The 57,671-nt window shown below is 64.2% G+C and carries 52 protein-coding genes (1 of these 52 cut by a window edge); 31 read left to right on the top strand and 21 right to left on the bottom strand.

All coding sequences use genetic code 11. The annotated features are described in order from the left end of the window. A protein-coding gene (locus DXH78_RS18535) for an ABC transporter permease (protein ID WP_115518746.1) crosses the window boundary here: on the top strand, positions 1-541 show its end. Its footprint begins 581 nt before the window's first position; the window shows 541 of its 1,122 coding nt (coding positions 582-1,122); the start codon falls outside the window, past its left edge; its stop codon occupies positions 539-541. 75 nt (positions 542-616) lie between these two features. Here DXH78_RS18535 and gltA read toward each other — a convergent pair whose 3' ends face one another. Both gltA and gltX read right to left on the bottom strand, forming a co-directional pair. Beyond that, positions 617-1,927: a citrate synthase gene (gltA, locus tag DXH78_RS18530; RefSeq protein WP_115518745.1), complete on the bottom strand. Its 1,311-nt coding sequence runs from the start codon at positions 1,925-1,927 to the stop codon at positions 617-619. A gap of 207 nt (positions 1,928-2,134) precedes the next feature. Beyond that, a complete protein-coding gene (gltX, locus tag DXH78_RS18525) occupies positions 2,135-3,559 on the bottom strand; it encodes a glutamate--tRNA ligase (protein WP_115518744.1) in 1,425 nt (474 codons plus the stop codon). Positions 3,560-3,697: 138 nt separating this feature from the next. Between gltX and DXH78_RS18520 the strand changes: the two genes are divergently transcribed. Both DXH78_RS18520 and DXH78_RS18515 read left to right on the top strand, forming a co-directional pair. After that, a complete protein-coding gene (locus tag DXH78_RS18520; protein ID WP_115518743.1) occupies positions 3,698-5,398 on the top strand; it encodes a glutamine--tRNA ligase/YqeY domain fusion protein in 1,701 nt (566 codons plus the stop codon). Between the two features lie 111 nt (positions 5,399-5,509). Beyond that, the gene (locus DXH78_RS18515; protein WP_115518742.1) at positions 5,510-7,777 is read left to right on the top strand and encodes a ComEC/Rec2 family competence protein; all 2,268 of its coding nucleotides are present in this window, start codon (positions 5,510-5,512) and stop codon (positions 7,775-7,777) included. 12 nt (positions 7,778-7,789) lie between these two features. On the opposite strand, the gene lexA is transcribed toward DXH78_RS18515, so the two are convergent. The 10 genes from lexA to DXH78_RS18465 all read right to left on the bottom strand — a co-directional run bounded on the left by lexA (position 7,790) and on the right by DXH78_RS18465 (position 18,269). Next, entirely contained in the window at positions 7,790-8,503 is a 714-nt protein-coding gene (lexA, locus tag DXH78_RS18510; protein WP_115518741.1) for a transcriptional repressor LexA, read from the bottom strand. A gap of 137 nt (positions 8,504-8,640) precedes the next feature. Beyond that, complete coding sequence (locus DXH78_RS18505; protein WP_115518740.1) at positions 8,641-9,849, bottom strand: molybdopterin molybdotransferase MoeA; 1,209 nt, start codon at positions 9,847-9,849, stop codon at positions 8,641-8,643. A gap of 2 nt (positions 9,850-9,851) precedes the next feature. Further along, positions 9,852-10,388 carry a cyclic pyranopterin monophosphate synthase MoaC gene (gene moaC / locus DXH78_RS18500; RefSeq protein WP_115518739.1) on the bottom strand — a complete coding sequence of 179 codons (537 nt, stop codon included), beginning with the start codon at positions 10,386-10,388 and terminating at the stop codon, positions 9,852-9,854. Between the two features lie 5 nt (positions 10,389-10,393). Further along, positions 10,394-11,206: an indole-3-glycerol phosphate synthase TrpC gene (gene trpC / locus DXH78_RS18495; protein ID WP_115518738.1), complete on the bottom strand. Its 813-nt coding sequence runs from the start codon at positions 11,204-11,206 to the stop codon at positions 10,394-10,396. A 60-nt stretch (positions 11,207-11,266) separates the two neighbouring features. Then, the gene (trpD, locus tag DXH78_RS18490; protein WP_430727508.1) at positions 11,267-12,292 is read right to left on the bottom strand and encodes an anthranilate phosphoribosyltransferase; all 1,026 of its coding nucleotides are present in this window, start codon (positions 12,290-12,292) and stop codon (positions 11,267-11,269) included. Between the two features lie 10 nt (positions 12,293-12,302). Further along, positions 12,303-12,953 (bottom strand): anthranilate synthase component II, encoded by a 651-nt coding sequence (locus tag DXH78_RS18485; protein ID WP_115518736.1) that lies wholly within the window; start codon positions 12,951-12,953, stop codon positions 12,303-12,305. 111 nt (positions 12,954-13,064) lie between these two features. After that, positions 13,065-13,541, bottom strand: coding sequence for a cupin domain-containing protein (locus DXH78_RS18480; protein ID WP_115518735.1), 477 nt, complete (start codon positions 13,539-13,541; stop codon positions 13,065-13,067). 60 nt (positions 13,542-13,601) lie between these two features. After that, a complete protein-coding gene (trpS, locus tag DXH78_RS18475) occupies positions 13,602-14,603 on the bottom strand; it encodes a tryptophan--tRNA ligase (RefSeq protein ID WP_115518734.1) in 1,002 nt (333 codons plus the stop codon). Positions 14,604-14,825: 222 nt separating this feature from the next. Next, positions 14,826-16,343 carry an anthranilate synthase component I gene (trpE, locus tag DXH78_RS18470; RefSeq protein WP_115518733.1) on the bottom strand — a complete coding sequence of 506 codons (1,518 nt, stop codon included), beginning with the start codon at positions 16,341-16,343 and terminating at the stop codon, positions 14,826-14,828. Positions 16,344-16,358: 15 nt separating this feature from the next. Then, positions 16,359-18,269, bottom strand: coding sequence for a SurA N-terminal domain-containing protein (locus DXH78_RS18465; protein WP_115518732.1), 1,911 nt, complete (start codon positions 18,267-18,269; stop codon positions 16,359-16,361). A gap of 189 nt (positions 18,270-18,458) precedes the next feature. On the opposite strand from DXH78_RS18465, the gene tpiA reads away from it, so the two are divergent. The 7 genes from tpiA to DXH78_RS18430 all read left to right on the top strand — a co-directional run bounded on the left by tpiA (position 18,459) and on the right by DXH78_RS18430 (position 24,863). Beyond that, positions 18,459-19,217 carry a triose-phosphate isomerase gene (gene tpiA, locus DXH78_RS18460; protein ID WP_115518731.1) on the top strand — a complete coding sequence of 253 codons (759 nt, stop codon included), beginning with the start codon at positions 18,459-18,461 and terminating at the stop codon, positions 19,215-19,217. A gap of 154 nt (positions 19,218-19,371) precedes the next feature. Further along, complete coding sequence (gene secG, locus DXH78_RS18455; protein ID WP_115518730.1) at positions 19,372-19,755, top strand: preprotein translocase subunit SecG; 384 nt, start codon at positions 19,372-19,374, stop codon at positions 19,753-19,755. Positions 19,756-19,970: 215 nt separating this feature from the next. Beyond that, positions 19,971-21,599, top strand: coding sequence for a CTP synthase (gene pyrG / locus DXH78_RS18450; RefSeq protein ID WP_115518729.1), 1,629 nt, complete (start codon positions 19,971-19,973; stop codon positions 21,597-21,599). A gap of 46 nt (positions 21,600-21,645) precedes the next feature. Further along, the gene (locus DXH78_RS18445) at positions 21,646-21,972 is read left to right on the top strand and encodes an NIPSNAP family protein (RefSeq protein ID WP_115518728.1); all 327 of its coding nucleotides are present in this window, start codon (positions 21,646-21,648) and stop codon (positions 21,970-21,972) included. Positions 21,973-21,974: 2 nt separating this feature from the next. After that, positions 21,975-22,769, top strand: a complete 795-nt coding sequence (locus tag DXH78_RS18440; RefSeq protein WP_115518727.1) for a VOC family protein — start codon at positions 21,975-21,977, stop codon at positions 22,767-22,769. A 57-nt stretch (positions 22,770-22,826) separates the two neighbouring features. Continuing rightward, on the top strand, positions 22,827-23,678 hold the full coding sequence (gene kdsA, locus DXH78_RS18435) for a 3-deoxy-8-phosphooctulonate synthase (protein WP_245416943.1): 852 nt from the start codon (positions 22,827-22,829) through the stop codon (positions 23,676-23,678). A 24-nt stretch (positions 23,679-23,702) separates the two neighbouring features. Continuing rightward, positions 23,703-24,863: an MFS transporter gene (locus DXH78_RS18430; protein WP_115518725.1), complete on the top strand. Its 1,161-nt coding sequence runs from the start codon at positions 23,703-23,705 to the stop codon at positions 24,861-24,863. Positions 24,864-24,878: 15 nt separating this feature from the next. Here the strand turns inward: DXH78_RS18430 and queF are convergent, their stop codons facing one another. Beyond that, entirely contained in the window at positions 24,879-25,346 is a 468-nt protein-coding gene (gene queF / locus DXH78_RS18425; protein ID WP_115518724.1) for a preQ(1) synthase, read from the bottom strand. Positions 25,347-25,484: 138 nt separating this feature from the next. Between queF and eno the strand changes: the two genes are divergently transcribed. From eno to DXH78_RS18375, 10 genes are all read left to right on the top strand, one after another. Beyond that, on the top strand, positions 25,485-26,768 hold the full coding sequence (gene eno, locus DXH78_RS18420; RefSeq protein WP_115518723.1) for a phosphopyruvate hydratase: 1,284 nt from the start codon (positions 25,485-25,487) through the stop codon (positions 26,766-26,768). Between the two features lie 67 nt (positions 26,769-26,835). Next, positions 26,836-27,153: an FtsB family cell division protein gene (locus DXH78_RS18415; RefSeq protein WP_115518722.1), complete on the top strand. Its 318-nt coding sequence runs from the start codon at positions 26,836-26,838 to the stop codon at positions 27,151-27,153. A 263-nt stretch (positions 27,154-27,416) separates the two neighbouring features. Next, the gene (gene pdhA, locus DXH78_RS18410; RefSeq protein ID WP_115518721.1) at positions 27,417-28,475 is read left to right on the top strand and encodes a pyruvate dehydrogenase (acetyl-transferring) E1 component subunit alpha; all 1,059 of its coding nucleotides are present in this window, start codon (positions 27,417-27,419) and stop codon (positions 28,473-28,475) included. A 37-nt stretch (positions 28,476-28,512) separates the two neighbouring features. Then, positions 28,513-29,904, top strand: a complete 1,392-nt coding sequence (locus DXH78_RS18405) for a pyruvate dehydrogenase complex E1 component subunit beta (protein ID WP_115518720.1) — start codon at positions 28,513-28,515, stop codon at positions 29,902-29,904. Positions 29,905-29,922: 18 nt separating this feature from the next. After that, positions 29,923-31,284 (top strand): pyruvate dehydrogenase complex dihydrolipoamide acetyltransferase, encoded by a 1,362-nt coding sequence (locus DXH78_RS18400; protein ID WP_115518719.1) that lies wholly within the window; start codon positions 29,923-29,925, stop codon positions 31,282-31,284. Between the two features lie 121 nt (positions 31,285-31,405). Further along, positions 31,406-32,833: a dihydrolipoyl dehydrogenase gene (gene lpdA / locus DXH78_RS18395; protein ID WP_115518718.1), complete on the top strand. Its 1,428-nt coding sequence runs from the start codon at positions 31,406-31,408 to the stop codon at positions 32,831-32,833. A 34-nt stretch (positions 32,834-32,867) separates the two neighbouring features. Then, entirely contained in the window at positions 32,868-33,923 is a 1,056-nt protein-coding gene (gene cysK, locus DXH78_RS18390) for a cysteine synthase A (RefSeq protein ID WP_115518717.1), read from the top strand. 28 nt (positions 33,924-33,951) lie between these two features. Next, positions 33,952-34,194: a GlsB/YeaQ/YmgE family stress response membrane protein gene (locus tag DXH78_RS18385; protein ID WP_115518716.1), complete on the top strand. Its 243-nt coding sequence runs from the start codon at positions 33,952-33,954 to the stop codon at positions 34,192-34,194. Between the two features lie 59 nt (positions 34,195-34,253). Beyond that, positions 34,254-35,210: a lipoyl synthase gene (lipA, locus tag DXH78_RS18380; protein ID WP_115518715.1), complete on the top strand. Its 957-nt coding sequence runs from the start codon at positions 34,254-34,256 to the stop codon at positions 35,208-35,210. A gap of 3 nt (positions 35,211-35,213) precedes the next feature. Beyond that, positions 35,214-35,675 carry a type II toxin-antitoxin system RatA family toxin gene (locus DXH78_RS18375; protein ID WP_115518714.1) on the top strand — a complete coding sequence of 154 codons (462 nt, stop codon included), beginning with the start codon at positions 35,214-35,216 and terminating at the stop codon, positions 35,673-35,675. Here the strand turns inward: DXH78_RS18375 and DXH78_RS18370 are convergent. Genes DXH78_RS18370 through DXH78_RS18360 form a run of 3 tightly spaced genes read right to left on the bottom strand, consistent with a single transcriptional unit; the run spans position 35,672 to position 37,884 of the window. Beyond that, positions 35,672-36,169 (bottom strand): TspO/MBR family protein, encoded by a 498-nt coding sequence (locus tag DXH78_RS18370; RefSeq protein ID WP_115518713.1) that lies wholly within the window; start codon positions 36,167-36,169, stop codon positions 35,672-35,674. The genes DXH78_RS18375 and DXH78_RS18370 overlap by 4 nt on opposite strands. After that, a complete protein-coding gene (locus DXH78_RS18365) occupies positions 36,166-36,690 on the bottom strand; it encodes a CinA family protein (RefSeq protein WP_115518712.1) in 525 nt (174 codons plus the stop codon). The genes DXH78_RS18370 and DXH78_RS18365 overlap by 4 nt, the downstream gene beginning before the upstream one ends. Before the next feature lie 21 nt (positions 36,691-36,711). After that, entirely contained in the window at positions 36,712-37,884 is a 1,173-nt protein-coding gene (locus DXH78_RS18360; RefSeq protein WP_115518711.1) for a bifunctional 2-C-methyl-D-erythritol 4-phosphate cytidylyltransferase/2-C-methyl-D-erythritol 2,4-cyclodiphosphate synthase, read from the bottom strand. Positions 37,885-38,082: 198 nt separating this feature from the next. Between DXH78_RS18360 and dusB the strand changes: the two genes are divergently transcribed. The 10 genes from dusB to DXH78_RS18310 all read left to right on the top strand — a co-directional run bounded on the left by dusB (position 38,083) and on the right by DXH78_RS18310 (position 51,312). After that, the gene (gene dusB / locus DXH78_RS18355; protein WP_115518710.1) at positions 38,083-39,135 is read left to right on the top strand and encodes a tRNA dihydrouridine synthase DusB; all 1,053 of its coding nucleotides are present in this window, start codon (positions 38,083-38,085) and stop codon (positions 39,133-39,135) included. 65 nt (positions 39,136-39,200) lie between these two features. Next, positions 39,201-40,295 carry a two-component system sensor histidine kinase NtrB gene (locus tag DXH78_RS18350; protein WP_245416952.1) on the top strand — a complete coding sequence of 365 codons (1,095 nt, stop codon included), beginning with the start codon at positions 39,201-39,203 and terminating at the stop codon, positions 40,293-40,295. 9 nt (positions 40,296-40,304) lie between these two features. Continuing rightward, positions 40,305-41,747 (top strand): nitrogen regulation protein NR(I), encoded by a 1,443-nt coding sequence (gene ntrC / locus DXH78_RS18345; protein ID WP_115518708.1) that lies wholly within the window; start codon positions 40,305-40,307, stop codon positions 41,745-41,747. Between the two features lie 149 nt (positions 41,748-41,896). Further along, complete coding sequence (locus tag DXH78_RS18340; RefSeq protein ID WP_115518707.1) at positions 41,897-42,925, top strand: LLM class flavin-dependent oxidoreductase; 1,029 nt, start codon at positions 41,897-41,899, stop codon at positions 42,923-42,925. 186 nt (positions 42,926-43,111) lie between these two features. Beyond that, positions 43,112-45,391 (top strand): sensor histidine kinase NtrY-like, encoded by a 2,280-nt coding sequence (locus DXH78_RS18335; protein WP_115518706.1) that lies wholly within the window; start codon positions 43,112-43,114, stop codon positions 45,389-45,391. 6 nt (positions 45,392-45,397) lie between these two features. Next, positions 45,398-46,765: a nitrogen assimilation response regulator NtrX gene (ntrX, locus tag DXH78_RS18330; RefSeq protein ID WP_115518705.1), complete on the top strand. Its 1,368-nt coding sequence runs from the start codon at positions 45,398-45,400 to the stop codon at positions 46,763-46,765. A 97-nt stretch (positions 46,766-46,862) separates the two neighbouring features. Then, entirely contained in the window at positions 46,863-47,720 is an 858-nt protein-coding gene (locus DXH78_RS18325) for a D-amino-acid transaminase (protein WP_115518704.1), read from the top strand. A 225-nt stretch (positions 47,721-47,945) separates the two neighbouring features. Continuing rightward, positions 47,946-48,206: an RNA chaperone Hfq gene (hfq, locus tag DXH78_RS18320; RefSeq protein ID WP_115518703.1), complete on the top strand. Its 261-nt coding sequence runs from the start codon at positions 47,946-47,948 to the stop codon at positions 48,204-48,206. A gap of 7 nt (positions 48,207-48,213) precedes the next feature. After that, a complete protein-coding gene (gene hflX / locus DXH78_RS18315; protein WP_115518702.1) occupies positions 48,214-49,557 on the top strand; it encodes a GTPase HflX in 1,344 nt (447 codons plus the stop codon). Positions 49,558-49,689: 132 nt separating this feature from the next. Continuing rightward, a complete protein-coding gene (locus DXH78_RS18310) occupies positions 49,690-51,312 on the top strand; it encodes an ABC-F family ATP-binding cassette domain-containing protein (RefSeq protein WP_115518701.1) in 1,623 nt (540 codons plus the stop codon). Between the two features lies 1 nt (position 51,313). Here the strand turns inward: DXH78_RS18310 and mazG are convergent, their stop codons facing one another. From mazG to DXH78_RS18285, 5 genes are all read right to left on the bottom strand, one after another. Then, the gene (mazG, locus tag DXH78_RS18305; RefSeq protein WP_115518700.1) at positions 51,314-52,123 is read right to left on the bottom strand and encodes a nucleoside triphosphate pyrophosphohydrolase; all 810 of its coding nucleotides are present in this window, start codon (positions 52,121-52,123) and stop codon (positions 51,314-51,316) included. A gap of 243 nt (positions 52,124-52,366) precedes the next feature. After that, positions 52,367-53,176, bottom strand: coding sequence for an MBL fold metallo-hydrolase (locus DXH78_RS18300; RefSeq protein WP_210209611.1), 810 nt, complete (start codon positions 53,174-53,176; stop codon positions 52,367-52,369). After that, a complete protein-coding gene (locus DXH78_RS18295; RefSeq protein ID WP_115518699.1) occupies positions 53,173-53,979 on the bottom strand; it encodes a TatD family hydrolase in 807 nt (268 codons plus the stop codon). Before DXH78_RS18295 ends, DXH78_RS18300 begins: the two co-directional genes overlap by 4 nt. Further along, a complete protein-coding gene (metG, locus tag DXH78_RS18290) occupies positions 53,979-55,583 on the bottom strand; it encodes a methionine--tRNA ligase (RefSeq protein ID WP_115518698.1) in 1,605 nt (534 codons plus the stop codon). Before metG ends, DXH78_RS18295 begins: the two co-directional genes overlap by 1 nt. 151 nt (positions 55,584-55,734) lie before the next feature. Next, entirely contained in the window at positions 55,735-56,946 is a 1,212-nt protein-coding gene (locus DXH78_RS18285) for a DUF2778 domain-containing protein (protein WP_115518697.1), read from the bottom strand. A 199-nt stretch (positions 56,947-57,145) separates the two neighbouring features. Between DXH78_RS18285 and DXH78_RS18280 the strand changes: the two genes are divergently transcribed. Beyond that, positions 57,146-57,388: a hypothetical protein gene (locus DXH78_RS18280; protein ID WP_115518696.1), complete on the top strand. Its 243-nt coding sequence runs from the start codon at positions 57,146-57,148 to the stop codon at positions 57,386-57,388. Positions 57,389-57,671: the final 283 nt, after the last annotated feature.

The following is a 57,671-nucleotide window of genomic DNA, read 5'->3' as shown; positions in this document are numbered from 1 at the left end:
CGCGGCGCTGATCCGCGAGCGCGAGCATGGAACCATTGAGCACCTGCTGGTCATGCCGGTGACGCCATTCGAAATCATGGCCGGCAAAATATGGGCGATGGCGGGCGTCGTGATAGTCGCGTGGACGGCGGCACTGGTTTTGGTCGTGCAGGGCATGCTCGGCGTGCCTATCCATGGCTCGCTCGCACTGCTGCTGGCCGGCGTCGCCGTCAACCTGTTTGCCACCACCGCGCTCGGCATCGTGCTGGCCACTCTGGCGCGGTCGATGCCGCAGTTCGCCCTGCTGGTGATCCTGGTCATCGTGCCGCTGGAAATGCTGTCGGGCGGCATGACGCCGCGCGAGAGCATGCCGACTGTCGTTCAGACCATCATGCTGGCGGCGCCAACGACGCATTTCATCATGCTGTCGCAAGCGGTGTTGTTCCGCGGCGCCGGCCTCGCCGTGGTGTGGCCGCAGTTGCTGGCGCTGATCGTCATCGGCGGCGTGCTGTTCGGCGTGGCGCTCGCACGTTTCCGCAAGGCCATCGGTGAGATGGTCTGACGCCAGTAACGGCTGAGTATGAAAATGGCCGGGCAGCGAGGCCCGGCCATGATCTTGTGACAGACGTTGAAGCGGTTACTTGCGCCGCGAGGTCGGCACGTAATCGCGCGTGGCGGCGCCGGTGTAGAGCTGGCGCGGACGACCGATCTTCTGCTTCGGATCTTCGATCATTTCCTTCCACTGCGCGATCCAGCCGACGGTGCGGGCGACGGCGAACAGCACGGTGAACATCGTGGTCGGGAAGCCCATCGCCTTCAGCGTGATGCCCGAATAGAAGTCGATGTTCGGGTACAGCTTCTTCTCGATGAAGTAGTCGTCGTGCAGAGCGATGCGCTCGAGTTCCATGGCGACGTCGAGCAACGGATCGTCCTTGATGCCGAGCTCGGCGAGGACCTCGTGGCAGGTCTTCTGCATGATCTTGGCGCGCGGATCGTAGTTCTTGTAGACGCGGTGGCCGAAGCCCATCAGGCGGTAGCTGTCGTTCTTGTCCTTGGCGCGCCGCACGAATTCCGGAATGCGGTCGACCGAGCCGATTTCGGACAGCATGTTGAGCGCGGCTTCGTTGGCGCCGCCATGCGCCGGGCCCCACAGACAGGCGCAGCCGGCTGCGATGCAGGCGAATGGATTGGCACCCGAAGAACCCGCCAGACGCACCGTCGAGGTCGAGGCGTTCTGCTCGTGGTCGGCATGCAGGATGAAGATGCGGTCCATGGCGCGTGCCAGCACCGGGTTCGGTTTGAACTCTTCCGCCGGCACCGCAAAGCACATGCGCAGGAAGTTGGTCGAGTAGTCGAGCTCGTTCTTCGGATAAACGAAGGGCTGGCCGACCGAATATTTGTAGGCCATGGCCGCGAGCGTCGGCACCTTGGCGATCATGCGGATCGACGCGATCATGCGCTGCGTCGGGTCCGAGATGTCGGTCGAGTCGTGATAGAAGGCCGACAGCGCGCCGATCGAGCCGGTCATGATCGCCATCGGATGCGCGTCGCGACGGAAGCCCTGGAAGAAGCGGCTCATTTGCTCATGCACCATGGTGTGGCGCGTGACGCGGTAGTCGAAGTCCGCCTTCTGCGCGGCGGTCGGCAGTTCGCCGTACAGCAGCAGATAGCAGGTCTCGAGGAAGTCGCCGTGCTCGGCGAGCTGTTCGATCGGGTAGCCGCGGTACAACAAGACGCCTTCATCGCCGTCGATGTAGGTGATCTTGGACTCGCAGCTCGCGGTCGAGGTGAAGCCGGGGTCGTAGGTGAACATCCCGCTCTGGCCGTAGAGCTTGGAGATGTCGAGCACATCCGGACCGATGGTGCCCTTGTAGATCGGCAGATCGATATTCTTGTTACCGACGGTGATCGAGCCGGTTGCTTGGGTGGCGTCCGTTTTGGCGTCCATGGTCGAGCCCTCGGATTTTGACAGCGGCGAAGCGCTTTATTCTTAAGTCTAAAAGCCGGATGGAGCGGTGCCCGGGGAAGGACGCGTCCGGCTTCATTTCGGTAGCCCATCCGTGTGTGCGCTGCAAGATCGGGCATACGCGGGGGCTGCCCCGCATATGGGCATGAAATCCGTGATCAAAAGATTGACGCGGCGTAAAAAAGGCGGTCAGGCCGCCGCCTGCTCGCGCAGCCGCGCCAGGCTCTCGGTCCGGCCGAGTACGGCGAGCACGTCGAAAATCGGCGGCGATGTGGTCTTGCCAGTCAAGGCAGCGCGCAAGGGCTGCGCCACAGCGCCGAGCTTGACCGCAGCGGTTTCGGCAAAGCTGCGAACCACGGCCTCGATCGCCGGGCCGTTCCATTCGCCGACCGCCTCGAGCGCCGGTACCAGCCGCGCCAGCACGGCCCTGGCCTCCGGCGTGAGCAGCGCTTTGGCCTGCTCGCTGATCGCGAGCGGACGGTCGGCCCACAGGAAGCGCGAGGCCTCGAACAATTCGATCAGCGTCTTGGCGCGCTCTTTCAGACCCGGCATGGCGAGGAGGAGCTTTTCGCGCAGCTCACCGGTCAATTTGCCGGCCAGCGCATCGCCGCCGGCGATGTGAGGCAAAAGTTGTTCCAGCGCCTCGACCAGCTCGGCATCCGGCATCTGGCGGATGTAATGGCCGTTGAGATTGTCGAGCTTGACGAGATCGAGCCGCGCCGGCGCGCGGCCGATGGCCGGCAGGTCGAAGGCCGCGACCATTTCTTCAGTCGTGAAGATTTCCTGGTCGCCATGCGACCAGCCTAGCCGAACCAGATAATTGCGCAGCGCCGCCGGCAGGTAGCCCATCGCGCGGTACGCCTCGACGCCGAGCGCGCCGTGGCGCTTGGAGAGCTTGGCGCCGTCCGGTCCGTGGATCAGCGGGATGTGCGACATGACCGGCACCGACCAGCCGAGCGCCTCGTAAATCTGTTTCTGCCGGGCGGCGTTTGTCAGATGATCGTCGCCGCGGATGATATGAGTGACGCCCATGTCGTGGTCGTCGACCACGACGGCAAGCATGTAGGTCGGGTTGCCGTCCGAGCGCAGTAGCACCAGGTCGTCGAGATTCTCGTTGTCCCAGACGACGCGGCCCTGCACCTGATCCTCGATCACAGTCTCGCCGGTAAGCGGCGCCTTCAGGCGGATCGCGGGCCTGACGCCCGCCGGCGCCTCGGACGGGTCGCGGTCGCGCCACAGGCCGTTGTAGAGCTTGGACTTGCCCTCAGCGCGAGCCTTGTCGCGCATGGCCGTCAACTCTTCGGGCGTCGCATAGCAGCGATAGGCCGTGCCGGCGGCGAGCATCCCGTCAACCACCTCGCGGTGGCGGGCGGCGCGGGAGAACTGGAATACAGGCTCTTCGTCCCAGGTCAGGCCGAGCCAGGTCAGGCCGTCAATGATGGCGGCGATGGCCGCGTCGGTCGAGCGCTCGCGGTCGGTATCCTCGATTCGCAGCAGCATTTTCCCGCCGCAGTGCCGCGCGTAAAGCCAATTGAACAGAGCCGTGCGGGCGCCGCCAATATGGAGGAAGCCGGTCGGGGAGGGCGCGAAACGGGTGATAACGGGGTCGCTCATCGCGCGCCCTCTACCACAGGTATGGGGGCAGGTCTCAAGCCATTTGACATCGAGGTAAGCGCCACGTCATTGGAAGCTCTGGCTGCCGCCCGGTCGGGCGGTCGGCTCAGGTTCGATACGCAGGATTGAAAGACCAGCATGGCGAGCGACGACAAGGTGGCGGCAGGCGAAACCGAGGGCGCGGGACGCGACTTCATTCGCGACATCGTGGCGGGCGATCTTGGCGCCGGCAAGATCGCCGAGGTGGTCACCCGTTTCCCCCCCGAGCCGAACGGCTACCTGCACATCGGCCATGCCAAGTCGATTTGCCTGAATTTCGGCATCGCGCAGGAATTCGGCGGCCGCTGCCACCTGCGTTTCGACGACACCAACCCAGCCAAGGAAGAGCAGGAATATATCGATGCCATCGAGCGCGACGTGCGCTGGCTCGGCTTCGAGTGGGGCAAGCACCTCTATTTCGCCTCCGATTATTTCGACCGGCTCTATGGCTGGGCTGTCGACCTCATCAAGGCCGGCAAGGCCTATGTCGACGACCAGACCCAGGAGGAGATGCGGGCCAATCGCGGTACGCTGACCGAGCCGGGCCGGAACTCGCCGTTTCGCGACCGCCCCGTCGAGGAAAACCTCGACCTGTTCGCGCGCATGAAGGCCGGCGAGTTCCCGAACGGCGCCCGCGTACTGCGCGCCAAGATCGATATGGCCGCCGGCAACATCAACCTGCGAGACCCGGTGCTCTACCGCATCATCCATGCCCATCACCCGCGCACCGGCGATACCTGGAAGATCTATCCGTCTTACGATTTCGCCCACGGCCAGTCGGACGCCATCGAAGGCATCACGCATTCGGTCTGCACGCTGGAATTCGAGGATCACCGCCCGCTCTATGACTGGTTCATCCAGAACCTGTCGGTGCCTTCGACGCCGCATCAGTATGAATTCGCCCGCCTCAACATCACCTATACGCTGCTGTCGAAGCGCATCCTCAACGGTCTGGTGAAGGGCGGCCACGTTTCCGGCTGGGACGATCCGCGCATGCCGACCATCGCCGGCCTGCGCCGCCGCGGCGTGCCGCCGGAAGCGATCCGCGATTTCATCAAGCGCGTCGGCGTGGCGAAAGCCAACAGCACCGTCGATCTTGGCATGTTCGACTTCTCGATCCGCGAAGTGCTCAATCGCGCCGCGCCGCGCCGCATGGCGGTGCTGCGCCCCTTGAAGGTCGTGATCGAAAATTATCCGGAAGGCGAGGGCGAGGAGATCGAGGCCGTCAATCATCCCGACGATGAGACGCAGGGCTCACGCAAACTCAAGTTCACGCGCGAGCTGTACATCGAGCGCGACGATTTCATGGAAGTGCCGGAGAAGAAGTTCTTCCGCATGGCGCCCGGGCGCGAGGTGCGGCTGCGTTATGCCTACTTCGTCACCTGCAAGGAGGTGGTGAAAGACGCGGCCGGCAATGTCACCGAACTGCGCTGCACTTACGATCCGGCGTCCAAGGGCGGCAATTCGCCGGACGGCCGCAAGGTCAAGGCGACCATCCACTGGGTGTCGGCCGAGCATTCGGTGCCGGCAGAGCTTCGGCTCTACAACACGCTCTTCAGCGATCCGGACCCGAGCGCGGACCCCGAGAGCTTCGCCAAGGGGATCAATCCGCAATCGCTTGAGGTCCTGAGCGATGCGCGGGTCGAACCGGCGCTGGCCGGCGCCAAGGGCGGCGACGCCATCCAGTTCGAGCGCCAGGGCTACTTTGTCATCGACCGCGACAGCACGCCCGGCAAACTGGTGTTCAACCGCACCATCGGCCTGCGCGACACCTACGCCAAGGATGTGGCGAAGGGGTAGACGAGTTGCATTTGCCCCGGGGACTGGTCCGTTCACAACCGTTCCTCTAATCTGCAACCCAGAGCTGCGCTAGTCTGATCTCCGGTTGCGGGTAGCGTCGGGGGCGGCGTCGTGGCTCCATCGCCGGAAAATCGGGCGAAAGCGGTTGTGGCAGGCGTCGCCGCGGCGGGCCGTCGGGCAGGTGTCTGGCCCGCCGGACTCGATGCATTCAATGTCCAAGCGGGCAAGCACCTGGCGGCCTGGGTCACCGCCGAGGTGGCGCCGGGCCGCCTGCTGCCATGGCTGCCGGTGGCGTTCGGCTGCGGCATTGCCGTCTATTTCGCCGCCGATCGCGAGCCGATGTGGTGGGCCGCGACGGCGGCGGCCCTTGCCGCGCTGGCGATGACGTTTGCGGCGCGCAAGCATCCGGTTGGATTTCCGCTGGCGCTCGGCGTCGCCGCGCTGGCCGCGGGCTTTGCCATTGCTACGCTCCACAGTGCGCGCATCGCGCATCCCATTCTGCGCAGCGCGACATGGACCGCCGAAGTCTCCGGCTTTGTCGAAGTCCGCGAGGAGCGGGCGCGCAGCGACCGCATCGTCGTCCGCGTCCAGAAATTCGAGGCGCCGCGCATCACCGAAAAACCGGAGCGCGTGCGGGTGTCGGTGCGCAAGAGCACGGCGCCTGCCGTCGGCGCGTTCGTCGCGTTCAAGGCGTATCTGGCGCCGCCGCTCGAGCCGCTGCGGCCCGGCGGCTATGACTTCGCGCGCGATCTGTATTTCCAGCAGATCGGCGCCTCGGGCTATGTGCTCGGCCGCATCCGTAACGAAGCCGCGCCGGTCGCGCGCGGGCTGTGGCTGTCTTATGCAACGTTCTTCGATGCCCTGCGCGACAGCATGGATAATCGCATCCGCGCCATCCTGCCTGGCGATCGCGGCTCGATCGCCTCGGCGCTGATCACCGGCACACGCGACGCGATTTCACAGCCGGTCAACGACGCCATGTATGTCTCGAGCCTGGCGCATGTGCTGTCGATCTCCGGCTATCACATGGCGGTTGTTGCCGGCATGGTGTTCTTCACCATTCGCGCCGTGCTGGCGATCTTTCCAGCGCTGGCGCTGCGTCGTCCGATCAAGAAATGGGCAGCCTTGGGCGCGCTCGGCGCGGCGACGTTCTATCTGATGCTGTCCGGCGCCGAGGTAGCGACGCAGCGCTCCTACATCATGGTCGCCATCGTGCTCGTCGGCGTGATGGCCGATCGCCCGGCAATCACCTTCCGCACCCTGACCGTCGCCGCGCTGGTTGTCATGGCACTGACGCCGCAAGCGGTGGTGCATCCGAGCTTCCAGATGTCGTTCGCTGCGACCTTGGCGCTGGTCGCCGGCTATCAGATCTCGCTGCGCTGGCAGGCCGGCGCGGAGAGCCCGCTCGCCGCCCGCATCGCCCTGTGGGGTGGGCGCGAAATTGCCGCGCTGATCCTGGCCTCGCTGGTCGCGGGCCTCGCCACCACGCCGTTCGCCGCCTATCACTTTCATCGTATCGCGCCTTACGGCGTCATCGCCAATTTGCTGGCCATGCCGGTGGTCTCGGTGCTCGTCATGCCGATGGGCGTTGCCGGCGCGCTCACAATGCCTTTCGGCTTCGATGCCGTGTTCTGGAAGCTGATGGGGCTCGGGCTCGACTGGATGATCGCGGTGGCGCTGTGGGTGACGCAATTGCCCGGCGCAGTCGGCCCGATGCCGGCTTTCGGTATCGCGCCGCTGCTCTTGGTGACCCTGGGGCTGCTGCTGCTGTGCCTGCTGCGCTCGCCATTGCGCTGGAGCGGCGCTGCTTGCGTAGCGCTGTCAGCGATTTGGGCGCTGGCGACGCCGCAGCCCGATGTGTTGATGGCAAGCGACGGACAGACCGCGGCAGTCCGGGGCGCGGCCGGGCGATGGGTTATTCTGCAGCGGGGGCGCGACGGCTTCGCGATCAAGGAATGGCTGGCGGCCGATGGTGATATGCGCAGCGCCGACCATGCCAGCCTCAAAGACGGCGTCCGCTGCGATGCCATGGGCTGCACCGCGATACTGCGTGACGGCCGCGTGGTCGCGTTCGCCGCGTCGGTGGACGCCTTTGCCGAGGACTGCGCACGCGCCGCTGTCGTTCTGTCGTCGCGCACGGCGCCGGGCCAATGCGACGCGCGGCTCATCGATCGGGCGGCGTGGCGGCGCCACGGCGCAGCCGCGCTTTACCGCAACGGGGACGGCTTCGATATCGAGGTAGCGCGGCCGCCGACGCAAGACCGGCCCTGGGCGAGGGCGCGCACGGTGCTGGCGGCCGGCGAAGCCGGATCAACCGGTGCGCGCCGCCCGCAACGGGATGCGACGCCGCCGACGGAGGACCTGGAAGCGGGGGATTAGCGGGGCTGACGGTCAGTACCGCCGGAACATCGCCACCAGCTTGCCCTGGATGCGCACGCGGTTGGGCGGCAGGATACGCACCTCATAAGCGGCATTGGCCGGCTCGAGCGCGATGGAAGCGCCGCGGCGGCGGAAGCGCTTCAGCGTGGCCTCCTCGTCGTCAATCAGCGCCACCACGATATCGCCGGTGTCGGCACCCTCGGAGCGTCGGATGAGGGCGATGTCGCCGTCGAGAATGCCGGCGTCGATCATCGAGTCGCCGCGCACTTCCAGCGCGAAATGCTCGCCGTTCGAGAGCAGCTCGGGCGGCATGTTGATGACATGGCTGCGCTGCTGGATCGCCTCGATCGGCGTACCGGCGGCGATGCGGCCCATGACCGGCACCGAAATCGGCCGTGTCGCATCGTCTTCGGTGACGACAGGCCGGGCCTTGCCGAGATTGCCCTCAATGACACTGGGGTTGAAGCCACGGGCGCGGCCATTGCCGCCGCCGCCAAGGCCGTGCTGGACCGAATCCGGCAGCTTGATCACCTCGATGGCGCGGGCGCGGTTGGCGAGGCGGCGGATGAAGCCACGCTCTTCCAGAGCGGTGATCAGACGGTGAATGCCCGATTTCGAGCGCAGGTCCAGCGCATCCTTCATTTCATCGAAGGAGGGCGGTACGCCGGTTTCGGTCAACCGTTCGTGGATGAACCGCAGGAGTTCGAATTGTTTGCGCGTTAGCATCGCTTGTGGGCCTCCGGTCGCGGCGACTCCGCGGCCTGATTGGCGCGGAATCATCCGAAACAAAGCATGAACGGACACTATCTGTTCGATATGTGTTCCGCAACCACTTAATTTGACGTGAACAAGTCGAGAGGCCGCTAAAACCCGAACTTAAGGATGCGGCAGCGGCTGCCGGCCCCGGCCGCGGGGGCGTGCGGCTCACGAATCAACAGGCAGTCCGCCTGCGATAACGGGGCCATCAGGGAACTGTCCTGATTGGCGACCGGCGTGGCGATCAGTCCGTCCGGGCCCATCGCCAGCGTAGCGCGCAGGTAGTCGGCACGCTCGTCATTGGCAGGCAGATCGCGGCCGAGAAGGGCCGGTTCGGACTGGGGGACGACATCGGAGCGGCCCGACAGCGTGCGCAGCAGCGGCAGCAGAAACAGGAAAGCACAGACGTAAGACGATACCGGATTGCCCGGCACGCCGAGCACATGCATCGGACCGAGCCGCCCGTGCATCATCGGCCGGCCCGGTCGCAGGGCGACGCGCCAGAACGACAGATCGAGCCCTTCGGCGGCCAGCGCCTTCTGCACCAGATCGTGGTCGCCGACCGAGGCGCCGCCGCTGGTGAGCAGCACGTCGGCTTTGGCGTCGCGGGCGCGACGAATGCGGACACCGATATCGTCCAGCGTATCGCGGGCAACGCCGAGATCGATTACGTCGCCACCCGCCGAGCGGACCAGCGCCGACAAGGCAAAGCCGTTGGAATAGACGATCTGGCCGGGGCCGGGCTCGCCGCCAGGCAGGATCAGTTCGTCGCCGGTGCCGAGCACAGCGATTACGGGCCGGCGATGGACCCGCAGCCGCGGGTGGTTCATCGCGGCCGCCAGCATAACGTCACGGTCGGTCAGCAACCGCCCTTTGGCGAGCAGCACGGCGCCTTGTTTGAAATCGATGCCGGCGTAGCGGACGTTGCGGCCTTTGGAGGTGGCTTTCTCGACCGTGACCTTATCGCCGTCGCGGCGGGTGAGCTCCTGGATGACGACGGTGTCGGCGCCATCCGGCAGCACGCCGCCGGTGAAGATGCGCGCCGCTTCGCCTTGGCCGATGCGGCCAGAGAAGGGATGGCCGGCGGCGACCTCGCCAATCACCTTGAGCGGTGTCGGCGCGTTGGCGATGTCGTCGGCGCGCACGGCGTAACCATCCATGGCCGAAACATTGGCGGGCGGCTGTGTACGCAAGGCGGTCAGGTCTTCGGCGAGAACGCGGCCCGGCGCATCGCTCAACGGAACGTCTTCGGTGCCCAGTGCCGCGGTGTCGGCCAGCACCCGCGCCAACGCTTCGGCGACCGGCATCAGGGCCATTGTTACGCTTCCGCCTTGTACGGTCCCGACTTGCCGCCGGTCTTTTCGAGCAGGCGGATGCCCTCAATGCGCATCGACTTCTCGATGGCTTTGGCCATGTCGTAGATGGTGAGGCAGGCGATCGAGACCGCGGTCAGCGCCTCCATCTCGACGCCGGTCTTGCCGGTGACCTTGACGGTCGCCTGTACCAGGAAGCCCGGAAAGCTGTGCTCCGGAAAGATATCGACCGCCACCTTGGTAATCGGCAGCGGATGACACAGCGGGATCAGGCCGTGCGTGTGTTTGGCTGCCATGATGCCAGCGAGCCTTGCCGCGCCGAGTACATCGCCCTTCATGGCGTTGCCGGCGATGACAGCGTCCAGCGTTTCCTTGCGCATGATGACGCGGCCCTCGGCGCGCGCGACGCGCTCGGTCGGCGCCTTGGCCGAAACGTCGACCATGTTGGCCTTGCCGGTCTGGTCGATGTGGCTGAGCTTCGCGCCCGATATCGGCTTCGTCTTTGGCTTCACGGCCTTCGCCTTCGGTTTGGCTTTGGCCATTGTCGTTACTCCGCGGCCGCGTGGCTGGGTCTGGCGAGCAAAGTGCGAGTCGCGGCAGCGACGTCGGCCTGCCGCATCAGGCTCTCGCCAATGAGGAAGGTCGAAATGCCGACCGCCTCCAACCGGGCGAGGTCGGCCGGCGTGAAAATCCCGCTTTCGCCGACGATGAGGCGATCCTTGGGCACGAGCGGCGCAAGGCGCTCGCTGACCGTGAGCGAGGTCTCGAAGGTGCGGAGGTCCCGGTTGTTGATACCGATCATCCGGGATTTCAGCTTCAGGGCGCGGTCAAGTTCATCTTCTGCGTGAACTTCAATCAAGACGTCCATGCCATATGAAAATGCTGTACTTTCCAGTTCGGCGGCGGCGCTGTCATCGACCGACGCCATGATGATCAGGATGCAGTCAGCACCCCAGGCGCGGGCCTCCGCGCACTGGTACGGCTCGAACATGAAGTCCTTGCGCAAGGCCGGCAGCTTGGTCGCCTCGCGGGCGGCGGTGAGGAACTCCGGCTTGCCCCGGAAGCTGGGCGCGTCGGTCAGCACCGACAAGCAGGCGGCACCGCCGGCCTCATAGGCTCTGGCGAGCGCCGGCGGGTCGAAATCGGCGCGGATCAACCCTTTGGACGGACTGGCCTTCTTGATCTCCGCGATCAGCGCGTAATCGCCGGCGGCAATGCGGCTCTCAATGGCGCGCAGGAACCCGCGCGCCGGCGGCAGGGCCTTGGCCTGCGCCTCGAGGTCGGCGAGCGAACGGACGCGCTTGGCCGCCGCGATTTCCTCGCGCTTGTAGGCTTCGATTTTCTTGAGGATATCGGCCACGATTTTTTCTACCGCGTGATCTTGTCCAAAAACCGGTGTCCACTTTTGGGGATCACGCGGCTACTCCTCGGTGGCGCAGGATACTGCAATCAGGCGGTCAAGCCGACCCTCGGCTTCGCCGGAATCGATCGACTGGGCGGCGAGCGCGGCGCCTTCCTTAAGGTCCTTGGCCTTGCCGGCGACGATCAGCGCCGCCGCCGCATTGAGAATGGTGACGTCCCGGAACGGCCCCGGCTTGCCCTTGAGCACGTCGAGCAGGGCCTTGGCGTTGGTCTCGGCATCGCCGCCTTTCAGCGCTTCCGGCTTGGCCCGGGACAGGCCGGCATCTTCCGGAGTGATCTCAAAGGTGCGGATCTTGCCGCCCTTGAGTTCGGCAACAGTGGTCGAACCCGAGGTGGTGATCTCATCGAGACCGTCGGAGCCGTGCACGACCCAGATGCTCTCGGAGCCGAGATTATTGAGCACCTGCGCCATCGGCTCGACCCAGTGCTTGGAGAAAGTGCCGATCATCTGCCGTTTGACCGAGGCCGGGTTCGACAGCGGCCCGAGCAGATTGAAGATGGTGCGGGTGCCCAGTTCGACCCGCGTCGGGCCAACGTTCTTCATCGCCGGATGATGCGCCGGCGCGAACATGAAACCGATGCCGGCCTTGGCGATGCATCGGCCGACCTGGTCGGAGGTGAGGTCGATCTTGACGCCAAGCGCGCCCAGCACGTCGGCGGAGCCCGATTTCGACGACAGCGCACGGTTGCCATGCTTGGCGACCGGCACGCCGGCGCCGGCCAGCACGAAGGCCGCGCAGGTCGAGATGTTATAGGAGCCCGAGGCATCGCCGCCGGTGCCGACAATATCGACAGCATCGGCGGGCGCTTTCACGCCCAGCATCTTGGCGCGCATGGTCGTGACCGCACCCGTAATTTCGTCGACGGTTTCGCCGCGCACGCGCAGCGCCATCAGGAGCCCGCCCATCTGCGACGGCGTGGCTTCGCCGGACATCATGCGGTCGAAGGCGTTGGCAGCTTCGTCGCGGGAAAGACTCGCGCCGGTTGCGACCTTGGCAATCAGCGATTTGAATTCGTCGGCCACGGTCGTCTCCTCAACCCGCCAGATGCGCCGGCGCACGCGCACCGGCATTCGGCGATGCCGCGATCGAAACGCGGCCCTGTTTCTTGTTCCACGCGGCCGCCAACTCCAGAAAGTTCTGGAGCATCAGGTGGCCGTGTTCGGATGCGATGCTTTCCGGATGAAACTGCACGCCATGCAGCGGCAGCGTCTTGTGCGCCATGCCCATGACAAGGCCGTCGGCGGTCTGCGCGTTGACGCGCAGCTCGGCGGGCAGCGAGCCACGCTCGACGATGAGCGAGTGATAGCGCGTCGCCTTGAACGGCCCATTGATGCCTCGGAAAACGCCGGTGGCGTCGTGGCTGATCTCGGAGACCTTGCCGTGAACCATCTGCGGCGCGCGGATGACCTTGCCGCGGAACACCTGGCCCATGGCCTGGTGGCCGAGGCAGACGCCGAACATCGGAATGGTCGGCGAAGCCTTCTTGATGAGGTCGAGACAGATGCCGGCTTCGTTTGGCGTGCAGGGGCCGGGCGACAGCACGATGCCGTCCGGCGCCATCGCCATCACGTCATCGACGGCAATCTTGTCGTTGCGGTGAACGACGACGTCCGCCCCCAGCCCGCCCAGGTAATGGACGAGGTTGAAGGTGAAACTGTCGTAATTGTCGATCAGGACGATCATGTTTTCCAAGCCCGGCCAAGGTCTTAAAGGCTTGGGGAGGGAGGGGTCAAGGCGGGTGTCCGCACCGTCCGGGTTCGCGGCCTGACCGCCGCGCCCCGGAATGACGGACAGTTAGGCCTTATGGATCGGATCGATCCAAGCCACGTTTTCCGGCTTTTCGACCGGTTCGATGTCGAGATTGACCACCACCGCCTCGTTGTCGGAGCGGACCAGAACGCATTCCAGCACCTCGTCCGGGCTGGCGTTGATTTCCTGATGCGGCACGAAAGGCGGCACGTAGATGAAATCGCCCGGACCGGCCTCGGCGGTGAATTCGAGGTTCTCGCCCCACCGCATGCGCGCCTTGCCGCGAATGACGTAGATCACGCTTTCGAGCTCGCCGTGATGATGCGCGCCGGTCTTGGCATTCGGGTGGATATGGACCGTGCCGGCCCAAAGCTTCTGCGCGCCGACGCGCGCCGCGTTGATGGCGGCCTTGCGGTCCATGCCGGGCGTCGACGCGGTGTTCGGATCGAGCGAATTGCCCGGGACGACGCGAACGCCATCGTGCTTCCACTTCGGCTCATGGGAATGATCGTGATCTGTCATGGTCGTCTCTCCCGGCCGCTGGCCGCCTGTCGGAAAATGATGGCCTGGTTCTATACCGGATTACAATACGAACAGGCCGAGGCCTTCGACAACGTCGCGCTTGGTAGCTTCGGTCCGGCTGCGCGCCTTTGCCGTGCCGTTGCGGATCACGTCGAGAACATAGGCCGGCTCTTTCGCGAGTTGCGCCCGTCGCTCCCGGATCGGCGCGATCAGCGCCTGCAGGATGTCTTCGAGGCGGCGCTTGATCTTGCTGTCGCCTAATCCGCCTCGCCGATACTGCGCTTTCAAGTGTTCCAGCGTGGCGCGATCCTCGTCGAAAGCATCCAGATAGGTGAAGACGACATTGCCTTCCACCTGTCCGGGGTCTTCGACCCGAAGATGTTGAGGGTCGGTGAACATTGCCTTCACCGCTGCCGCGATCTCATCCGGCGAGGCCGAAAGTGCGATGGCGTTGCCGGTCGATTTCGACATTTTCGCTTTTCCGTCCACGCCTGGCAGCCGGCCTACTGGCGGAATGACGGCTTGCGCTTCCGGCAGGAGGGTCCGTCCGGCGGTCGCGTTGATGCGGCGCACGATTTCGTTGGTCTGTTCGATCAGCGGCGCCTGATCCTCGCCGACGGGCACGACAGTCGCCTTGAACGCGGTAATGTCCGCCGCCTGCGCCGCCGGATAGCACAGGAAGCCCGCGGGGATATCGCGGCCGAAGCCGCGGCTGCGGATCTCATCCTTGATCGTGGGGTTCCGCTCCAGCCGGGCAACGGTGACGAAGTTCAGGTAGAGCATCGACAGCTCGGCTAGCGCCGGCAGATGGGATTGCAGGCAGATCGTGGTCTTGGCCGGATCAATGCCGACGGCAAGGTAATCCAGCGTCACTTCGATCAAGCTGTGCCGCACCTTGTCGGGATCGTGAGCATTGTCGGTCAGGGCCTGCATGTCGGCGAGCAGTAGGAATTGTTCGTGGCTGTCTTGAAACCGCAGGCGATTGCGCAACGATCCGGCATAGTGGCCGATGTGCAGCGGGCCGGTGGTGCGGTCGCCTGTCAGAACGACGGGTTTGGTCATGGGTGTCCTCGTGAGATGAAGAGGACGCCGCAGAGGGGATCATCAAAACAAAAGGCCGCCCTTGCGGCGGCCCCAGATGCATGAAACGTCCGGCCGCCCTGTCAGCAGGCCGGCCACCAAAGCTTGGCGATGATCGTCGTACGGTTCATGGCAAGCTCCCTAGTCCACATGGGGATACGGGTCAATACATGGCGTCAGGCAGATGCTGTGCAGCCGGCGCTGTTACTGTCCGCGTTTGGCGGCGCTGGCAAAGCGCCGGGCTTCTTCAGCGGCGCGGAACAGTGCCTTCGCCTTGTTGACGCATTCCTGCTGTTCGGAAGCCGGATTGGAATCGGCGACGATGCCGGCGCCGGCCTGCACATACATCGTGCCGTCCTTTACCAAAGCGGTGCGCAGCACGATACAAGTGTCCATCTCGCCGGCCGCCGAGAAGTAACCGACGCAGCCGGCATAGAGGCCGCGTTTGTCTTTCTCGAGTTCGTCGATGATTTCCATCGCCCGCACTTTCGGTGCGCCGGAAGTGGTGCCGGCCGGAAAGCCGGCGGCGAGCGCATCGAGGGCATCGTATTTCGGATCGAGCTTGCCTTCGACGTTCGAGACGATGTGCATGACGTGGCTGTAGCGCTCGACGAAGAACTTGTCGGTCACCTTCACCGAACCGATCGACGAGACGCGGCCGACATCGTTGCGGCCGAGGTCGAGCAGCATCAGATGCTCGGCGCATTCTTTCGGATCGGCGAGCAATTCGGTCTCGTAAGCCTTGTCCTCGTGCGGCGTGAGCCCGCGCGGTCTTGTACCGGCGATCGGGCGGATGGTGACGACGTCGTTCGACACCTTGACCAGAATTTCGGGGCTCGAGCCCGAGACGGCGAAGCTGCCGAAATCAAGGAAGTACAGATAAGGCGAGGGATTGGTGCGGCGAAGCGCACGATAAAGCGAGAACGGCGGCAGCTTGAAGGGTGCCTCGAAGCGCTGTGCCAGCACGACCTGGAACGCATCGCCGGCGGCGATGTACTCCTTGGCCTTCTTCACCATCGTTTCGTATTCGGCGGGCGTGGTGTTCGATACCGGCGCCACGTCGAGCGGCCCGTCGTCGAATTCGGCGAGCGCCTTGTCGAGCGGACGGTCGAGCGCATCGACCACCGAGGACAAACGTTCGGCCGCACGCGTCAGCGCCACTTTGGCATCGACGCCTTTCTCAGGCCGCACCGGCGTCACGACCGTGATCGAGTCTTTCACCGCGTCGAATACGACGACGATGGTTGGCCGCACCATGATGGCGTCGGGAATGCCGATCGGATCGGGCTTCACCGCCGGCAGTTCTTCGATCAGGCGCACCGTGTCGTAGCCGAGATAGCCGAACACGCCCGCGGCCATGGATGGCAACGCTTCGGGCAGATCGATACGGCTCTCGGCAATCAGCGCACGGAGCGCCGCCAGCGGCTGCTCGGGGCAGGGCGCGAAGGCGTCCGGTTTGTTGCGCGCCGCGCGGTTGATTTCGGCCCTGATACCATTGGCGCGCCAGATGACATCGGGCTCAATGCCAATGATCGAGTGGCGGCCGCGCACGGCGCCGCCTTCGACGGACTCGAGCAGGAAGCTCATCGGCTTGCCGCCGCCGACCTTGAGGAACGCCGAAACCGGCGTCTCCAGATCGGCGACAAGGGTGGTCCACACCACCTGAGGCTCGCCGCGGTCGTAACGTTCCGCGAAGGCGATTTCGGATGGTTCAATCTGCATCGCGGATCGCCGCGGTTACTGGTTGGTCTGTCCGCCGACGACCTGGTTGACCGCCTGCTGGTTGATCTTCACGCCGAGATCGGCTTCGAGGCGGGCGAGGTACTGACCGATGACATCGTCCGCGTAAGACGACTGCAGGTTCGCCTTGAGTTGATCGGGGCTGGCGGCCTGCGGGTCGATCGGCGGAACGCTCACCTCGGTGACGCGGAAGACGTAGCGGCGATCGCCAGCGTCGCTGTCGGCAACACCGAACGCGTCCTTGGCGATCTTGAACGCTGCATCCGACACCGACGCGGGCAGACCACCGGCGGCCTTGCCGCGCTGCAGGCCGAACACCGTTTCGACCTGAAGGCCGTTTTCGCTCGCGAGCTGCGCGAGCGGCATACCGCCCTTGACCTTGCCGAGCATGTCGTCGGCGGTCGTCTGCAGGCGCTTGGCCAGTTCTTCAGCGCGCCAGCGCGCCGTCACCTGATCCTTGACCTCGTCGAGCGTGCGCTCGCGCGAGCGCGTGATGGCGGCGACGTCGTAATAGAGATAGCCGCCGTCGGGCAGTTGCAGGGCCTCGCTGTCGACGCCGATATCGCTGCCGAACACCGCGCCGATCACATCGGGCGAGCGCGGAATGGCGGCGACCGGGGTGCCGTCCATCGCGCGCCCGGAGCGATCGACGGCCTCGATTTCGGTCGCTTTCAGGTTCAGCTTCTTGGCGGTTTCGGCGAGCGTCGCGCCGCCGGCGCGCTCGTCCTCGATCTTGTCACGCAGATCGTTGATCTCGTTGCGCACGCGCTGTTCGGCAAGCTGCTGCTTGATCTGCGGCGCGACCTCCTCAAAGGTCTTCTGCGAGCCCGGCTCGATCTTGCCGACACTGACCAGGACGGTGCCGAACGTGCCCTTGATCGGCGCGCTGACCTGACCGGACGGCAGCGCGAAGGCCGCATCCGCAACCGCCGCATCGATAATGTCGCGCTTCGTCACCAGGCCGAGATTGGTATCGGCGGGATTGAGGCCACGCTCCTTGACGATGTCGTCGAAGGTCGCGCCCTTCTTGATCTTCTCTTCCGCGGCCGCTGCGTCTTCGGCCTTCGGGAACACGATCTGGCGGACCTCACGTTTCTCCGCCACGCCGAAGCTGTCCTTGCGCTGGTCGTAGACGGCCTTGGCGTCGGCATCCGAAATGGCGTCCGGCTTGGCAAGCTCGGCAGGCGTCAGCGACACCAGAGTCACCTTGCGATACTCCGGCGCGCGGAACTGGACTTTGCGGGCGTCGAAATACTTGGTCAGCTCCTCATCGCTTGGCTGCGGAATATTGCCGGCCTGCGCCGCGCCGAGCACGACGTATTCGATCGAGCGGCGTTCGTTCTGGTAGCGGTTGACGGCATCGAGCATGGATTGCGGCACCGGCAATTCGCCGCTGACGCTCTGCGCGATCTGACGGCGCAGCAGCACGTTGCGCTGCTCGGCGACGTAACGCTGTTCGCTGAAGCCGGCATTGCGGATGATCTGTTCGAAGCGGCCGCGGTCGAACTGGCCGTTGAGCCCCTTGAAGTTCGGATCGGTCATGACACGCTCGGCGATAGACTTGTCCGACAGGCCGAGGCGGAGCGAACGCGCTTCTTCGTCGAGCGCGCTTTCCGCCAGCATCTGGCCGAGGAAGCGCTGATCGAGGCCGAGACCGCGCGCCTGGTCCGGCGTGATCGGGCGGCGCAGTTGCTGGCCAAGCTGCTGCAGCTTGTCGGTGTAGAACTGCCGGAACTGCTCGATCGAAATATCGGTGCCGCCGATCTTGGCGACCGAATTGGCGCCGAAACCACGGAAAATGTCGCCGATGCCCCAGATTGCAAAGGACAGGATCAGGAAGCCCATGATGACGCCCATCACGGCTTTGCCGAGCCAGGTGGACGAGGCTTTATGAATTCCGCGCAGCATGGGCGTTCCGTGTCTGTCCTGAAGATCGGGGAAAATAACGGTCGGGCCCTTATAGGGAGGGGGCCAACTCCTTGCAACGCCACGGAGAACAAGCGCCGACGTGACGTGCGTCGCAAGGACACTATGGCGCAGGCAGGCCACCTTTGCTAACCGCAGATGGAATTTCGGGCGGAAACAGGGTGATAGCCAATGGCGTCGGGACAAATTCGGCCGCTGGTCGCGGGCAACTGGAAGATGAATGGCATGAAGGCCTCTGCCGCCGAGTTCGGCAAGATCATGGCAGGCGCGGGCGACCTGTGGCCGAAGACCGATCTCATGATCTGTCCGCCGGCAACGCTTGCCGTGACGTTTGCTGCGGTTGCCGTCGGCTCGAAAGTCGAGATCGGCGGTCAGGATTGCCACGCCAAGCCATCAGGCGCGCATACCGGTGACATCTCGGCGGAGATGCTGGCGGATGCCGGCTGCAAAGCGGTGATTGTCGGCCACTCCGAGCGTCGCGCCGATCACAAGGAAAGCAACGCCGACGTCAAAGCCAAGGCCGAAGCCGCCTGGCGTGCCGGTCTGACCGCCATTGTCTGCGTCGGCGAACAGCGCGCCGAGCGCGAAAGCGGCAAGACGCTCGATGTGGTCGGCGGACAACTCGCCGGTTCGCTGCCGGATGGTGCGACGGTGGCCAATCTGGTCGTGGCCTATGAGCCCGTCTGGGCCATTGGCACCGGGCTGACGCCGACGCCGGCGGACGTCGCAGAGGTTCATGCCTTCATTCGCAAGACGCTCGTTGGACGCTTCGGGGCGGCCGGAGCGGGCGTCCGTATCTTGTATGGCGGCTCCGTAAAGCCCTCCAATGCCAAGGAACTGCTGACCATTACCGACGTCAACGGCGCCCTGGTCGGCGGGGCGAGCCTCAAGGCCACGGATTTCCTCGGAATCGCCGAGGTTTACCGCTAGACAGGGCAAATCTGGCGCGGCGGGCCGGACGGGTGGAAATCGCCGGCGCGATCGTGTAGAGACCGCCGCGAATTCCTATATAGCGGGCTGAACGCGCCGGAATTGGCAGCCTGGCCTGCCGGCTTCAACGAATTTTGCGAACGGACGTTTTGAGATGCAGCACGTCATCATTGTCATTCACCTGATGCTGGTTCTCGCCCTGATCGGCGTGGTGCTGCTTCAGCGCTCCGAAGGCGGCGGACTCGGCATTGGCGGCGGTGGCGGCGGCAACTTCATGTCGAGCCGCGGCACCACCAACGTTCTGACGCGGACGACCGCGATCCTCGCTGGCCTGTTCTTTGCCACCAGCCTGATCCTCTCGATCCTGGCCGGCATGAACCGGGCGCCGACCTCCATCCTTCAGGGCAGCACGCCGGCTCCGGCCAGCGCACCCGGTTCGGCGCCGCCGCTTGGCGGCAGCGGTGGAGGCCTGCTCAATCAGCTCGGAGGCGGCCAGCCGGCGACACCGTCGGGCCCGCAGGTCCCGCAATCGAAATAGCAGCCAGAAGGGCCGGAACTTCCGGCCCTTTCACTTTGGGGACTGTCAGAGAGATCCGGAGGCGCCGATCGTCCGGCCGCGCCCCGAAACGGCATGAAAGAATCGATGCAAGCGCTTTGGAATTCACCGCTTTTTCACGCTACGCACAGGCGCGGGGCAGGCAATCGCTTTTCGCTCTCCCCGAATCGATTCGCGGCCTCTAGAGGTTAGGCCCCATGGCGCGGTACATCTTCATCACCGGCGGCGTGGTCTCCTCCCTCGGCAAAGGTCTCGCATCGGCGGCGCTCGGCGCGGTCCTGCAGGCGCGGGGCTACAAGGTCCGCCTTCGCAAGCTCGATCCCTACCTCAACGTCGATCCCGGCACGATGTCGCCGTATCAGCACGGCGAGGTCTTCGTCACCGACGACGGCGCGGAGACCGATCTCGATCTCGGCCACTATGAGCGTTTCACCGGCAATCCGGCGACGCGGCAGGACAACATCACCACCGGCCGCATCTACCAGGACATCCTGACCAAGGAACGCAAAGGCGACTATCTCGGCGCCACCATTCAGGTCGTTCCGCATGTCACCAACGCCATCAAGGACTTCATCCGCGACGGCAATGACGGCTACGATTTCGTGCTGGTCGAGGTCGGCGGCACCGTTGGCGACATCGAGGGCCTGCCGTTCTTCGAGGCGATCCGCCAGTTCGGCAACGACGTGCCGCGCGGCCACGCCATCTACATTCACCTGACGCTGCTGCCCTACATTCCGAGTGCGGGGGAACTCAAGACCAAACCGACGCAGCACTCGGTGAAAGAGCTACGCTCGATCGGCATCCAGCCCGACATTCTGCTCTGCCGCACCGACCGGCCGATTCCGGAAAGCGAACGGCGCAAGCTGGCGCTGTTCTGCAACGTGCGCGAAAGCGCCGTGATCGAAGCGCGCGACGTCGACAACATCTACGCCGTGCCGGAAGCCTATTCGGCCGAGGGGCTCGACCGCGAAGTGCTGGCGGCTTTCGGCATCGAGGACAAGGGCGCGCCGTCGCTGGCGCGCTGGCACGAGATCAACGAACGCGTCCGCAATCCGGAAGGCGAGGTCACCATCGCCATTGTCGGCAAATACACCGGCATGAAGGACGCCTACAAATCGCTCAACGAAGCGCTCACCCATGGCGGCATCGCCAACAAGGTGAAGGTCAATCTGGAGTGGATCGAGTCCGACGTGTTCGAACACGAGGACCCGGCGCCGTTCCTCGAGCAGGTCAACGGCATCCTGGTGCCGGGCGGCTTCGGTCAGCGCGGCGCCGAGGGCAAGATCAAGGCGGCGCAGTTCGCGCGCGAGCGTCATGTGCCGTATTTCGGCATCTGCTTCGGCATGCAGATGGCCTGTATCGAGGCAGCACGAAATCTATGCGGCATTGCGGACGCCAACTCGACCGAGTTCGGCCCGACGAACGAACCGGTCGTCGGCCTGATGACCGAATGGCTCAAGGGCAATGCGCTGGAAAAGCGCGGCGCTCATGGCGATCTTGGCGGCACGATGAGGCTTGGCGCCTATCAGGCATCGCTGGTGCGCGGTAGCCGCGTTGCGGAGATCTACGGCACGACGGATATCTCCGAGCGTCACCGCCATCGCTACGAGGTCAACACGGCCTACAAAGGCCGTCTCGAACAGCGCGGCCTGCGTTTTTCCGGCATGTCGCCCGACGGCGTTCTGCCCGAGATCGTGGAATACGACGACCATCCGTGGTTCATCGGCGTGCAGTTCCATCCCGAACTGAAATCGCGGCCGTTCGAACCGCACCCGCTGTTCTCATCGTTCATCGGCGCGGCGGTCGATCAAAGCCGGCTGGTTTGATCGGCGAGGACGGCCGCTTGCTGCCAAATCAAGGGGAGAGGCGTCCGTGATTTATGAGCTTCGCATTTATCGCTGCATTCCAGGCCGACTGCCGGCGCTGCTCAAACGCTTCGAAGACGCAACATTGCGTATCTGGGACAAGCACGGCATCAGGCCGCACGGCTTCTGGACCACGTTGATTGGCGAATCCAACATGGAGCTGACCTACATGCTCAAGTGGGATTCGCTCGCCGACCGCGAGAAGCGGTGGGATGCTTTCATGGCGGATCCGGAATGGATCAAGGCGCGCGCCGACTCCGAGAAGGACGGTCTGATCGTTGCCAACATTACCAGCAGCTTCCTGCAGCCGACGGCGTTCTCACCGGCGAAGTGATAATGCCGCGCGGACTTGATCATATCGTCCACGCCGTGCGCGACCTTGACGCGGCGGCGGTACGCTATCGCGAGCTCGGCTTTACAGTGGGACAGCGCAACCGGCATCCTTGGGGCACGCACAACCACATCATCCAGTTTCCCGGCTTCTTCATTGAACTCATCACGCTGGCCGAACCGGACAAGCTGAGCGACGATATCTTTTCGGCAAACTTCGGCATCTATAATCGCGACTTTACGGCGCGGCACGAAGCCCTATCGATGCTGGTTCTCGAGTCGACAGATTCGGCGGGCGACGTTGCTGCCTTCGAGACGGCCGGCATTGCCGCCTCAGGCTCGACGCGGTTCGATCGGGAAGGCAAGCGTCCCGATGGCACGGCCGTGCATGTCGCGTTCTCTCTGGCTTTTGCCAAGGACAAGACCGCGCCCGAGATCGGCTTCTTCACCTGCCAGCAGCACTATCCGGAGAACTTCTGGAACCCGGCATTTCAGAAACACGACAATGGTGTCACCGGCATTGCTGCAGTCGTCATTGTCGCTGACGAACCGGCGCGTCACCGCGATTTTCTCACGGCCTTCACCGGCGCCCTCAACGTCACGGCGGAGGGCGAAGGCTATAGGCTTGGCCTGCCGCGTGGCGCCATCGAGGTCATGACTCCGGACGCCTATGCAGTTCGATACGGTCTCGATTCGCCGGACACCGCCGGTGGGCCGCGGCTGGCCGCAATGCGGTTCGTTGGGACCTTGCCACGGTCGCCGGTTACGGCCCTCGGCGCGGGGCTTATATTCGGCCGATAGCGATTGACCGGACAGGCCTGCCGCCGCATGGTCCACCGCACATCAGGACGTAACGCCTTGAACCAGAGCCTTTTGCCCAATGCCGTGGTGACTGTCGGTGCGGTGCGCTTCGGCAATGACCTGCCGCTCGCACTGATTGCGGGGCCGTGTCAGCTTGAGAGCCGCGCCCACGCGCTGGAGATGGCGTCGGCCCTGAAGGAGATTGCGGCCAAGGCCGGTGTCGGTCTCGTGTTCAAGACCTCGTTCGACAAGGCCAACCGCACCTCGGCATCGGCTGCGCGTGGTGTTGGCCTCGAGGCGGCGCTGCCGGTCTTCGCTGAGATTCGCGAAAGCCTGAAACTGCCGGTACTGACCGATGTTCATGACGCCGATCAATGCGCCATTGCCGCACAGGCGGTTGATATCCTGCAGATACCCGCCTTCCTGTGCCGCCAGACCGATCTGCTGATCGCCGCGGCCCGGACCGGCCGCGTCGTAAACGTCAAGAAAGGCCAGTTTTTGGCGCCGTGGGACATGAAGAACGTCGTCGCCAAGCTGACCGGTGCAGGCAACGCCAATGTGCTGCTCACCGAGCGCGGCGCTTCCTTCGGTTACAACACCCTTGTCTCCGACATGCGTTCGCTGCCGATCATGCAGCGCACCGGCGCACCGGTGATTTTCGATGCCACGCATTCGGTGCAGCAGCCGGGCGGGCAGGGCACGTCGTCCGGTGGCGAGCGCGAGTTCGTGCCGGTGCTGGCACGCGCCGCGGTTGCGGTCGGCGTCGCCGGCGTCTTCATTGAAACGCATCAGGACCCGGACCGCGCCCCGTCGGATGGACCCAATATGGTGCCGCTCAAGGACATGGCCGCGTTGCTGACCGGCCTTGTTGCCTTCGATCGTCTGGCGAAGGCGGGCAAGCCGGCGTAACGCCAGAATTTTTGCGAAAGCACGATGAACCCAGTCCTTACCGTCCTTGCCTTCATCGTCTTCGCCAGTTCGATGTTCGCGCGCGCAATCGATCCGATCGTGCCGCAGATCGCGGACGGGCTGGGCACCGATGCCGCTACCGCTGCGCTGTTGTCGACCGCCTATGCGCTGCCGTTCGCGATCGTTCAGCCGGTGCTCGGCGCGCTCGCCGACATGTTCAACAAGACCAAGCTGATCCTCATCTGTCTGGCCATTGTCGCGGTTGCCACGGTCGCTGGTGCGCTGGTGACCAGCTTCCCGCTGATGATGGCGAGCCGCGTATTGGCCGGCATCGGCGGCGGCGGCCTGGTGCCGATCGCCTTCGCCGTTCTTGGCGATCTGGTTCCTGTGAAGGACCGGCAGGTAGCAATGGGCCGGCTGTTGTTCGCGATCATGTCCGGCAATCTTCTCGGCGCCACCGCCTCGGGGGCCATTGGCGATCTGTTCGGCTGGCGTGCGGTGTTCACCGTCATGGCGGTGCTGGGATTCACCGTTCTTGTCGCCTCCACCTTCGGCCTGCGTGGTGTCGGCCAGCGCGGCGGCGGCTTTAGTCTGTCGGCGATGCACTCCGGCTATCGTTCGATCTTCGCTAATCCGCTGGCGAAGTTCTGTTTCGGCGCCGTCTTCGTCGAAGGCGCGCTGATGTATGGCGTGTTTCCCCATCTTGCGACGCTGTTTCACGACATGGGCGAAACCCGCGCCTCGATCCCCGGTATTGTCATCGGCGGCTTTGCCATTGGCGGCGTGATCTACAGTTTACGGGTCGGCTGGCTGCTGCGGGTTTTCGGCGAGACCTGGATGATGCGTCTCGGCGGCCTGATGATGGGCCTCACCATTGCCTTCATCTCGCTGCGCGCGCCGTGGCAGGCTGACGTGCTGGACTTTGTCGTGCTCGGACTCGCCTTCTATCTGCTTCACGGCGTCATACAGATCTACGCCAGCGAACTGGCGCCGGCCGCGCGTGGCTCTGCCATGGCGCTGCATTCGTTCTTCTATTTCCTGGGCCAGGCGGCAGGGCCGGCGATCTATAATCTCGGCTTTCATAACGCGGGCGTTACGCCGACGCTGATCGGCGGCGGTATTGTGCTGGTCGTCAATGGGCTCGTGGCCGCGCATTTCCTGCGTCGGCCGGCCGCCAAGGTCTAGCGGCTCAGAAATTTGTTAGCCGCGGCCGCGATAGGGCGCGACGCCCTGATCTGGCACCCAGACGCCGGACGGCAATTTGCCCGTCTGCCAGAACACATCGATCGGCATGCCGCCGCGCGGATAGAAATAACCGCCGATGCGCAGCCAGCGCGGCGCAAGTAACGTCTTCAGCCGCTTGCCGATGCTGACCGTGCAGTCCTCGTGAAACGAGCCGACGTTGCGGAAGCTGTTGAGGTACAGCTTGAGCGATTTGGATTCCACCAGCCATTTGTTCGGCACGTAGTCGATGACCAGGATCGCGAAATCCGGCTGGCCGGTCACCGGGCAGATCGAGGTGAATTCCGGCATCGTGAAGCGGGCAAGGTAGTTCGTGTCCGCATGCGGATTGGGGACACGGTCGAGCCGCGCCGCCTCCGGGGAGGCAGGCAGTGCGACGGGGTGCCCGAGTTGCAGGCTCTTGGTCGATCGTTTCGCTTTGGCCATAGGCTGTCATTGCCGGGACACGATTGGGCGGTCAAGGGGACGGCCGCCCGCCGCCCTCGGTGAGGCCCCTTTGCCGCCGCGCGGTCATCCTGTAGAAGCGCGCCAAAATTCCACCGTCCCAAGACCGGAACCTCCGTCATGACCGCCATTATCGACATCATCGGCCGCCAGATTCTCGACAGCCGCGGCAACCCGACCGTCGAGGTCGACGTGGTGCTGGAAGACGGCTCGCTCGGCCGCGCCGCGGTGCCGTCGGGCGCCTCGACCGGCGCCCATGAGGCGGTCGAACTGCGCGACGGCGACAAGAGTCGCTATCTAGGTAAGGGCGTCACCAAGGCCATCGCCGCGGTGAACGGCGAAATCTTCGAAGCCATTGGCGGCATGGACGCCGAGGATCAGGCCGGGATCGACGAAACCCTGATCGCTCTGGACGGCACCGCCAACAAGAGCCGCCTCGGCGCCAACGCGCTGCTCGGCGTGTCGCTCGCCACCGCCAAGGCCGCGGCGCTTGCCGCCAATCTGCCGCTCTACCGCTATGTCGGCGGGACCGCGGCGCGGCTGCTGCCGGTGCCGATGATGAACATCGTCAACGGCGGCGCCCATGCCGACAATCCGATCGACTTCCAGGAATTCATGATCATGCCGGTCGGCGCGCCGAATTTTGCCGAAGGCCTGCGCATGGGCGTCGAAGTCTTCCAGACGCTGAAAAAGGCGCTGCACGACGAAGGCCACAATACCAATGTCGGCGACGAGGGCGGCTTCGCGCCGAACCTGAAGTCGGCCGAACAGGCGCTCGATTACGTGATGAAGGCGATCGAAAAGGCCGGCTACAAGCCCGGCACCGACATCGCGCTGGCGCTCGATTGCGCCGCGACCGAATTCTTCAAGAACGGCGCCTATGTCTATGAAGGCGAGGGCAAGACCCGTTCGATCGCCGACCAGGCCAAGTATCTGGCCAAACTGGTCGGCGATTACCCGATCGTGTCGATCGAGGACGGCATGTCGGAAGACGACTTCGACGGGTGGAAGCAGATCACCGACCTGATCGGCGCCAAGTGCCAGCTCGTCGGCGACGACCTGTTCGTCACCAACGTGACGCGGCTGTCGGATGGCATCAAAAAGGGTCTCGGCAACTCGATCCTGATCAAGGTCAACCAGATCGGCACGCTCACCGAGACGCTGGCCGCCGTCGAGATGGCTCACAAGGCCGGCTACACCGCGGTGATGTCGCATCGCTCCGGCGAGACCGAGGATTCGACCATCGCCGACCTCGCCGTCGCCACCAATTGCGGGCAGATCAAGACCGGTTCGCTGGCCAGGTCAGACAGGACCGCCAAATACAACCAGCTTCTGCGCATCGAGGAGCAGCTCGGGCCGCAGGCCAGGTATGCTGGCCGTGCCGCGCTCAAGGCCGCCCGCTAGGCCGGATCGCACCGGCGATAGGCGGGCCTTAAACCCGCCTTAACGCCATTGCGGCATTTTGTGCGCCATGGTTTCGCATCGCCGCCGCCACGCTATCCTGACCGTTATCGGCCTCTACCTGTTTGCCGCAGCCTTCATCGGCTATTTCGCGGTCAACGCGTTCACCGGCAATCACGGCCTGCGCGCGCAACAGGAAATCGAGCAGCAACTGGCGCTGATGCAGGCGGAACTGGCGCAGATCAGGTCCGAGAAGGCGACCTGGGAGCGCCGGGTGGCGCTGCTGCGTGCCGACAAGATCGATCCCGACATGCTGGACGAGCGCGCCCGCGCCCTGATCGGTTTTGTCGATCCGCGCGATGTGACACTTTTGCTCACGCCGCGCTGACAGCCAATTTCGATCCACGGAAACCGGCCAGCCATCCGCTTTGCTGCAATGCAGCGACAGCGCGCTGATGCTTCCGCGTCCCTGCAATTTGGGCTATTTGAACAGGTGAGGGTCAGGTGCCACCACCACGATCAGCCAGAGCGTTTTCGGAGCCGCGCACGAATCCGGCGCGGCGCTGCCTTTTTTTGAAAAGATCGTGCGCCGGCAAAATGATACGACCGGTTCTGCCAAGGCCGCAAAGGCCATTCGTCTAGGGAGTGTCCATGCCGGCAGTTTCCGCAGCATCCTCCAGCAGCAAGGCTGCCAGCACCGGTTCAGACGGTGCCAAATCAGACTCGCCGGGTCCGGTAACGCCCATTGTCGAGTTTTCCAAGGAACAGGATCTCTCGGCCTACAAGACCATGCTGACCATCCGCCGCTTCGAGGAGAAGGCGGGCCAGCTTTACGGCATGGGTCTGATCGGCGGTTTTTGCCACCTCTATATCGGCCAGGAAGCCGTCGTCGTCGGCATGCAGATGGCGCTGAAGGACGGCGACCAGGTCATCACCGGCTATCGCGATCACGGCCACATGCTTGCCACCGGCATGGAAGCCAAGGGCGTCATGGCCGAGCTCACCGGCCGCACCCATGGTTATTCCAAGGGCAAGGGCGGCTCGATGCATATGTTCTCGAAGGAGAAGGGCTTCTTCGGCGGCCACGGCATCGTCGGCGCCCAGGTGCCGCTCGGCACCGGCCTCGCTTTCGCCAACCGCTATCGCGGTAACGACAACGTCTCGATCACCTATTTCGGCGACGGTGCCGCCAATCAGGGCCAGGTCTACGAGAGCTTCAATATGGCCGAGCTGTGGAAGCTACCGGTCGTCTACGTCATCGAGAACAACCGTTACGCCATGGGCACCTCGGTCAATCGCGCCTCGGCACAAGCCGACTTCTCCAAGCGCGGTGTCTCGTTCAACATTCCGGGCGAGCAGGTCGATGGCATGGACGTGCGCGCGGTGAAGGCCGCCGGCGACAAGGCCGTTGCCTGGTGCCGCGCCGGCAAGGGCCCGTACATTCTCGAAATGCTGACCTACCGCTATCGCGGCCACTCGATGTCGGATCCGGCCAAGTACCGCACGCGCGAAGAGGTCGACAAGGTGCGCACCACGCACGATCCGATCGACATGGTGCGCAACCGCATTGTCGAGAAGAAATTCGCCAGCGAAGACGATCTCAAGAAGATCGACGCCGAGGTGCGCGACTACGTCAACGACTCGGCCGAGTTCGCGACGCACGATCCCGAGCCGGACGTCTCCGAGCTCTACACCGACATCTACCGTTAAGCCGCGCTGAGCGTGTGATCAGGAAACAGTAGCGCCCATGCCGACCGACATTCTCATGCCTGCGCTTTCACCCACGATGGAAAAGGGCAACCTTGCCAAGTGGCTGAAGAAGGAGGGCGACCAGATCAAATCCGGCGACATCATCGCCGAGATCGAGACCGACAAGGCGACCATGGAAGTGGAAGCCGCCGACGAAGGCACGCTCGGTAAAATTCTGGTGCCGGAAGGCACGCAGGACGTCGCCGTGAACACGCCGATCGCCGTTATTCTTGGCGACGGAGAGAAGGCCGGCGACATCAAGGCTGCAAAACCGTCCGCGCCGGCCGTAAAAGCCGAAGCCAAGGTTGAGAGCAAGGCTGAAACCAAGGCTCCGCAGAAGGCCGATACGGCGCTGGCTCCGCCGCCGGTTCAGGCCGCCAACGATCCCGCCATTCCCGAAGGCACTGAGATGGTCACCATGACCATGCGCGAAGCCTTGCGCGACGCCATGGCCGAGGAAATGCGCGCCGACAAAGATGTCTTCGTCATGGGCGAAGAGGTTGCGGAATATCAGGGCGCCTACAAGGTCACTCAAGGATTGTTGCAGGAATTCGGTGACAAGCGCGTCATCGACACGCCGATCACTGAACACGGCTTCGCCGGTCTCGGCGTCGGCGCAGCGCTCGCCGGCCTCAAGCCGATCGTCGAGTTCATGACCTGGAATTTCGCCATGCAGGCGATCGACCAGATCATCAACTCCGCTGCTAAGACGCTGTACATGTCGGGCGGTCAGATGGGCGCGCAGATCGTGTTCCGCGGACCGAATGGCGCCGCCGCGCGCGTCGGCGCGCAGCACAGCCAGGACTACTCGGCCTGGTACTCGAACATTCCCGGGCTGCGCGTGATCTCGCCGTCGAACCCGGCCGACGCCAAGGGGCTGCTCAAGGCCGCCATCCGCGATCCGAACCCGGTCGTGTTCCTCGAAAATGAAATTCTGTACGGCCAGTCCGGCCCGGTGCCGAAGCTCGACGATTTCGTGCTGCCGATCGGCAAGGCGCGCATCGCGCGCGCCGGCAAGGACGTGACCATCGTTTCGTGGTCGATGGGCATGCGTTACGCAATGGAAGCCGCCGAGACTCTCGCGAAAGAGGGCATCGACGCCGAAGTGATCGACCTGCGTACGCTCAAGCCGATGGACACCGAGACCATCATCGAGTCGGTGAAGAAGACCGGCCGCGTTGTCACGGTGGAAGAGGGCTGGGCGCAGTCCGGCGTCGGCGCCGAAATCGCCGCGCGCGTCATGGAGCAGGCCTTCGATTATCTCGATGCGCCGGTCGCGCGCGTGTCGGGCAAGGAAGTGCCGATGCCTTACGCCGCCAACCTCGAAAAGCTTGCGCTGCCGTCGGCCGCGGAAGTCGTCGAGGCCGCCAAATCCGTCAGCTACAAATAAGTTCCGGTAGGCTTTCCCATGGCGACCAACATCCTCATGCCCGCGCTGTCTCCCACGATGGAGAAGGGCAACCTCGCCAAGTGGCTCAAGAAGGAAGGCGACAAGGTCAAGGCCGGCGATGTCATTGCCGAGATCGAGACCGACAAGGCGACGATGGAATATGAGGCGGTCGATGAGGGCACTCTCGCCAAAATCATCGTTCCGGAAGGCACGCAGGACGTAGCGGTGAACTCGCCAATCGCCGTGCTCGCCGCCGAAGGTGAGGACGTGAAGGCCGCCGCTTCGAGCGCCGCGAGTGCGCCGAAAGCAGCAGCGCCAAAAACCGAGGCGAAGAAAGAAGAGCCCAAGGAAGAGCCGAAGAAGGCCGAGGCCACACCAACTGCCAAGCCGACCGCTTCGGCGGCGCCCCCTTCCGCGGTCGCTCCGGTGCAAGCTTCGTCAGGCTCCCGCACTTTCTCCTCGCCGCTCGCGCGCCGTCTTGCCAAGGATGCCGGCATCGACATCGCGCGCATCAGTGGCTCCGGTCCGCATGGCCGCGTCATTGCCAGCGACGTGGAGAACGCGAAGTCCGGCAAGGGTCTGAAAGCCGCGCCGGCTGGTGCTCCAGCCGCAGCAGGTGCCCCCGCTGCTGCGCCTGTCATGTCGGATCAACAGATCCTCGGCCTTTACGAGAAGGGCACCTACGAAAGCATTCCGCATGACGGCATGCGCCGGACGATTGCGCAACGCCTGACCGCCGCGACCAATTCGATGCCGACCTTCTATCTCACGGTCGATTGCGACCTCGGCAAGCTCATGGCCGCGCGCGAGGACATCAACAGCGCCGCGCCCAAGGGCGCCGACGGCAAACCGGCCTACAAACTGTCGGTCAACGACTTCGTCATCAAGGCGATGGCGATTGCGCTGCAGAAAATCCCGGAAGCCAATGTGTCGTGGACCGAAGCTGCGATGTTGCGCCACAAGCATTCCGACATCGGCGTCGCCGTGGCGCTGCCCTTCGGCCTGATCACGCCGATCGTGCGCCAGGCCGAACTCAAGACGTTGTCCGCCATCTCCAACGAGATGAAGGATCTCGCCGCACGCGCCAAGGCCAAGAAGCTCAAGCCGAATGAGTACCAGGGCGGCTCCTCCTCGGTGTCCAATCTCGGCATGTTCGGCATCAAGGACTTCACCGCCATCATCAACCCGCCGCAGTCGTCGATCCTCGCGGTCGGCACCGGCGAGGAGCGGGCCGTTGTGCGCAATGGCCAGATCGTTGCCGCCACCATGATGAGCGTGACCTTGTCGTGCGATCACCGCGCCATGGATGGCGCGCTGGGCGCCGAACTCATTACCGCGTTCAAGAAGCTGATCGAAAATCCGGTGATGATGGTGGTTTAGGGTTGTCATTCCGGGACGCGCGAACGCGCGGGCCCGGAATCCATACGCCCGGTTTGTGATTATGGATTCCGGGTGCGCTCGCTCCGCTCGCGCCCCGGAATGACGGAAGAAGGATTAGGCAATGGCCGATACCAATTTCGACATCATCATCATCGGCGCAGGACCGGGCGGTTATGTCACCGCCATCCGCGCGGCGCAGCTCGGTTTCAAGGTCGCGGTGGTGGAGCGTCAGTTCCTCGGCGGCATTTGCAACAACTGGGGCTGTATTCCGACCAAGGCGCTGCTGCGATCGGCCGAGATCTATCACTACATGACGCACGCCAAGGATTACGGCCTGGCGGCGGACAACGTGAAGGTCGATCCGGCGGCCGTGATTGCGCGCTCGCGCGGCGTGGTCAACCGGCTCAATACCGGCGTCGGCTTCCTGTTCAAGAAGAACAAGGTCACGCTCATCAAAGGCGAAGCGACGATCAATGCGCCTGGCAAGATCACGGTGAAGAACTACGACTCGCCGCTGGTAAACATGCCGAAGGACGCGCTCGGCGCCGGCAGCTATCAGGCCAAGCACATCATCGTCGCCACCGGCGCGCGACCGCGCACGCTGCCGGGCCTCGAGCCGGACGGCAAGCTGGTGTGGACTTATTTTGATGCGCTCGCCGCCACCAAATTCCCGAAGTCGCTGCTAGTCGTCGGCTCCGGCGCCATCGGCATCGAGTTCGCCTCGTTCTACCGCACGATGGGCGCCGAGGTGACCGTGGTCGAAGTGCTGCCGCAGATCCTGCCAGTGGAGGACGCCGAGATCGCCGGCATCGCCCGCAAGCAGTTCGAGAAGCAGGGCATGAAGATCATGGCCGGCGCCAAGGTCACCAAGCTCGACAAGAAGGCCGACAGTGTCGCCGCCACCATCGAGGTGAACGGTAAAGCTGAGCAGATCACGGTCGATCGCGTCATCGCCGCCGTCGGCGTCGTCGGCAATGTCGAGAACCTCGGTCTTGAAAAAGTCGGCGTGAAGATCGAGCGCGGTGTCATCAAGGTCGATGAATACTGCAAGACCAGTGTGCCGGGCATTTATGCCATCGGCGATGTCGCTGGCCCGCCGATGCTGGCGCACAAGGCGGAGCACGAAGGCGTCGTCTGCGTCGAGGCTATCAAGGGCCTGCATCCGCACCCGATGGACAAGCTCAAGATTCCCGGCTGCACTTATTGTCATCCGCAGATCGCCTCGGTCGGCCTCACCGAGCAGGCGGCCAAGGACAAGAAGCTGGACATCCGCGTCGGCCGCTTCCCATTCATGGGCAACGGCAAGGCGATCGCGCAGGGCGAGGATCAGGGCCTCGTGAAGGTCATCTTCGACAAGAAGACCGGCCAGCTGCTGGGCGCGCACATGGTCGGCTCGGAAGTCACCGAACTGATCCAGGGCTTCGTGGTGGCGATGAATCTGGAGACCACGGAAGAAGAATTGATGCACACCATCTTCCCGCATCCGACGATTTCGGAGACGATGAAGGAAGCGGTGCTCGATGCTTACGGACGCGTGTTGAATATGTAACGCTCGCGCAAGCGGCAAAGCCGGAGTCGATCCGATGGCCAAATACAACAGCATCCTCCAGACCGTCGGCCGCACGCCGTGCGTCAAGATCAACAAACTCGGGCCGAAGGGCGTCAATCTCTACGTCAAGATCGAAGCCTTCAATCCGCTCGGTTCGGTGAAGGATCGCCTCGCGCTTGGTGTCATCGAGGCCGCCGAGAAGTCCGGTGAGCTCAAGCCCGGCATGACCGTGGTCGAGGCCACCTCCGGCAATACCGGCATCGGCCTTGCGATGGTTTGCGCGGCCAAGGGCTATCCCCTGGTCGTGACCATGGCCGAGACGTTCTCGGTGGAACGCCGCAAGCTGATGCGTTTCCTTGGCGCCAAGGTGGTGCTCACGCCGGCCGCCGGCCGCGGCTTCGGCATGGTTGCCAAGGCGCAGGAACTCGCCAAGACGCATGGCTGGTTCCTCACGCGGCAATTCGAAAACGAAGCCAATCCCGACATGCACGAGCGCACCACCGCGCGCGAGATCGTCGACGACTTCAAAGACACGGGTCTCGACTACTGGGTCACCGGCTTTGGCACCGGCGGCACCTTCAATGGCGTGTCGCGTGTGCTCAAGCGCGAAATGCCGAACACCAAAATCGTGCTGTGCGAACCGGGCGACGCACCGATGGTGTCGAGCCATACGCCGCAGGAGCGCAATGCCGACGGCACGCCCGCGAAACCAAATGCCGCCTTCAAGCCGCATCCGATGCAAGGCTGGTCGCCCGATTTCATCCCGAAGATCACCGCCGAAGCGGTCGACCGCGGCGCCGCGAGCGAAGTCGTCACCATCGCCGGACCCGACGCCATGAAATGCGCCAGGGACCTGGCGCAGAAGGAAGGCATCTTCGTCGGCATTACCGCCGGCGCGACGCTCGCCGGCGCGCTCAAGGTGGCCGAGAAGGCCGCGCCGGGTTCGACCATTCTGGCGATGCTGCCGGATACCGGCGAGCGCTACCTGTCGACGCCGTTGTTCGGCGACATTGGTGCGGACATGAACGAAGACGAAGTAACGATTTCGCTGTCGACGCCGGGCCATCAGATGCCGGCGAAGACGGCCTGAAACCGGCAAAGCAAAAAGGGGGCTTCAGATGGGCATCATTGCTTGGATCGTGGTGGGATTGGTTGCCGGCTGGCTGGCGCAGGTTATTCTCGGCGGTCGCGGCGGCCTGCTGGCCAATCTGGCGGTCGGCCTGGTCGGCGCCATCGTCGCTGGCGCTGTCCTGCCGCGGCTCGGTATCTTCATCGCCGCAGATTTCCTCGGCAACATCATCAGTGCCACCATCGGCGCCGTGATCTTCCTGTTCATCTGGCGGGCAATCCGAGGGGCCTGATACCTGGGTTCCGCATGGCTCGCCTTGCGGCGCGGTCCCCGCAGCCGTAAGTATCCCTCATGGCCGTCGTCCTCGACCTGATCAATAACCCGCGCCCGCGCCACCCGGAAAAGGCGCACCGGCCGGATTCGGTGCAGCCGCCGAAGCCGGACTGGATTCGCGTCAAGGCGCCCATCTCCCAGGGCTATGCCGAAACGCATGCCCTGATGCGCGAGAGCAAGCTCGTTACCGTCTGCGAAGAGGCGGGCTGTCCGAATATCGGCGAGTGCTGGGAGAAGAAGCACGCCACCTTCATGATCATGGGCGACACCTGCACGCGCGCCTGTGCCTTCTGCAACGTCAAGACCGGCCTGCCGGGGGCGCTCGACGTCAGCGAGCCCGAACATGTCGGGCAGGCGACCGCCAAGCTCGGCCTCAACCATATCGTCGTCACCTCGGTCGATCGTGACGATCTGGCCGACGGCGGCGCGCAGCATTTTGCCGACACGATCGGCGCCATCCGCAAGCATGCGCCCGGCACCACCATCGAAATCCTCACCCCCGACTTCCTGCGCAAGGATGGTGCGGTCGAGGTGGTGGTCGCGGCGAAGCCCGACGTGTTCAACCACAATCTCGAAACCGTGCCGTCGCTCTATCTCACCGTGCGGCCCGGCGCGCGCTACTTCCATTCGCTGCGTCTGCTGCAGCGGGTGAAGGAACTCGATCCGTCGATGTTCACCAAGTCCGGCATCATGGTCGGCCTTGGCGAAGAGCGGAACGAGATCCTGCAGGTGATGGACGACCTGCGTTCGGCCGGCGTCGACTTCCTCACCATCGGCCAGTATCTGCAGCCGACGAAAAAACATCACGAGGTGAAGCGTTTCCTGCCGCCGGACGAGTTCAAGTCGCTCGAAACCGTCGCCTATTCGAAGGGCTTCCTGATGGTGTCGGCGTCGCCGCTGACGCGCTCGTCACACCACGCGGGCGACGACTTCGCGCGTCTGAAAGCGGCGCGCGCAGCGCAGCTTAACCGCTAATCGATGCCGCAGTTCACGAACAAGCGCCGCGTGCGTCATGCCGCGGCCGACATGTTCGACCTCGTCGCCGATGTCGAGAAATATCCCGAGTTCGTGCCGCTGTGCCAGAACCTGCGCATCCGCAGCCGCACCGACAAGGGCGAAGGCGTCGAGGTGATGACCGCGTCGATGACGGTCGCCTACAAGCTGATCCAGCAGACCTTCACCAGCCGCGTCACGCTCGACCGACCGAACCTGAAAATTCTGGTCGAGTATCTCGACGGCCCGTTCAGCCGTTTGCAAAATCGCTGGTCTTTCAAACCGATCGGGGAAGACGCTTGCGAGGTCGAGTTCTATATCGACTATGAATTCAGAAGCCGCACCTTCGGCATGCTGATGGGCGCGGTGTTCGACACCGTGTTCCGCAAGATGGCCGCGGCATTCGAAGCGCGTGCCGACAAGGTCTATGGCCGCAAGCCCGGCTAGCGGTTCAGCCACCAGACCGAAACATTCAGCAAGGTCGCGAAGCTGACCCAGAGCGCCAGTGGCGCAAGCGCAATGCCGGCCGTCCGGTCGACGCGGTAGAATACCAACACGGTCGCGATGACCAGCGCCAGCTGCGGCACGATGTTGATCAGCCCCAACAGCGGATTCTCCGCGGCAAAGAACATCCACGACCAGGCGATATTGAACAGGAGTTGCAACGCGAACAGCACCAGCGCGCGCGTGCGCGCCGCCGACTCCGGCTGCCAGATCACGCGGATCGTGGCGAAAGCCATCAGCACATAAAGTGTCGTCCAGGCCGGACCGAACACCCAGTTCGGCGGGTTGAACGGCGGTTTGCTCAAGCCCGCGTACCAAGGCGCCAGATGCGGAAAGGTCGCCATCTGGCCGAGGACCGAGGCGGCGACAATGGCGGCGATGGGGATGAGCGCCAGATACCAGGGGCGTCTGGGCAGGCCGGTTGCTGCGTCGGTCATATCGCCTCGCGTGGGGGATAAGCGTCTTCGGTCTTGGCCATGTCGTGCAGCATCCTGAACGCCTGAAGCACGGAATGTTTCCGCACCTCGGCGCGGCCAATATTTCCGTACCTCTTTTCGGCATGGCTCAATTTGCCGGAGCGCGATGCGACCGCGAAATGCACCAGCCCCACCGGCTTGGTCGGCGTGCCGCCATCGGGCCCGGCAATACCGGTCACCGACACCGCAAGATGGACACGCGAGTGGCCGAGCACGCCGGAGGCCATGGCTTCGGCGACCTCGCGGCTCACCGCGCCGTGCCGGGCCAGCAGGTCGCGCGAGACGCCGAGCATCTCGTTCTTGGCTTCATTGGAATAGGTGATGAAACCGCGGTCGAGGATGCTGGAGGTGCCGGGCACTTCGGTCAACGTGCCGGCAACGAGGCCCGCGGTGCAGGACTCCGCGGTGGCGACCAGCAGATTCTTGCGCTTGCAGATATCGAGCAGATCGCGCGCCGCCTGGACGATGTCGTCATCGATCATGGTTGTCGATCCTCACGCTTGTCACGACCACGGCAGCCGCACCGTTGCCGTCGCATAGGCGGCGATGCCTTCACGGCGGCCGGTGAAGCCAAGTTGCTCGCTGGTGGTGGCTTTGACGGCGACGCGATCCGTTGTCACACCGGCAATGCGTGCGACGGTTTCGCGGATGGCGTCGCGGTGCGGGCCGATCTTGGGGGCCTCGCAGACGATGGTGAGGTCGAGATGGGCAATGCGGCCGCCCCGCGCCGCGACGCGTTCGCAGGCGAATTTAAGAAAGCGATCGGAGGCGGCGCCTTTCCATTGCGGATCGCTCGGGGGAAAATGCGAGCCGATGTCGCCGTCGGCCAGCGCGCCGAGAATGGCGTCAGTCAGCGCATGCAGGCCGACATCGGCATCGGAATGCCCGGTGAGCGCCTGACCGTGGGCGATGCGCACGCCGCCGATCATCACATGGTCGCCGGGACCGAACGCATGAACGTCGATGCCGGTGCCGGTGCGCACATCGCTGAGTTGGGAAAGCTGCATCGCCTCGGCGCGCACGAAGTCCTCCGCATGGGTGATCTTGATGTTGGCGGTCTCGCCGTCGAACACGCGCACCTGCATGCCGGCCCATTCGGCAATCGCGGCATCGTCGGTGAAATCGTGTCGGCCTTCGCGCGCAGCGCGGGCGTGCGCTTCCAGGATCGGCGCGAACGCAAAGGCCTGCGGGGTCTGTACGGCGCGCAAGCGGGCGCGGTCCAGCGTCTCGCCGACGAAGCCGTGACTGTCGATGCTCTTGATGGTGTCGGTCACGGCGAGGCCGGGGATGGCGGCGCCGGTCTCGGCCGCCGCCGCGATGGCGCGTGCGATCAGGACCGGGCTGGCGAAGGGCCGGGCGGCGTCGTGGATGAGAACGATATCGGGGGCCTCGCTGGCCAGAGCTTCGAGGCCGGCGCGGACCGAGGCCTGCCGGGTTTCGCCGCCATGGACCGGAGGGGCCACGGCGAGGCCCGCCGCGGCCTCCGCATAACGGGGTTCATCCCCCGGCCGGATGACCGTCTGGATGGTGTGGATAAGCCCGCACCCGGCGAAGGCCGTCAGGCAGCGTCGCAGCACCGCTTCGCCCCCGACGGGCCGGAATTGCTTGGGAACTTCCGACCCGGTTGCCCGGGTGCCGCGCCCGGCGGCGACAATGACGGCTGCGATTTTCGCCATAGTTACAGCATTCCTGCCCGCTTTCCCTGCCGTCCGCTTTACCGCGTTCGGCTCAGCCTGCAAACGCGGGATTGTCGGGATCGCGCCCCGCCTTTTTGCGAGGCAGGGCTGCGGTAACTCTGCCACGGTTATTGCAGTGCAGCACTTGCACAGGCCGTCAAAATGGCTAAAGTATATGCAACAGAGGGTTCAGCCTAAATGCTAGGCAGAGGTCCAATACCGGACATAAACGAAGTTTATGCGGACGCGCTGCACATAGGCGGCGTGAGCGCGCCGAACCGCGTCCTCCTGGCACCCATGTCCGGTATTACTGACGCGCCGTTTCGGCGTGTGGCCGAGCGCCTTGGCGCCGGTCTGGTCGTGTCGGAGATGACCGCCTGTGCCGGTCTTGCCAAAGGCGAGCGTGAGGCGCGCGTGCGCAGCCAGGGCAACGGCGTTGCCATCAATGTCGTACAGCTTGCCGGCTGCGAGGCGCACTGGATGGCGGAAGGCGCGGCGATCGCCGAAGCCAATGGCGCGCAGATCATCGACATCAATATGGGGTGCCCGTCGAAGCTGGTGACCAATGGTGCTTCCGGCTCGGCGCTGATGCGCGACCTCGATCATGCGCTGACGTTGATCGAGGCGACCGTCAACGCCGTTGAAGTGCCGGTGACGTTGAAAATGCGCCTTGGCTGGGATGCCAATTCGATCAACGCGCCGGACCTCGCGCGCCGCGCCGAAGCCGCCGGCGTACAGATGATCACGGTGCATGGTCGCACGCGCTGCCAGTTCTATACCGGCACGGCCGACTGGGATGCGGTGCGCGCGGTGAAACAGGCGGTAGGCGTGCCGGTCGTCGTCAATGGTGACATTCGCTCCGGCGACGATGCGCTTGAAGCCTTAAAGGCGTCCGGTGCGGATGCGGTGATGGTCGGCCGCGCGGCGCAAGGCCGGCCGTGGCTGCCGGGGCAGGTGGCTCATTTTCTTGCCACGGGCGAGCGCGGCGCGACGCCGTCGCTTCAGGTCCAGCTTGAATTGATTGACGCTCTTTACGCCGAGCACATCGAGCACCATGGCGTCGCGATCGGCCGTCGCCATGCCCGCAAGCATCTCGGTTGGGCGCTCGAGGCCGCGGCCGAAACCGCCGGTGTGCCGGATGAATTGCTCAAGGTCCATCGCACGCGCGTCCTCACCAGCGAGCAGCCCGATGAAGCGCGGCGGCGGCTCGCCGATGCCTACGATGCGTTTGCCTGGAGGGATGCCGCATGAGCCGCGTGCAGGCTACATCCAGTTCTGCCAAACCGGCATCCGCCACGACCATTACCGCCGATGCCATGCTCAATGCGCTGCCGCATCCCGTGATCATGGTCGCGCCGGATGGTCGCATTGCCGATGCCAATGTTGCTGCCGAGCAGTTCTTCGAAGCCTCGATTCCGATGCTGCGGCGTAATCTGCTGCGCGAACTGGTACCCTTCGGTTCGCCCTTGCTGACATTGGTCGAACAGGTGCGTCGCAGCGGCGTTGCCGTGAACGAATACAAGGTCGATCTGGCCACGCCGCGCAACCCCGGCGAACGGCTGGTCGATCTGCATGTCGCGCCGCTGGCCGAATATCCCGAGCATGTCATCGTCATGCTGCAAGAGCGTACCATCGCCGACAAGATGGACCGCCAGCTCACCCATCGCGGCGCCGCGCGTTCGGTCATCGCGCTTGCTGCCATGCTGGCGCACGAAATCAAGAATCCGTTGTCCGGCATTCGCGGCGCTGCGCAATTGCTCGAGCAATCTGCCGCCGACGAAGACCGCCAGCTCACCACCTTGATCTGCGACGAGACCGACCGCATCGTGAAGCTGGTCGATCGCATGGAGATTTTCGGCGACGAGCGACCGGTCGAGCGCGAGCCGGTCAACATCCATGTCGTGCTCGATCATGTGAAGCGGCTGGCGCAATCCGGTTTTGGCCGTCACATCAGGTTCGTCGAGGACTACGACCCGTCACTGCCGCCGGTGCTCGCCAATCGCGACCAACTCGTTCAGGTCTTCCTCAACCTCGTCAAGAATGCCGCCGAGGCGATTGGTGAGGACGCGAGCGACGGTGAAATTCATCTCACCACCGCATTCCGCCCGGGCGTACGTCTTGCCGTTCCCGGAACCAATGCGCGCGTGTCGTTGCCGCTCGAATTCTGCGTACGCGACAACGGACCCGGCGTGTCCGACGATTTGATGCCGCATTTGTTCGACCCCTTCGTCACCACCAAGCCGTCCGGCAGCGGGCTCGGCCTGGCGCTGGTGGCGAAGATCGTGGGCGATCACGGCGGTATCATTGAATGTGAATCCCAGCCGCGGCGGACGACCTTCCGCGTGCTGATGCCCATTTACAGCGGCGAAGGCGGCGCAAGCGAAGACGCGCTGTCCTCCCAGACTTCATGAGGTAGATGCATGCCGACGGGGAGTATCCTTGTCGCCGATGACGATGCGGCCATTCGGACCGTTCTCAATCAGGCACTGTCGCGCGCCGGATACGAGGTGCGCTCGACCGGCAACGCCGCCACATTATGGCGCTGGGTCAACCAGGGCGACGGCGACCTCGTCATCACCGACGTGGTGATGCCGGATGAAAATGCCTTCGACCTGATCCCGCGCATCCGCAAGGCGCGGCCCGATCTGCCGATCATCGTCATGAGCGCGCAGAACACCTTCATGACCGCGATCCGCGCGTCCGAGCGCGGCGCTTATGAATATCTGCCGAAGCCGTTCGATCTGAAGGAACTGATTGGCATTGTCGGCCGCGCTTTGTCGGAACCGAAGGAGCCGCGCGTCCAGCCGGCCAAGCCGGAAGAATTCGATGCCATCCCGCTGGTCGGCCGTTCGCCGGCGATGCAGGAAATCTACCGCGTGCTGGCGCGTCTGATGCAGACCGATCTCACCGTGATGATCACCGGCGAGAGCGGCACCGGCAAGGAGTTGGTCGCCAAGGCGCTGCACGATTACGGCAAACGCCGCGCCGGCACCTTCGTCGCCATTAACATGGCGGCGATCCCGCGCGATCTTATTGAATCGGAATTGTTCGGCCACGAGAAGGGCGCCTTCACCGGCGCCAATACACGCTCGGCCGGCCGCTTCGAGCAGGCCGAAGGCGGCACGCTGTTCCTCGACGAAATCGGTGACATGCCGATGGAAGCGCAGACGCGTTTGCTGCGCGTGCTGCAGCAGGGTGAATACACCACAGTCGGCGGCCGCACGCCGATCAAAAGTGACGTGCGTATCATCGCCGCCACCAACAAGGACCTGCGGCTGCAGATCCAGCAGGGCCTGTTCCGCGAAGATCTGTTCTTCCGCCTCAACGTGGTGCCGCTGCGCCTGCCGCCCTTGCGCGAGCGCACCGAAGACATTCCCGATCTCATCCGGCATTTCTTCGCCCAGGCGCAACGCGAGGGCCTGCCGCCGAAGCAGATCGATCAGGCCGCGCTCGATCGCCTGAAGCGCCATCGCTGGCCGGGCAATGTGCGCGAACTGGAAAATCTCGCCCGCCGTCTTGCCGCGCTGTATCCGCAGGAGACCATCACCGCGGCCGTGATCGAAAGCGAACTGGCGCAGCCGGCGCTGCCGGCCGCCGGTGACGAGCCGCGCGGCGAGGAGTCCTTGAGCGGCGCGGTCGAGCGCCACCTATCGGCGTATTTCTCGGGCTTCGACGACGGGCTGCCGCCGGCCGGGCTCTATCACCGCATCCTGCGCGAGATCGAGTATCCGCTGCTCACGGCGGCGCTGGCCGCCACGCGCGGCAACCAGATCCGTGCCGCGGACCTGCTCGGCGTCAACCGCAATACGTTGCGCAAGAAAATCCGCGATCTCGACATTCAGGTCTATCGCGGGGGTAACTGATCCGGAATCCAGCGCTAAGCACGGAGACTGGTTCTGAATTCCGGGTTCGCCGCTGCGCGGCGCCCCGGAATGACAGTCACCGGGATGTGCCTACTTGCTCCCGATACTCACGCCGCTAGATAGGCGGTGGCATTACGGGGCAGACCATCATGGCGCAGACAATCGAACTCGGACTCGACACTTTCGGCGATATCACCGACGGCCCGGACGGCAAGCCGCTGCACGCGGCGCAGGTGATCCGCGACCTTGTCGATGAGGCCGTGCTGGCCGATGAGGCGGGCGTCGATTTCATCGGCGTTGGCGAACATCACCGTGCCGATTTCGCTGTATCCTCGCCCGAGATGGTACTGGCGACCATCGCCGGTCGCACCAAACGTATCCGCCTTGGCTCCGCGGTGACGGTGCTGTCCTCGGACGATCCGATCCGTGTCTATCAGCGCTTTGCCACGCTCAATGCCGCCTCGAACGGCCGCGCCGAGGTCATGCTCGGCCGCGGCTCGTTCATCGAGTCGTTTCCGCTGTTCGGCTTCGACCTCAACAAATACGAGGAGCTGTTCAACGAAAAGCTGGACCTCTACGCCGCGGTGCTGAAGCAGGAGCCCGTGACCTGGCAGGGGACGACGCGGCCGCCGCTCAAGAACCAGAGCGTCTATCCAAGGCTCGACGCGCCGCTGACGACATGGATCGGCGTCGGCGGCACGCCGGAGTCGGTGATGCGCGCGGTGCATTACGGTTTCCCGATGATGCTGGCGATCATCGGCGGCGATCCCAAACGCTTTGCGCCCTATGCCGATCTTTATCGGCGCTCGCTGGCCGAACTGAAAAAGCCGGAGCTTCCGGTCGGCGTGCATTCGCACGGCTATATCGCCGAGACTGATGCGCAGGCGCGGGAAGAGCTGTTCGCCGACTACAAGCGCATGCGCGACAAGATCGGTGCCGAACGCGGCTGGCCGCCATTCGGCAAGGCTGAGTTCGAGCGCGAGATCGAAGGTGGCTCGCTCTATGTCGGTTCGCCCGAGACCGTGGCCAAAAAGATCGCCGGCACCGTCAAGGCGCTCGGCGCGCAGCGCTTCGACATGAAGTATTCCGCCGGTCCGCTGTCGCACGCCAAGATGATGCGTTGCATCGAGCTCTACGGCCGCAAGGTGGCGCCGCTGGTCCGCGAACTGGTCGGTTAGGGCGCGCGATCCAGCCCATCGGCTGTGCATCGACCCAAACTGTGGGTAGCCACGCCGCAGTCTTGTCGCAATTCGGCAACATTGTTGTATAAAAGCATCAGTGCTCGCGGGGATTCTCGCCGGCACTGGCGGGCTTCCCACAGCCTGCCTTGACCGTGAAGCCGATCCACAGGGCCTGACGACCGTATGAGCCTCGACCAGGCCACTTCCTCCGAACTATCTGGCGCGGCGCCATCCAAGCGGGAAGGCGGCCGCATCCTCGGGCCCATCGCCGTCATCCTGGCGCTGCTGTCGGCTTTGGCCACCTTCATGGTGCTCGCCGACCTAACGCCGATCGCCCCGACCCATTATGTCGTGGTGTCGCTGCTGCTGGCGAACGCCGCGACTGTCATCCTGCTGCTGGCCATCATTGTCCGCGAAGTCTGGCAGGTGGTGCAGGCGCGGCGCTCAGGACGCGCCGCCGCGCGGCTTCACGTCCGCATCGTCGGGCTGTTCTCGATCATCGCCGCCGCGCCCGCCATCCTTGTGGCGATCGTCGCCAGCGTCACGCTCGACCGCGGCCTTGACCGCCTGTTCTCGAGCCGCACCCGCGCCGCGATTGAGAACTCGCTGGTCGTAGCCGAAGCCTATTTGCGCGACCACGCTCAGATCGTGCGCTCCGACATCATGGTGATGGCCTTCGATCTTGCCCGCGCCAAGCAGGTGGTCGACGAGAGCCCCGAGCAGCTCAAGCAGTTCCTGACCTATCAGGCCGCCGTGCGCGGACTGGCCTCGGCGATCCTGTTCGACGACGACCTCAAGGAGATCGCACGCGCCGATGTTCGCGCGAACCAGACTTTCGCGCTGCCGCCACGCGAGGCGCTGCCGACCATCAGCGACAAGGAACCGCAGCTCGTGCTTCTGCCCGACACCAACTACGTCGCGGCGGTCATCAAGCTGCAGAACTATGACAACCGCTTTCTCTACGTCACGCGTCTGCTCGATCCGCGCGTCGTGCCGCAACTGCGCGAAACGCGGGCGAGCGTGTCCGAATATATCGCCATCGAGCAACGGCGCTTCGGCGTCCAGGTCGCCTTCGGCCTGATGTACACGGTCATCGCACTGATCGTGCTGTTGTCGGCGGTCTGGATCGGCTTCAATTTTGCCAACAAGCTGGTGGCGCCGATCCGCCGCCTGATCGGCGCGGCCAATGCCGTGTCCGAAGGCAATCTCTATGTGCGCGTGCCGGTGCGGCAATCAGAAGGCGATCTCGCCCATCTCGGCGAAACCTTCAACCGCATGACCCAGGAACTGCGCACGCAGCGCGACGATCTGGTGCGCGCGCGCGACGTCATCGATACCCGACGTATCTTCACCGAGGCGGTGCTGGCCGGCGCCAGCGCCGGCGTCATCGGCGTCGATACGTTCGACAATGTCAGCATTCTCAACCGCTCGGCCGAACGGCTGATCGGCCATAGCGAGGCCGAGGCCGTCGGCAAACCGCTGAGCGAAGTGTTTCCTGAACTCGCCGGCATCATGCTGGCGGCCAAGCATGGCGGCCGCACACAGGATCAGGTCACCATCAGCCGGGCAGGACGCGAGCGCAATCTGTCGGTCCGCGTCACCAGCGAGCGCTCCGGCGGCACCAACCACGGCTATGTCATTACCCTCGACGACATCACCGAACTGGTGACGGCGCAGCGCTCGTCGGCCTGGGCCGACATTGCCCGGCGCATCGCCCACGAGATCAAGAATCCGCTGACGCCGATCCAGTTGTCGGCCGAACGGCTGCGCCGCAAATACGGCAAGGTAATTGTCGAGGACCGCGCCGTGTTCGAGCAGTGTACCGACACCATCATCCGCCAGGTCGACGACATCCGGCAGATGGTCGACGAGTTCTCCAAATTCGCGCGCATGCCCAAACCCGTGATCGTCGGCGAAGACGTTGCCGATGCGGTTCGCCAAGCTGTATTCCTGCAGCGTGTCGGCAATGCCGACCTCGACATCTCGGCCGAAATTGCCGAGGAGCCGCTGCAGGCCCAGTTCGATCGTCGCCTGATCTCGCAGGCGCTCACCAACATCATCAAGAACGCCACCGAGGCCGTCGCCGCCGTGCCGGACGAAGAGCGCAAGGACGGCTGGAAAGGCACGATCCGCGTTTTCGTCGCGCGCGAAGGCGATAACATCGTCATTGACGTCGTCGATAACGGTATCGGCCTGCCCAAGGAAAACCGCAACCGGCTGATGGAGCCTTACGTCACGACGCGCGAGAAGGGCACCGGCCTTGGCCTTGCCATCGTCGGGCGCATTCTTGAGGAGCATGGCGGTGCGCTCGAATTGCGCGATGCTACCGACAAAATTCCCGGCCAGCGTGGCGCGTGGATGCGGATGCGCTTTTCCGCCACCGGCAAACCGGGCCCGACACCCGAGTCAGACACCACGAAGGTCGCGTCTGCCGCGGCCGAAACAGCAAGAACAATCGAGTAACGGCCCATGGCAGCAGAAATTCTCATCGTCGATGACGAAGCCGATATTCGCGATCTCGTCGCCGGCATTCTCGAGGACGAAGGCTTTACGGCCCGCACCGCGCGCAACAGCGACGATGCGATGGCCTCGATCGTCACGCGGCGGCCGCACCTCATCTTCCTCGACATCTGGCTGCAGGGCTCAAAGCTTGATGGTCTGCAGTTGCTGACCATCCTCAAGTCGGAGCATCCGGAAATTCCGGTGGTGATGATCTCGGGCCACGGCAATATCGAAACCGCGGTCGCCGCCATCAAGCAGGGCGCCTACGACTTCATCGAAAAGCCGTTCAAGGCCGACCGCCTGGTGCTCGTCGCCGAACGCGCGCTGGAGACCTCGCGGCTCAAACGCGAGGTGCGGCAACTCAAACAACTGGCGCCGACGCCATCGACCCTGGTGGGCCGCTCGCAGGCGATGTCGAGCCTGCGCCAGGCGATTGACCGCGTCGCGCCGACCAACAGCCGCGTGCTCATCGTCGGCCCCTCCGGCGCCGGCAAGGAACTGGCTGCGCGCACCATGCATCAATTGTCACAGCGCACCAGCGGGCCGTTCATCGTCATCAACGCTGCGGCCATTACGCCGGAGCGCATGGAGACCGAGCTGTTCGGCGTCGAAGCGAGCGGCACCGAGCCGCGCAAACCGGGTGCGCTGGAAGAGGCGCACGGCGGTACGCTTTTCATTGACGACGTTGCCGATCTGCCGCGCGAAACCCAGAACAAGATCCTGCGCGTGCTGGTTGATCAGACCTTCAGCCGCGTCGGCGGCTCCGCCAAGGTGGCCGTCGATGTGCGCATCGTCGCATCGACCGCGCGCAATCTCGAATCCGCGATCGCGCAGGGGCAATTCCGCGAGGACCTGTATCACCGCCTGTCAGTGGTTCCGGTGCGCGTGCCGGCCTTGTCGGAGCGCCGTGAGGACATCCCGGAGTTGATCGACTATTTCATGGACCAGATTTCGCAGTCGACCGGTCTGCCCAGGCGCCGTATCGGCGAGGATGCCATGGCGGTGCTGCAGTCGCACAACTGGCCCGGCAATGTGCGCCAGCTTCGCAACAACATCGAGCGCCTGATGATTCTGGCCGGCGGCGATCCGGACGCGGTGATCGATGCCTCTATGCTGCCGCAGGATGTCGGCTCGATGGTGCCGGCGATGCCGAACGGCAATGGCGGCGAGCAACTGATGGGCCTGCCGCTACGCGACGCCCGCGAAGTGTTCGAGCGTGAATATCTGGTGGCGCAGATTTCCCGCTTCGGCGGCAACATCTCACGCACCGCCGAATTTGTCGGCATGGAGCGCTCGGCGCTGCACCGCAAGCTCAAGGCGCTGGGGATCGGGTGATGTTTCGCTTTGCAGGCTCTCTCGGCCTCGTCCTGAGGAGCGCTCCGCAGGAGCGCGTCTCGAAGGATGAGGCGGAAAGCGCGCGGGAATAAACAACATGTCCCGCATTGCTTACGTCAACGGCCGCTATCTGCCGCATGCCGAAGCCGGCGTGTCCATCGACGACCGCGGCTTCCAGTTTGCCGACAGCGTCTACGAGGTCTGCGAGATCATCGGCGGCAAACTGGTTGACGAGCGCCGCCACATGGCGCGCCTGCAGCGTTCGCTCGATCTGTTGAATATGGCGCGACCGCTCACCGAGCGCGCGCTGGCGGTCGTCATGCGCGAGACCATCCGCCGCAACCGCGTCGTCAACGGCGTCGTTTACGTGCAGGTATCGCGCGGCGCCATACGGCGCGACTTTCCGTTTCCGCCGGAGGGTACGCCGCCGACTCTGGTCGTCACCGCGCGCAGCAACGATCTGAGCAAGATCGAGGCCCGCGCCGACAAAGGCATTGCCGTCGTCACCGTGCCGGATGAGCGCTGGCGCCATGTCGATATCAAATCGGTGTCGTTGCTGCCGAACGTACTGGCCAAACAGGCCGCGCGCGACAAGGGCGCGCAGGAGGCCTGGCTGGTCGACGCCAAGGGCTACGTTACCGAGGGTGCGTCATCGTCAGCCTGGATCGTCACCCGGGACGGCGTGCTGGTGACGCGGCCGCTTGCCGGCGAGATCCTGCCGGGCGTGACCCGTTCGGTGGTGCTCGATCTGGTCGCAGAGCAGGGGCTGGGTTTTGAGGAACGGGCCTTCACGGTCGAGGAGGCCTATGCAGCCCGAGAGGCCTTCATCACTTCGGCCAGCCAGTCGGTTATGCCGGTGACGCAGATCGATGGCCGGCCCGTGGGGAACGGCGCCCCGGGCCTTGTCGCGCGCGGTCTGCGCCGTGACTATCACAGCAAGGCCGAGTTCACCTGACGGACCGGAAATCGGCTCAAAAATGCGCCAAAATGGTCCATATTTCAGTGACTTGCAGGCCAATAGCGAATGTTCCGCTTGCGCGAACAGGCATGGTGCCATCTAATGGAGGCTCCCGGGCCTCGGATTCTGCCGCTCGTGTGGGGAGAGTGGCAGGCAAGCGAGGGCTAAAGGGCAACGATTGTCTCGCGCGTTAAGATGCGAGCTAAAAAATGGACCACGGCCATGGCCGCCGAAAGAGCGCAGAACCTTCAAGACACGTTTCTCAATCACGTCCGCAAGGCAAAGATTCCGCTGACCATCTTTCTGGTCAACGGCGTGAAACTGCAAGGCGTCGTCACCTGGTTCGATAACTTCTGCGTCCTGTTGCGTCGGGACGGGCATTCGCAGCTTGTCTACAAGCACGCGATCTCGACCATCATGCCCGGACATCCGATCCAGTTGTTTGAAGGCGGCGAAGAGCCGCTGACGCCGGAAAAGGCATAATTTCTAATTGGAACTGCGTGATCGCGACAAGAGTGCGGACCTGCTGACTCCCTCTGGGTCAGGCAGCGGACGCGCGCTTGTCATCGAACCCTATCTGCGTGGTCATGGCGGCGCCGCGGCCGACACCCGCACGCCCGATGCGCGCCTCGAAGAGGCCATGGGGCTGGCGCGCGCCATCGACCTCGACGTCGTCGAGGGCGGTCTGGTGCCGCTGCAGGCGGTCAAGCCCGCAACCTATATCGGCTCCGGCAAGGTCGATGAGATTGCCGGTCTGGTGAAAGGCCACGAGGCTTCCGTGGTGATCATGGATTGCCCGATTTCTCCGGTGCAGCAGAAGAACTTGGAGAAGGCCTGGAACGCCAAGGTCATCGACCGCACCGGTTTGATCCTTGAAATCTTTGGCCGTCGCGCCCGCACCAAGGAAGGCGCGCTGCAGGTCGAGCACGCGCATCTGACTTATCAGAAGGGCCGTCTGGTTCGTTCCTGGACGCATCTCGAGCGCCAGCGCGGCGGCTTCGGCTTCCTCGGCGGCCCCGGCGAAACCCAGATCGAAGCCGACCGGCGCATGCTGTCGGAACGCATCGGCAAGATCGAAAGCGATCTGGAGAAGGTCAAGCGCACCCGCAAGCTGCATCGCGAGAGCCGCAAGCGCGTGCCTTATCCGATCGTTGCGCTGGTCGGTTACACCAACGCCGGCAAATCGACCTTGTTTAACCGGATGACGGCGGCCAGCGTGCTGTCGGCCGACATGCTGTTCGCCACGCTCGATCCCACCTTGCGCTCGATCGATCTGCCGCACGGCACGCGCATCATCCTGTCCGATACCGTCGGCTTCATCTCCGATTTGCCGACCATGCTGGTTGCGGCCTTCCGTGCCACGCTGGAAGAAGTGATCGAAGCCGACATCATCCTGCATGTCCGCGACATGTCGCACGAGGACACCGGCGCGCAGTCGGCGGACGTCGCCAAAGTGCTCGGTGAGCTCGGCATCGAGCCGACCGACCGGCGCATCATCGAAGTCTGGAACAAGATCGACGCGCTCGACGCCGAGGGCCGCGAGCGTATCCACAATCTCGCCGCCCGGCAGGCCCCGGAGCGCGCGCCGATCGTCGTCTCCGCGCTGACCGGCGAGGGCATCGATGACCTCACGGGGGCAATCGAAAACCGGCTTGGCGAAAGTCGGCAGACATTGTCAGTGACGCTCGACGGCACTGACGGGGCCGGCCTGAGCTGGCTCTATCGCCATACCGAAGTTCTCGACAAGACCACGGACGAGGAGGGCCATGTGTCGGTCACCGTCCGCGCGACGCCCGACAAGGCCGGACAGGTGAGGGCGAAATTCGCGCTGTAGCTGTTCCTGCGCCACCTCACGCATCCATCATCAAACCATCATGAAAACCGGCGCAAAAGTCTGGCGCGCTATGGCGTTCGAGAACGTCGCGTCGCTTGAAACCGCCGCTCCTTCCTCCGGATATTCACTCCCATGATCCGCCTCGATAACATCAGCAAGCAGAACGGCCACCAGATCCTGTTCATCGAGGCCTCGGCTGCGTTGCACCGCGCGGAGAAGGTCGGCCTTGTCGGCCCCAACGGCGCTGGCAAATCGACCTTGTTTCGCATGATCACCGGGCAGGAGGCGCCGGACGAGGGGCAGGTGGTCGTCGATCGCGGCGTCACCATCGGCTATTTCAGCCAGGATGTCGGCGAGATGGCGGGCCGCAGCGCCGTCGCCGAAGTGATGGACGGTGTCGGCCCGGTCAGCGAAGTCGCCGCCGAGCTCAAAGAGCTGGAAACGGCCATGGCCGATCCAGACCGCGCTGACGAGATGGACACAATCATCGAGCGCTACGGCGAAGTGCAGCAACGCTTCTCCGAACTGGACGGCTATGCGCTGGACGCCCGTGCGCGCGAAGTGCTGGCCGGCCTCAGCTTCACGCAGGAGATGATGGACGGCGATGTCGGCAAGCTTTCAGGCGGCTGGAAGATGCGCGTCGCGCTGGCCCGTATTCTGTTGATGAAGCCCGACGCCATGCTGCTCGACGAGCCCTCGAACCATCTCGACATCGAGAGCCTGATCTGGCTCGAGAAATTTCTCAAGGACTACGACGGCATGCTGATGATGACGTCGCATGACCGTGAGTTTATGAATCGCATCGTCAACAAGATCGTCGAGATCGATGGCGGTGCGCTGACGTCCTTTTCCGGCAATTACGAATTCTACGAGCAGCAGCGCGCGCTGAACGAGAAGCAGCAGCAGGCGCAGTTCGAGCGCCAGCAGGCGATGCTGGCCAAGGAAATCCGCTTCATCGAGCGCTTCAAGGCGAGGGCGTCGCATGCCGCGCAGGTGCAGAGCCGGGTGAAGAAGCTCGACAAGATCGAGCGCGTCGAGCCGCCGCGCCGGCGCCAGAGTGTCAGTTTCGATTTTCCGCCCGCGCCGCGCTCCGGTGAGGACGTCGCTATCCTCAAGGACGTCGGCAAGGCCTACGGTAACCGCCGCATCTACGAAGGCCTCGACTTCTCGATCCGGCGGCAGGATCGCTGGTGCGTCATGGGCGTCAACGGGGCCGGCAAATCGACCTTGCTCAAGCTCATCGCCGGCACGGCCGAACCCGATGGCGGCACTGTCACGGTCGGCGGCAGCGTGAAGATGGGTTACTTCGCCCAGCACGCCATGGACCTGCTCGACGGCGAGCGCACGGTGTTCGAACAGCTCGAATACACGTTCCCGCAGGCCAGCATCGGCTCGCTGCGCTCGCTGGCCGGCTGCTTCGGATTCTCCGGCGACGACGTCGAGAAGAAATGCCGCGTTCTGTCCGGCGGCGAAAAGGCGCGTCTGGTGATGGCCATCATGCTCTACGATCCGCCGAATTTCCTGGTGCTCGACGAGCCGACCAACCATCTCGACATGGCGACCAAGGAAATGCTGATCGAGGCGCTGTCGAAATACGAAGGCACCATGCTGTTCGTGTCGCACGACCGGCATTTTCTCGCCGCGCTGTCGAACCGCGTGCTCGAGCTGACGCCCGATGGCGTCCACGCCTATGGCGGCGGCTACACCGAATACGTCGCCCGCACGGGCTACGAAGCGCCGGGTTTGCAGGGCTGATCTATTCCCGCTCGGCCTGCTTGGCTTGGTCCCACAGCGCATCCATCTCGGCGAGCGAGGCATCCTGCGGCTTCCGGCCCTGTGCGGCCAGCGCGGCTTCGATGGCGGTGAAGCGGCGTTCGAACTTGGCGTTGGTGGCGCGCAAGATCGCCTCCGGATCGGCGTCCAGATGCCGCGCCAGATTGACCACGGCGAACAACAGATCGCCGACCTCGGCCGCTGCTTTGGTGCCGTCGGCCTTGTCGAGTTCGGCTTCGATCTCGTCGGCTTCCTCGCGGATCTTGGCGAGCACCGCGCGCGGATCGTTCCAGTCGAAGCCGACGCGGCCGGCCTTCTGCTGCAGCTTCAGGGCGCGGGTCAATGCGGGCAGGGCAACCGGCACCCCGTCGAGCGCGCTCGGCGGCTTCGGTGGATGACGCTTCGCCCGCTCGGCCTTTTCCTCGGCCTTGATGCGCTCCCACTGACCCTCGACCGCCTTGGTGTCCTGACCGCCTGCGTCGCCGAACACATGCGGATGCCGGCGGATCATCTTGGTGGTCACGGCGTCAACCACGCCGCCGAAATCGAACACGCCTTGCTCCTGGGCCATCCGGGCGTGGAAGACGACCTGGAGCAACAGATCGCCGAGCTCGTCACGCAGGTCGGGAAGGTCGCCGCGCTGGATCGCGTCCGCAACCTCGTAGGCTTCCTCGATCGTGTACGGCGCGATGGTCGCGAAATTCTGCTCAAGGTCCCACGGGCAGCCGGTCACGGGCGTGCGCAGCGCGGCCATGATCTCGATCAGGCGGGAAATATCGCGGGACGGTTTCACGGGATCACTCGGCGCTGGCGCGTTAAGGAATGGCAGGTGCCACTGAACCTAGCGGCGCAGGCGCACCAAGGCGCGGCAGCCGGCGGGCTTATCCAGAGACTTTGCCAGCCCGGCTGGGCTTAGCTTGATTCGCATAAGACATATTATGGAATATCTATATCGACCCGAGCCAGATCCGATCCCAATGCAACACATCAAGATTGTTGCTCATTTTATTGATATCATACGACTTTAAAGGCCGCATTACGTGTCGAACTGCATGCCGTCATAGGCCGGCTCGACACCCGCCGGCAGTGTCCGCCGCAGCGTCTGGTAGTCGAGATCGGTGTGCATGTCGGTCAGGATGGCGCGCTTCGGCTTGATGCGCGCGATCAGCGCCAGCGATTCCTCGAGGTTCAGATGGCTGGGATGCGGCGCCTTGCGCAGCGCGTCCACGATCCAGATGTCCAGGTCCCGAACCGCCGCAAGGCTCTCGGGCGGCAGGCTCTTGAGGTCGGTCGAGTAGGCCACGTCGCCGAAACGGAAGCCGAGCGAGACGATGTCGCCATGGTCCTGAAGGAACGGCAGCAGCTCGATAGGGCCTCCCTGCCCGTCGATCGTCACCCGCTTGCCCGGAGTCAACCGGTGCTCGGCCATGATCGGCGGATAGCTGCTGCCAGCCGGCGTGCGGAAGCAGTAGCCGAAGCGGGCGTGCAGATCGATCGCCGCGCTTTCGCCCATATAGACGTCGACGCGGCGCTTGTGGGCAACGAACATCGGCCGCAGATCGTCGAGGCCGTGGGTGTGGTCGGCGTGTTCATGGGTGATCAGAACGCCGTCGAGCCAGTCGACATTGGCCTCGATGAGCTGCTCGCGGATATCCGGACCGCAGTCGATCAGAATGCGGGTCACCTGTCCCGGCCCCTGTACGCGCTCAACCAGAAGAGCGCAGCGGCGGCGGCGGTTCCTTGGCTCGTTCGGATCGCAGTCGCCCCAGCCCAAAGCCACGCGCGGCACGCCCATGGATGAGCCGCAGCCAAGAATCGTAAAGCGCATGGTGAAGCGCAGCGTCATCCGGCCGTCCTGACGTCGTCGGGCAGCACGCGCGGCACCTTAGAAAACAGCCGGAAGAAGTTCTCGGTGGTCTGCCGCGCAATCTCGGCTTCGGAGACGCCGCGCGTCTCGGCCAGCACCTTGGCGGTGTTGACGACAAAGGACGGCTCATTGCGCTTGCCGCGATACGGGATCGGCGCCAGGAACGGCGCGTCGGTCTCGACCAGAATACGATCGGCGGGCAGGTCGCGGGCGATGTCGCGCAGCGCCTCGCCGTTCTTGAAGGTGATGATGCCGGTGAAGCCGACATAGAGGCCGAGCTCGACCGCCTTGAACGCCAGCTCGCGGCCGCCGGTGTAGCAATGCAGCACAGCCGGGAAGGCGCCCTTCCCGATTTCTTCTTCAAGGATGACGGCCGTATCGGCGTCGGCTTCGCGCGTATGGATCACCAATGGCAGTCCCGTTTCGCGGGCCGCCTTGATGTGCTCGTGGAAGCCCTTGAACTGATCGGCGCGCGGTGACTTGTCGTAGTGGTAGTCGAGGCCGGCCTCGCCGATGGCAACGATCTTGGGATGCCGGCTGAGCCGCGCCAGCGCGGCCGCATCGATATCCAGCTCTTCCTGGGCGTTGTGCGGATGGGTCCCGACAGAGGCGAAAACGTCAGGATATTTCTCAGCAACCGCAAGAACTTGTGCCAGCTTCCTCACACGGGTTGAGATCGTCACCATGCGCCCGACTCCTGCCAGCCGCGCCCGCTCGACGATCTGGTCGAGTTCGGGCGCGAATTCGGGGAAATCGAGGTGGCAGTGGCTGTCGACCAGCATCAGGGCTTTTTCGGCTTCTTGGGCTCTTTCGGCGGCTTGGAAACCTCTTCGGCCCCCTCCGGCTCCACGTAGCGCGGGAATACGCCCTGCGGTGCCGGCAGAGCCGAGCCGGGCGCAATGCGCTTGCCGCCTTCGAGCGCAGCGAAGTTGCGTTCCCCGGCGGGTATCGCCAGCAGATCGAGCAGCTTGCCGGCCGACACCGGCATCACCGGCTGGGCCAGGATGGCAACCTGCCGGATGATCTCGGCGGTGATGTAGAGGATCGTCCCCTGCCGCGCCGGATCGGTCTTGGCCTTGGCCCACGGCGCCTCGGAAGCGAAATAGCGGTTGGCATCGGCCACCACCGACCACACCACGTGCAGCATGTGGTGCAGTTGTTGCGTCTTCATGTGTTCGCGCGCCGCCGGCAGCATGGCGTCGGCCGCCGCGAGGATGGTCTGGTCCTCCGGCGTCAATTCGCCCGGCACCGGCAGTTTGCCGTCGAAGGCCTTGGCGACCATGGACAGCGAGCGCTGCGCCAGGTTGCCGAGATCGTTGGCGAGATCGGCGTTGATGCGGTTGACGATGGCCTCGTGGCTGTAGCTGCCGTCCTGGCCGAACGGCACCTCGCGCAGGAAGAAGAAGCGCATCTGGTCGACGCCATAGGCTTCCGCCATGGTGAAGGGATCGACCACATTGCCGACCGACTTCGACATCTTCTCACCGCGGTTGAACAGGAAACCGTGGCTGAAAATGCGCTTCGGCACCGCGATGCCGGCCGACATCAGGAAGGCCGGCCAGTACACGGCGTGGAAACGCACGATGTCCTTGCCGATCACATGCAGCGAGGCCGGCCAGTAACGCTGGAATTTCGGGTCGTTTTCGTTCGGGAAGCCGACGCCGGTGATGTAGTTCGTGAGCGCGTCGACCCACACATACATGATGTGTTTCGGATTGCCCGGCACCGGAATGCCCCAGTCGAAGGTCGTGCGCGACAGTGACAGGTCTTTCAGACCGCCCTTCACAAAGCTCGCGACCTCGTTGAGGCGCTCCTTCGGCAGCACGAAGTCCGGCACATCGGCATAGAGCTTCAGCAGCCTGTCCTGATAGGCGGACAGCTTGAAGAAATAGCTCTCCTCCTCAACCCATTCAACCGGCGTGCCGGTCTTGGTGGCGAGGCGGGTGCCATGCTCGTTCAGGTGCGTTTCGTCCTCGGCGTAATAGGCTTCGTCGCGCACCGAGTACCAGCCGGCATATTTGTCGAGATAGATGTCGCCCTTCGCTTCCATCCGCCGCCAGATTTCCTCCGACGCGCGATAGTGACGCTCTTCCGTCGTATGGATGAAGTCGTCGTTCGACAGATTGAGCATCTTCACCATGGCCTCGAAGCGCGGCACGTTCTGGTCGCGCAGCTGCCGCGCCGTCAGGCCGAGCTTGGCCGCGGTCTGCTGCATCTTCTGGCCGTGCTCGTCGGTGCCGGTAAGGAAATAGACGTCATAGCCGTCGAGCCGCTGGAAGCGCGCGATAGCGTCGGTGGCGATCGCCTCATAGGCGTGCCCGATATGCGGGTGCCCGTTGGGGTAGGAAATGGCCGTGGTGATGTAGAAGGGCTGTTTCGCGGACATTGAAGCCTTCACCGGGGCCGGAGAGGCCCAAAAAAACCGGGCGCGAGAGGTTCCGCGGCCCGTCGATTCAACGGGTTAGGTAACAACCCCCCGCCGCTTCGGCAAGCAAGGCGGATCTACAGGCTTTTCAGGGTGTTAGGAGACGGCCCGCTTACCAGTCGCCGGCACCGCGCTCGGGGGCAAAGCCCAGAGCGGCGGTATAGCGTGGTTCGGCATCGTCGCCGCCGCGCGGCATGACGGTCGGCCGGCTGTAACCGCCGGCAAAGCGGCGCACCGATGCCGGGATTCCATCCGCCTGCATGGCGGCCGATTTCCAGGTCTGGCTCTTCAGGTCGGTAACGACGACGAGCTTGTCGACCTTGCCGTCGAGGAAGGCCGTCAGGAATTTCTTGTAGTCCTTGAACGACACGCAGCCATTCGACTGGCCGTTCGGCCCCAGCATGTAGGTATGCGCCAGCATGCCGTCGCGACCGAACATCTTGTCGTCGTAGACCGGATTGAGGCGAATGGCGCGCACGCCGTGGAACAGCTTTTCGCGTTCGGTGAGCACATAGACGTTCGGCGGTGTCGGGCCACGCATGCGCACCTTGATGTGGCGCGGGTCGTCCATGCGCTCGCCAAGGCCGGAATGGGCTTCGAGCTTGGTGCCATCGGGCATATGCACGACGCTGCCGGTGATGTCGTAGACAGCGGTGCGGCTGACGGAATCAGGCAGTGATGCCGGAGGAATGGAAGCAACGGGTGCCGGTTTCGGCGGCGCCTTCGCCTCCTCCCGCGCTTCGGGCTTGGGATCGATTTTGGCCATCGCCTCGAGCTTGGAGGCGCCTTCCGGCTTCGGCACCGGCAGCGCGACAATGGGCGCTGCCACGGGCGCTTCGGCGGTCACCACCGGCTTTGGCGCCTCAATCTCGGCGCGAAGCTGAGCCAGTCGCGCCGGCAACGGTCGCGGCATGGGAACAGCGGGTGTGCGCGCAGCGGGCGTTGTCGGAGCGGGGTTTGGCTGGGCGATAACGGCCCGCGTTTGCTCGGCCGGCAGGATCGACTTGCTGCGATCAATGAACGCATCGGCCCATTGCGCACCACCCTGCCCGCGGACCGCAGCTTTGGCGGTTTGATCGTAAGGCGTCAGCACCAGCGATCCTGGACCGCTCGGCAGATGCGTATGCGGCTGCATTGTGCCGCCCACCATCCAGGCTGCCGTGAACGTCACCGCGAGCGCACTGACGCCGACGAAGCCAACAGCGCCGATGCCAAGCAGAAAACTGTTGCGGACAATGCGAAGCGCGCGCCCGGCAATGGCGGACGAAACCCGGCGATGATCGCCCCAGGAAGCGCTGATAGTGACGGCGGCCGTGTACGTCATGCGTTACGCAACTCGAACTCAACACACGGCCTGACGCCGGCATTCCAAGGTCGATCAATGCCGCTTAAGCTCCGCCATTAGGGTTAAACTCCCCTTAACCCGCAGAACGGTTTGACGAATTTTCCACGTTCGGTCCGCGCTCGGTTACCGCGTCGATCGGATGTGTGCTGCGCTGGCGACTCAGCGTAAATCTTGCCGCATGAACAAAATCGCCGGCATCACGCTCCTCGCTCTTTCCGCTTTGTTGTCGTCGGGCACCGCCAACGCACAGCCGATGAAATGCAGCGGTGAGGAAAAGACCTGCCAGCAGGCCTGCGCCAAAGTTCCGACCGCGATGAAGTCCGCCTGCCTGACGGAATGCGGCGTTCGCAGGAATGTCTGCATGCGCACGGGATGCTGGGACAACGGTCAGCTGCGCTACTGCGGCCTTGCCAAGCAGTAACCGGCCCCGCTGCGATTATCCCGCGGCGCGATATTTTTAAGAAAGCGTCATCCGAATCGCCTACGCTTCTTCACATGGCGGTTCGTCGATTACGGATCGATAAGGTGCTCAGGTCAGTCGGGACCGACATGCTCCCGAACGACCGAAGGCCAGCCGCCGCCCCTCGCAACACCCGCATTGTTCGCTCAGGTCGCCGCAAACGGCCGGAGCTGGCACGTTCGATGCATGGATTTTCCTGCGTCCGTTACGGACCGCGGGTGCTTGTGACCCTCAAGCAGTCCAC

The sequence above is a fragment of the Undibacter mobilis genome (genome assembly GCF_003367195.1).
Lineage (GTDB): Bacteria > Pseudomonadota > Alphaproteobacteria > Rhizobiales > Xanthobacteraceae > Pseudolabrys > Pseudolabrys mobilis.
Note: the sequence above shows the minus strand (reverse complement) of the source record. Positions and strands in the feature narration are given on the sequence as shown.

Bases quoted from the DNA above. Each gene is read 5' to 3' on its own strand.
- DXH78_RS18400 (WP_115518719.1), top strand. From the start codon at position 29,923: ATGGCGACCAACATCCTCATGCCCGCGCTGTCTCCCACGATGGAGAAG.
- gltA (WP_115518745.1), bottom strand. From the start codon at position 1,927: ATGGACGCCAAAACGGACGCCACCCAAGCAACCGGCTCGATCACCGTC.
- ntrX (WP_115518705.1), top strand. From the start codon at position 45,398: ATGGCAGCAGAAATTCTCATCGTCGATGACGAAGCCGATATTCGCGAT.
- DXH78_RS18430 (WP_115518725.1), top strand. From the start codon at position 23,703: ATGAACCCAGTCCTTACCGTCCTTGCCTTCATCGTCTTCGCCAGTTCG.
- DXH78_RS18350 (WP_245416952.1), top strand. From the start codon at position 39,201: ATGCTCAATGCGCTGCCGCATCCCGTGATCATGGTCGCGCCGGATGGT.
- pyrG (WP_115518729.1), top strand. From the start codon at position 19,971: ATGGCGCGGTACATCTTCATCACCGGCGGCGTGGTCTCCTCCCTCGGC.
- pdhA (WP_115518721.1), top strand. From the start codon at position 27,417: ATGCCGGCAGTTTCCGCAGCATCCTCCAGCAGCAAGGCTGCCAGCACC.
- DXH78_RS18440 (WP_115518727.1), top strand. From the start codon at position 21,975: ATGCCGCGCGGACTTGATCATATCGTCCACGCCGTGCGCGACCTTGAC.
- DXH78_RS18370 (WP_115518713.1), bottom strand. From the start codon at position 36,169: ATGACCGACGCAGCAACCGGCCTGCCCAGACGCCCCTGGTATCTGGCG.
- queF (WP_115518724.1), bottom strand. From the start codon at position 25,346: ATGGCCAAAGCGAAACGATCGACCAAGAGCCTGCAACTCGGGCACCCC.
- lexA (WP_115518741.1), bottom strand. From the start codon at position 8,503: ATGCTAACGCGCAAACAATTCGAACTCCTGCGGTTCATCCACGAACGG.
- moaC (WP_115518739.1), bottom strand. From the start codon at position 10,388: ATGGCCAAAGCCAAACCGAAGGCGAAGGCCGTGAAGCCAAAGACGAAG.
- gltX (WP_115518744.1), bottom strand. From the start codon at position 3,559: ATGAGCGACCCCGTTATCACCCGTTTCGCGCCCTCCCCGACCGGCTTC.
- lpdA (WP_115518718.1), top strand. From the start codon at position 31,406: ATGGCCGATACCAATTTCGACATCATCATCATCGGCGCAGGACCGGGC.
- DXH78_RS18480 (WP_115518735.1), bottom strand. From the start codon at position 13,541: ATGACAGATCACGATCATTCCCATGAGCCGAAGTGGAAGCACGATGGC.
- eno (WP_115518723.1), top strand. From the start codon at position 25,485: ATGACCGCCATTATCGACATCATCGGCCGCCAGATTCTCGACAGCCGC.
- DXH78_RS18325 (WP_115518704.1), top strand. From the start codon at position 46,863: ATGTCCCGCATTGCTTACGTCAACGGCCGCTATCTGCCGCATGCCGAA.
- DXH78_RS18485 (WP_115518736.1), bottom strand. From the start codon at position 12,953: ATGATCGTCCTGATCGACAATTACGACAGTTTCACCTTCAACCTCGTC.
- DXH78_RS18335 (WP_115518706.1), top strand. From the start codon at position 43,112: ATGAGCCTCGACCAGGCCACTTCCTCCGAACTATCTGGCGCGGCGCCA.
- DXH78_RS18405 (WP_115518720.1), top strand. From the start codon at position 28,513: ATGCCGACCGACATTCTCATGCCTGCGCTTTCACCCACGATGGAAAAG.
- tpiA (WP_115518731.1), top strand. From the start codon at position 18,459: ATGGCGTCGGGACAAATTCGGCCGCTGGTCGCGGGCAACTGGAAGATG.
- DXH78_RS18280 (WP_115518696.1), top strand. From the start codon at position 57,146: ATGAACAAAATCGCCGGCATCACGCTCCTCGCTCTTTCCGCTTTGTTG.
- DXH78_RS18340 (WP_115518707.1), top strand. From the start codon at position 41,897: ATGGCGCAGACAATCGAACTCGGACTCGACACTTTCGGCGATATCACC.
- DXH78_RS18415 (WP_115518722.1), top strand. From the start codon at position 26,836: ATGGTTTCGCATCGCCGCCGCCACGCTATCCTGACCGTTATCGGCCTC.
- DXH78_RS18295 (WP_115518699.1), bottom strand. From the start codon at position 53,979: ATGCTGGTCGACAGCCACTGCCACCTCGATTTCCCCGAATTCGCGCCC.
- metG (WP_115518698.1), bottom strand. From the start codon at position 55,583: ATGTCCGCGAAACAGCCCTTCTACATCACCACGGCCATTTCCTACCCC.
- trpE (WP_115518733.1), bottom strand. From the start codon at position 16,343: ATGCAGATTGAACCATCCGAAATCGCCTTCGCGGAACGTTACGACCGC.
- secG (WP_115518730.1), top strand. From the start codon at position 19,372: ATGCAGCACGTCATCATTGTCATTCACCTGATGCTGGTTCTCGCCCTG.
- hfq (WP_115518703.1), top strand. From the start codon at position 47,946: ATGGCCGCCGAAAGAGCGCAGAACCTTCAAGACACGTTTCTCAATCAC.
- trpS (WP_115518734.1), bottom strand. From the start codon at position 14,603: ATGACCAAACCCGTCGTTCTGACAGGCGACCGCACCACCGGCCCGCTG.
- dusB (WP_115518710.1), top strand. From the start codon at position 38,083: ATGCTAGGCAGAGGTCCAATACCGGACATAAACGAAGTTTATGCGGAC.
- lipA (WP_115518715.1), top strand. From the start codon at position 34,254: ATGGCCGTCGTCCTCGACCTGATCAATAACCCGCGCCCGCGCCACCCG.
- DXH78_RS18365 (WP_115518712.1), bottom strand. From the start codon at position 36,690: ATGATCGATGACGACATCGTCCAGGCGGCGCGCGATCTGCTCGATATC.
- ntrC (WP_115518708.1), top strand. From the start codon at position 40,305: ATGCCGACGGGGAGTATCCTTGTCGCCGATGACGATGCGGCCATTCGG.
- DXH78_RS18465 (WP_115518732.1), bottom strand. From the start codon at position 18,269: ATGCTGCGCGGAATTCATAAAGCCTCGTCCACCTGGCTCGGCAAAGCC.
- DXH78_RS18300 (WP_210209611.1), bottom strand. From the start codon at position 53,176: ATGACGCTGCGCTTCACCATGCGCTTTACGATTCTTGGCTGCGGCTCA.
- DXH78_RS18360 (WP_115518711.1), bottom strand. From the start codon at position 37,884: ATGGCGAAAATCGCAGCCGTCATTGTCGCCGCCGGGCGCGGCACCCGG.
- cysK (WP_115518717.1), top strand. From the start codon at position 32,868: ATGGCCAAATACAACAGCATCCTCCAGACCGTCGGCCGCACGCCGTGC.
- DXH78_RS18310 (WP_115518701.1), top strand. From the start codon at position 49,690: ATGATCCGCCTCGATAACATCAGCAAGCAGAACGGCCACCAGATCCTG.
- DXH78_RS18375 (WP_115518714.1), top strand. From the start codon at position 35,214: ATGCCGCAGTTCACGAACAAGCGCCGCGTGCGTCATGCCGCGGCCGAC.
- DXH78_RS18520 (WP_115518743.1), top strand. From the start codon at position 3,698: ATGGCGAGCGACGACAAGGTGGCGGCAGGCGAAACCGAGGGCGCGGGA.
- DXH78_RS18385 (WP_115518716.1), top strand. From the start codon at position 33,952: ATGGGCATCATTGCTTGGATCGTGGTGGGATTGGTTGCCGGCTGGCTG.
- DXH78_RS18285 (WP_115518697.1), bottom strand. From the start codon at position 56,946: ATGACGTACACGGCCGCCGTCACTATCAGCGCTTCCTGGGGCGATCAT.
- DXH78_RS18505 (WP_115518740.1), bottom strand. From the start codon at position 9,849: ATGGCCCTGATGCCGGTCGCCGAAGCGTTGGCGCGGGTGCTGGCCGAC.